This is a genomic window from Flavobacterium sp. Arc2, from assembly GCF_041431385.1.
Lineage (GTDB): Bacteria > Bacteroidota > Bacteroidia > Flavobacteriales > Flavobacteriaceae > Flavobacterium.
This window is the reverse complement of record NZ_JASMRH010000018.1, coordinates 1-57,671: the sequence shown is the minus strand read 5'-3', so window position 1 is coordinate 57,671 and position 57,671 is coordinate 1. Positions and strand designations below refer to the sequence as shown.

55 protein-coding genes and 1 pseudogene (1 of these 56 running past the window's edge) are annotated in these 57,671 nt (G+C 32.9%); 42 read left to right on the top strand and 14 right to left on the bottom strand.

Annotated features, from left to right (window positions below):
- The 6 genes from QO182_RS13315 to hemA form a co-directional block, all read right to left on the bottom strand.
- A protein-coding gene (locus tag QO182_RS13315) for an ATP-binding protein (RefSeq protein ID WP_371562122.1) crosses the window boundary here: on the bottom strand, positions 1-645 show its beginning. The gene continues 1,017 nt to the left of window position 1, outside the view; only the first 645 of its 1,662 coding nucleotides appear in the window; it begins with the start codon at positions 643-645; its stop codon lies off the left edge, out of view.
- An 82-nt stretch (positions 646-727) separates the two neighbouring features.
- Entirely contained in the window at positions 728-1,108 is a 381-nt protein-coding gene (locus QO182_RS13310; protein ID WP_371562120.1) for a hypothetical protein, read from the bottom strand.
- Positions 1,109-1,111: 3 nt separating this feature from the next.
- Positions 1,112-2,137 carry a uroporphyrinogen decarboxylase gene (hemE, locus tag QO182_RS13305; protein WP_371562118.1) on the bottom strand — a complete coding sequence of 342 codons (1,026 nt, stop codon included), beginning with the start codon at positions 2,135-2,137 and terminating at the stop codon, positions 1,112-1,114.
- Between the two features lie 3 nt (positions 2,138-2,140).
- Positions 2,141-2,845 (bottom strand): uroporphyrinogen-III synthase, encoded by a 705-nt coding sequence (locus QO182_RS13300; protein WP_371562116.1) that lies wholly within the window; start codon positions 2,843-2,845, stop codon positions 2,141-2,143.
- Positions 2,845-3,771, bottom strand: a complete 927-nt coding sequence (gene hemC / locus QO182_RS13295; protein ID WP_371538173.1) for a hydroxymethylbilane synthase — start codon at positions 3,769-3,771, stop codon at positions 2,845-2,847. Before hemC ends, QO182_RS13300 begins: the two co-directional genes overlap by 1 nt.
- Before the next feature lie 148 nt (positions 3,772-3,919).
- The gene (gene hemA, locus QO182_RS13290; RefSeq protein ID WP_371538170.1) at positions 3,920-5,176 is read right to left on the bottom strand and encodes a glutamyl-tRNA reductase; all 1,257 of its coding nucleotides are present in this window, start codon (positions 5,174-5,176) and stop codon (positions 3,920-3,922) included.
- A 228-nt stretch (positions 5,177-5,404) separates the two neighbouring features.
- Between hemA and QO182_RS13285 the strand changes: the two genes are divergently transcribed.
- From QO182_RS13285 to QO182_RS13165, 25 genes are all read left to right on the top strand, one after another.
- Positions 5,405-6,277 (top strand): AraC family transcriptional regulator, encoded by an 873-nt coding sequence (locus QO182_RS13285; protein ID WP_074720193.1) that lies wholly within the window; start codon positions 5,405-5,407, stop codon positions 6,275-6,277.
- A gap of 175 nt (positions 6,278-6,452) precedes the next feature.
- Positions 6,453-7,484, top strand: a complete 1,032-nt coding sequence (gene hemH / locus QO182_RS13280; RefSeq protein ID WP_371562114.1) for a ferrochelatase — start codon at positions 6,453-6,455, stop codon at positions 7,482-7,484.
- Positions 7,485-8,840 carry an MATE family efflux transporter gene (locus QO182_RS13275; protein ID WP_371538165.1) on the top strand — a complete coding sequence of 452 codons (1,356 nt, stop codon included), beginning with the start codon at positions 7,485-7,487 and terminating at the stop codon, positions 8,838-8,840.
- Positions 8,827-9,384 carry a CopD family protein gene (locus QO182_RS13270; RefSeq protein WP_371562112.1) on the top strand — a complete coding sequence of 186 codons (558 nt, stop codon included), beginning with the start codon at positions 8,827-8,829 and terminating at the stop codon, positions 9,382-9,384. The genes QO182_RS13275 and QO182_RS13270 overlap by 14 nt, the downstream gene beginning before the upstream one ends.
- Positions 9,385-9,509: 125 nt before the next feature.
- Entirely contained in the window at positions 9,510-10,925 is a 1,416-nt protein-coding gene (locus QO182_RS13265; RefSeq protein WP_371562157.1) for a PAS domain-containing sensor histidine kinase, read from the top strand.
- A 9-nt stretch (positions 10,926-10,934) separates the two neighbouring features.
- Entirely contained in the window at positions 10,935-11,717 is a 783-nt protein-coding gene (locus QO182_RS13260) for an enoyl-CoA hydratase/isomerase family protein (RefSeq protein WP_371538160.1), read from the top strand.
- A 214-nt stretch (positions 11,718-11,931) separates the two neighbouring features.
- Entirely contained in the window at positions 11,932-12,333 is a 402-nt protein-coding gene (locus tag QO182_RS13255) for a hypothetical protein (RefSeq protein WP_371538157.1), read from the top strand.
- A 271-nt stretch (positions 12,334-12,604) separates the two neighbouring features.
- Positions 12,605-12,922 carry an Hpt domain-containing protein gene (locus QO182_RS13250; RefSeq protein WP_371562111.1) on the top strand — a complete coding sequence of 106 codons (318 nt, stop codon included), beginning with the start codon at positions 12,605-12,607 and terminating at the stop codon, positions 12,920-12,922.
- A gap of 578 nt (positions 12,923-13,500) precedes the next feature.
- Positions 13,501-14,847: a UDP-glucose/GDP-mannose dehydrogenase family protein gene (locus tag QO182_RS13245; RefSeq protein ID WP_371562109.1), complete on the top strand. Its 1,347-nt coding sequence runs from the start codon at positions 13,501-13,503 to the stop codon at positions 14,845-14,847.
- Between the two features lie 232 nt (positions 14,848-15,079).
- Positions 15,080-15,466 (top strand): PleD family two-component system response regulator, encoded by a 387-nt coding sequence (locus QO182_RS13240; protein ID WP_371538149.1) that lies wholly within the window; start codon positions 15,080-15,082, stop codon positions 15,464-15,466.
- Between the two features lie 47 nt (positions 15,467-15,513).
- Complete coding sequence (locus QO182_RS13235; RefSeq protein WP_371562107.1) at positions 15,514-16,716, top strand: sugar transferase; 1,203 nt, start codon at positions 15,514-15,516, stop codon at positions 16,714-16,716.
- A 26-nt stretch (positions 16,717-16,742) separates the two neighbouring features.
- The gene (locus tag QO182_RS13230; protein WP_371538143.1) at positions 16,743-17,471 is read left to right on the top strand and encodes a TolC family protein; all 729 of its coding nucleotides are present in this window, start codon (positions 16,743-16,745) and stop codon (positions 17,469-17,471) included.
- Positions 17,472-17,475: 4 nt separating this feature from the next.
- Positions 17,476-19,857, top strand: a complete 2,382-nt coding sequence (locus QO182_RS13225; protein WP_371562105.1) for an exopolysaccharide transport family protein — start codon at positions 17,476-17,478, stop codon at positions 19,855-19,857.
- A 14-nt stretch (positions 19,858-19,871) separates the two neighbouring features.
- Positions 19,872-21,236, top strand: a complete 1,365-nt coding sequence (locus QO182_RS13220; protein ID WP_371538137.1) for a lipopolysaccharide biosynthesis protein — start codon at positions 19,872-19,874, stop codon at positions 21,234-21,236.
- 13 nt (positions 21,237-21,249) lie between these two features.
- A complete protein-coding gene (locus QO182_RS13215; RefSeq protein ID WP_371538135.1) occupies positions 21,250-22,725 on the top strand; it encodes an O-antigen ligase family protein in 1,476 nt (491 codons plus the stop codon).
- A gap of 62 nt (positions 22,726-22,787) precedes the next feature.
- Positions 22,788-23,957 (top strand): glycosyltransferase family 4 protein, encoded by a 1,170-nt coding sequence (locus QO182_RS13210; RefSeq protein WP_371562103.1) that lies wholly within the window; start codon positions 22,788-22,790, stop codon positions 23,955-23,957.
- Between the two features lie 176 nt (positions 23,958-24,133).
- Positions 24,134-25,249: a glycosyltransferase family 4 protein gene (locus QO182_RS13205; protein ID WP_371538131.1), complete on the top strand. Its 1,116-nt coding sequence runs from the start codon at positions 24,134-24,136 to the stop codon at positions 25,247-25,249.
- Positions 25,250-25,253: 4 nt separating this feature from the next.
- Complete coding sequence (locus QO182_RS13200) at positions 25,254-26,444, top strand: glycosyltransferase (protein WP_371538128.1); 1,191 nt, start codon at positions 25,254-25,256, stop codon at positions 26,442-26,444.
- A gap of 12 nt (positions 26,445-26,456) precedes the next feature.
- Entirely contained in the window at positions 26,457-27,368 is a 912-nt protein-coding gene (locus QO182_RS13195; protein WP_371538125.1) for a glycosyltransferase family 2 protein, read from the top strand.
- On the top strand, positions 27,365-28,546 hold the full coding sequence (locus tag QO182_RS13190; protein WP_371538122.1) for a glycosyltransferase family 2 protein: 1,182 nt from the start codon (positions 27,365-27,367) through the stop codon (positions 28,544-28,546). Before QO182_RS13195 ends, QO182_RS13190 begins: the two co-directional genes overlap by 4 nt.
- A gap of 2 nt (positions 28,547-28,548) precedes the next feature.
- Positions 28,549-29,154, top strand: coding sequence for a DapH/DapD/GlmU-related protein (locus QO182_RS13185; RefSeq protein ID WP_371538120.1), 606 nt, complete (start codon positions 28,549-28,551; stop codon positions 29,152-29,154).
- A 109-nt stretch (positions 29,155-29,263) separates the two neighbouring features.
- Complete coding sequence (locus QO182_RS13180; RefSeq protein WP_371538118.1) at positions 29,264-30,247, top strand: acyltransferase family protein; 984 nt, start codon at positions 29,264-29,266, stop codon at positions 30,245-30,247.
- Between the two features lie 193 nt (positions 30,248-30,440).
- Entirely contained in the window at positions 30,441-31,631 is a 1,191-nt protein-coding gene (locus QO182_RS13175; protein WP_371538116.1) for a glycosyltransferase family 2 protein, read from the top strand.
- A gap of 90 nt (positions 31,632-31,721) precedes the next feature.
- The gene (locus QO182_RS13170) at positions 31,722-32,768 is read left to right on the top strand and encodes a beta-propeller fold lactonase family protein (protein WP_371538114.1); all 1,047 of its coding nucleotides are present in this window, start codon (positions 31,722-31,724) and stop codon (positions 32,766-32,768) included.
- Positions 32,769-32,977: 209 nt separating this feature from the next.
- Positions 32,978-34,984, top strand: coding sequence for an LruC domain-containing protein (locus QO182_RS13165; protein WP_371538112.1), 2,007 nt, complete (start codon positions 32,978-32,980; stop codon positions 34,982-34,984).
- Positions 34,985-35,147: 163 nt separating this feature from the next.
- Here QO182_RS13165 and QO182_RS13160 read toward each other — a convergent pair whose 3' ends face one another.
- From QO182_RS13160 to QO182_RS13150, 3 genes are all read right to left on the bottom strand, one after another.
- Positions 35,148-35,801, bottom strand: coding sequence for an HD domain-containing protein (locus QO182_RS13160; RefSeq protein WP_371538109.1), 654 nt, complete (start codon positions 35,799-35,801; stop codon positions 35,148-35,150).
- Positions 35,802-35,920: 119 nt separating this feature from the next.
- Entirely contained in the window at positions 35,921-36,907 is a 987-nt protein-coding gene (locus tag QO182_RS13155; RefSeq protein WP_371538106.1) for an acyl-ACP desaturase, read from the bottom strand.
- Between the two features lie 10 nt (positions 36,908-36,917).
- Positions 36,918-37,652 carry a lysophospholipid acyltransferase family protein gene (locus tag QO182_RS13150; protein ID WP_371538103.1) on the bottom strand — a complete coding sequence of 245 codons (735 nt, stop codon included), beginning with the start codon at positions 37,650-37,652 and terminating at the stop codon, positions 36,918-36,920.
- A gap of 122 nt (positions 37,653-37,774) precedes the next feature.
- On the opposite strand from QO182_RS13150, the gene QO182_RS13145 reads away from it, so the two are divergent.
- The 4 genes from QO182_RS13145 to QO182_RS13130 all read left to right on the top strand — a co-directional run bounded on the left by QO182_RS13145 (position 37,775) and on the right by QO182_RS13130 (position 41,556).
- Entirely contained in the window at positions 37,775-38,188 is a 414-nt protein-coding gene (locus QO182_RS13145) for a ribonuclease P protein component (RefSeq protein WP_371562102.1), read from the top strand.
- A 68-nt stretch (positions 38,189-38,256) separates the two neighbouring features.
- On the top strand, positions 38,257-39,111 hold the full coding sequence (locus QO182_RS13140; RefSeq protein ID WP_371562100.1) for a DUF4349 domain-containing protein: 855 nt from the start codon (positions 38,257-38,259) through the stop codon (positions 39,109-39,111).
- Position 39,112: 1 nt separating this feature from the next.
- Positions 39,113-40,750 carry a S41 family peptidase gene (locus QO182_RS13135; RefSeq protein WP_371562098.1) on the top strand — a complete coding sequence of 546 codons (1,638 nt, stop codon included), beginning with the start codon at positions 39,113-39,115 and terminating at the stop codon, positions 40,748-40,750.
- The gene (locus QO182_RS13130) at positions 40,750-41,556 is read left to right on the top strand and encodes an OmpA family protein (protein WP_371562097.1); all 807 of its coding nucleotides are present in this window, start codon (positions 40,750-40,752) and stop codon (positions 41,554-41,556) included. Before QO182_RS13135 ends, QO182_RS13130 begins: the two co-directional genes overlap by 1 nt.
- Here the strand turns inward: QO182_RS13130 and QO182_RS13125 are convergent, their stop codons facing one another.
- The 4 genes from QO182_RS13125 to pgk all read right to left on the bottom strand — a co-directional run bounded on the left by QO182_RS13125 (position 41,557) and on the right by pgk (position 46,531).
- Positions 41,557-42,003, bottom strand: coding sequence for a GNAT family N-acetyltransferase (locus QO182_RS13125; protein ID WP_371562095.1), 447 nt, complete (start codon positions 42,001-42,003; stop codon positions 41,557-41,559). It lies immediately after the preceding gene.
- A gap of 47 nt (positions 42,004-42,050) precedes the next feature.
- Positions 42,051-43,034 (bottom strand): DUF4837 family protein, encoded by a 984-nt coding sequence (locus QO182_RS13120; RefSeq protein ID WP_371562093.1) that lies wholly within the window; start codon positions 43,032-43,034, stop codon positions 42,051-42,053.
- Positions 43,035-43,210: 176 nt separating this feature from the next.
- The gene (locus QO182_RS13115) at positions 43,211-45,235 is read right to left on the bottom strand and encodes a LysM peptidoglycan-binding domain-containing protein (protein ID WP_371562091.1); all 2,025 of its coding nucleotides are present in this window, start codon (positions 45,233-45,235) and stop codon (positions 43,211-43,213) included.
- 108 nt (positions 45,236-45,343) lie between these two features.
- Entirely contained in the window at positions 45,344-46,531 is a 1,188-nt protein-coding gene (gene pgk / locus QO182_RS13110; protein ID WP_371562089.1) for a phosphoglycerate kinase, read from the bottom strand.
- 282 nt (positions 46,532-46,813) lie between these two features.
- Here pgk and QO182_RS13105 point away from each other — a divergent pair, with 282 nt between their 5' ends.
- From QO182_RS13105 to recA, 4 genes are all read left to right on the top strand, one after another.
- Complete coding sequence (locus tag QO182_RS13105) at positions 46,814-47,962, top strand: ATP-binding protein (RefSeq protein ID WP_371538076.1); 1,149 nt, start codon at positions 46,814-46,816, stop codon at positions 47,960-47,962.
- A 4-nt stretch (positions 47,963-47,966) separates the two neighbouring features.
- Entirely contained in the window at positions 47,967-48,350 is a 384-nt protein-coding gene (locus QO182_RS13100; protein ID WP_371538073.1) for a DoxX family protein, read from the top strand.
- A gap of 43 nt (positions 48,351-48,393) precedes the next feature.
- On the top strand, positions 48,394-48,903 hold the full coding sequence (locus tag QO182_RS13095; RefSeq protein ID WP_371538070.1) for an acyl-CoA thioesterase: 510 nt from the start codon (positions 48,394-48,396) through the stop codon (positions 48,901-48,903).
- A 213-nt stretch (positions 48,904-49,116) separates the two neighbouring features.
- Positions 49,117-50,124, top strand: coding sequence for a recombinase RecA (gene recA, locus QO182_RS13090; protein ID WP_371538257.1), 1,008 nt, complete (start codon positions 49,117-49,119; stop codon positions 50,122-50,124).
- 42 nt (positions 50,125-50,166) lie between these two features.
- Here recA and QO182_RS13085 read toward each other — a convergent pair whose 3' ends face one another.
- Positions 50,167-50,940 (bottom strand): lysophospholipid acyltransferase family protein, encoded by a 774-nt coding sequence (locus QO182_RS13085; protein ID WP_371538067.1) that lies wholly within the window; start codon positions 50,938-50,940, stop codon positions 50,167-50,169.
- A gap of 104 nt (positions 50,941-51,044) precedes the next feature.
- Here QO182_RS13085 and QO182_RS13080 point away from each other — a divergent pair, with 104 nt between their 5' ends.
- The 9 genes and pseudogenes from QO182_RS13080 to QO182_RS13040 all read left to right on the top strand — a co-directional run bounded on the left by QO182_RS13080 (position 51,045) and on the right by QO182_RS13040 (position 57,595).
- Complete coding sequence (locus QO182_RS13080; RefSeq protein ID WP_371562087.1) at positions 51,045-51,422, top strand: GxxExxY protein; 378 nt, start codon at positions 51,045-51,047, stop codon at positions 51,420-51,422.
- Positions 51,423-51,560: 138 nt separating this feature from the next.
- On the top strand, positions 51,561-52,538 hold the full coding sequence (gene trpS, locus QO182_RS13075; protein WP_371538064.1) for a tryptophan--tRNA ligase: 978 nt from the start codon (positions 51,561-51,563) through the stop codon (positions 52,536-52,538).
- Between the two features lie 445 nt (positions 52,539-52,983).
- On the top strand, positions 52,984-54,105 hold the full coding sequence (locus QO182_RS13070; protein ID WP_371562085.1) for a hypothetical protein: 1,122 nt from the start codon (positions 52,984-52,986) through the stop codon (positions 54,103-54,105).
- Between the two features lie 6 nt (positions 54,106-54,111).
- The gene (locus tag QO182_RS13065; protein WP_371562083.1) at positions 54,112-54,672 is read left to right on the top strand and encodes a hypothetical protein; all 561 of its coding nucleotides are present in this window, start codon (positions 54,112-54,114) and stop codon (positions 54,670-54,672) included.
- A 55-nt stretch (positions 54,673-54,727) separates the two neighbouring features.
- Positions 54,728-54,919 (top strand): annotated as a pseudogene (locus QO182_RS13060) (tryptophan--tRNA ligase); the annotation flags it as partial.
- A gap of 198 nt (positions 54,920-55,117) precedes the next feature.
- Positions 55,118-55,708 carry a hypothetical protein gene (locus QO182_RS13055; protein WP_371562081.1) on the top strand — a complete coding sequence of 197 codons (591 nt, stop codon included), beginning with the start codon at positions 55,118-55,120 and terminating at the stop codon, positions 55,706-55,708.
- A 452-nt stretch (positions 55,709-56,160) separates the two neighbouring features.
- A complete protein-coding gene (locus QO182_RS13050) occupies positions 56,161-56,586 on the top strand; it encodes a hypothetical protein (RefSeq protein WP_371562079.1) in 426 nt (141 codons plus the stop codon).
- A complete protein-coding gene (locus QO182_RS13045) occupies positions 56,586-57,002 on the top strand; it encodes a hypothetical protein (RefSeq protein ID WP_371562078.1) in 417 nt (138 codons plus the stop codon). Before QO182_RS13050 ends, QO182_RS13045 begins: the two co-directional genes overlap by 1 nt.
- Before the next feature lie 386 nt (positions 57,003-57,388).
- Positions 57,389-57,595 carry a hypothetical protein gene (locus QO182_RS13040; RefSeq protein WP_371562076.1) on the top strand — a complete coding sequence of 69 codons (207 nt, stop codon included), beginning with the start codon at positions 57,389-57,391 and terminating at the stop codon, positions 57,593-57,595.
- The last annotated feature ends 76 nt before the right edge of the window (positions 57,596-57,671 follow it).

Here is a 57,671-nt window from a genome sequence, read left to right as displayed (position 1 = left end):
CTTTCCTTTAATTGTAAGTTTCGATTTATTTAGAAAATCAACATCATTCCAATGATCAACATCGTTGAAGTATTTAGGATTCCTTTTTTTAAATTCAATACGTGCTTTTTGTAATGCCTCTTGATCTAAATCTTCAATAGTAGCGTCTTGAATAATTACTTTAGACCAATCTTCATTAACTTGAACTTGGGTCAAAATAGCATCTAACCGAGCTTTTTTCATTTCGACTAAATTATCATCTATTCGCTGCCACGTTTTTTTATGAGCATAAACAGGTAATCTAAATTGATGTTTTGGGATATGGAAAATCCAAACTGCCTTTTTAGTGTCTGAAGTAGTGAATTCCTGAACACTAAATCCTTCAATATTTAGATTGGTTATATTTCCATTAATTCTAAACCTAATATCTTCAATTGTATAACCTCCAAAATCCTGAATACCTACAATTTCATTCGTTTGATCTTGAATGCCAATAACTAAATGACCGCCTTGCATGTTTGCAATTGCAGAAACATAAGAAATAATATCGTCACCTGCTCTTCCTGAAACAGCACTTTTTAACGACTTAAATTCCTTCCACTCACACTTTTCATTTTCAAGCGGGTAGTTAGTCTTTAAATAATCTTGTAGTTCTTTTTCAGTCATGTTTACGGTAATTATTAATTACAAATATAGAAAAGTAATTTAAGTGTCTAATGTTACTTAATATTCTGACAATCAAAGTTCTTCACAAATTTGTTTTTACAGTAGCCAACTTATTAAATATATCTAATGAAAACGTCTTGCTATCTATTTGAATATGATTATAAATAGCAATTGCTTTTGCCGAAAAATCATATTGATTACTTCTAGAATACGCGATTAAAAAATCGGCGAATTTTTCTTTGTGAGTCCAATCCATTTCGTATTTATCTAACAATTGAATCAAATCTTTTTCTTCAATTTGATCTATAATTTCCGTTGTTAAATCGAAATCAGTAAGCTGATTATCAATTAAACTGGTGTCTTCAATATTCCAAAATTTGGGTACAAAAACCAAAGAAAGTAAAGTGCTTAACATAGTGTCAATCTTTACTTTCTTTTCGTCTCTTAATCCTTTATTTAGCATTTTTTATTGGTTGTATTCTTTCACTGCATCAACAAACGCCTTCGCGTGATCTACAGGAATATTTGGTAAAATTCCGTGTCCTAAATTTGCGATGTATTTGTCTTTTCCGAATTCGTCAATCATTTCATGAACCATTTTCTTGATAACAGGAATTGGAGATAATAGTCTTGACGGATCAAAATTTCCTTGTAAAGTGATGTTTCCACCTGAAAGGTATCTTGCATTTCTAGGTGAACAAGTCCAGTCAACTCCTAATGCAGAAGCTCTACTTTTCCCCATTTCGCCAAGAGCGAACCAACATCCTTTTCCGAAAACAATTACCGGAGCATCATCAGCCAAGGCTTCAATGATTTGGTTGATGTATTTCCAAGAGAATTCTTGATAATCTACTGGAGATAACATTCCGCCCCAAGAGTCAAAAATTTGAACGGCATCCACTCCTGATTTTACTTTTTCTTTCAAATATAAAATAGTGGTATCAGTGATCTTTTGTAATAAAACATGCGCTGCTTCTGGGTGTGAGAAACAAAAACCCTTGGCTTTATCAAAGCTTTTAGATCCTTGTCCTTCTACAGCGTAGCACATAATTGTCCAAGGCGAACCTGCGAAACCAATTAATGGTACCTCATCATTCAACATTTCCTTAGTCAATTTAATCGCATCAAAGACGTACCCTAAAGTTTCATGAACATCTGGAACAATTACTTTTTCGACATCTTGAATCGTACGAATAGGATTTGGTAAATATGGACCGAAATTAGGTTTCATTTCAACATCAATTCCCATTGCTTGCGGAATCACTAAGATATCCGAGAATAAAATGGCAGCATCTGGAGCAATTCTACGAATAGGCTGAACCGTGATTTCGGCAGCTAATTCTGGAGTTTGACAACGAGTAAAAAAATCATATTTATCACGCAACGCAATAAATTCAGGTAAATATCTACCCGCTTGACGCATCATCCATACTGGCGGACGCTGTACTGTTTCTCCTTTTAATGCTCTTAAAAATAAGTCGTTCTTGATCATGTTTTATATTTTATCTAATGGCTCAGTGCTTTCTTCTGTATTATAATAGGCTATAACTTCAATAATTACATCTTCGATTGTTGGTATTTCGGCAATTACAATGTTCTTAACTTTATTTAATTCTAATGATTTTGCGGTAGTATTACCTACGCAAAAACAAACTTCATTCTTGATTTTATTGTTTGTCAAATAACTTTCAACAGCAGATGGACTAAAAAATAGAATTCCGTCAAAATTTTCCTGATCTGATATTTTGAAAGGCGCTAACTTAGTTTCATAAACTTCGATTTCGTTAAAAGTTATTCCTGCGCTTTTTAATGCTTCTGGCAAAGTCTCTTTGCGCAAATTCCCGCTCAAAAAAGTATAGCTTTCTTTATTGTAAATTAACGTGATTATCTCCGCTAATTCAGATGCGTAGTCTAAATAGACATCCACAGTGAAACCATTTGCTTCTAGCAATTCTTTGGTTTTAATCCCTACACAAAAAACAGGTTTCGTCTTTAGAACTTCCCAACCGGTTTGTTCCATCAAGCTTAAAACAGCATTTTGGCTACTAAAAATCAAATTATTGTTGATTTTATTCAGTTCAAAAAGATTGTTTTTAATTTCGATAAAATCTTGTTCTAATAGATCAAAATTAGCATCAAGAAATACTTGCCTTTGTTCTTCCGACAATGTTTTGGTGGATAAAATACTTGTTTGGCTCATTATTTCTTCAAATTATTTTTAATTTCTGTCATCAATTTTGCTCCTCCATTATTCAAGACTTCTTGAGCAGCATAGAAACCTAATTTTTTCCATTCTTCGATAGGAACAATTTTTTCTACTTCAATTTTTTCTTTTCCGTCAAGCGAAAATAAAACTCCCTGAAAATGAATGGTATCTTCTTCTTCATTATAACGTGCCAAAGCCCCAATAGGTGCCGTACAACCCCCTTCTAAAGTTTTTAGAAACTGACGTTCTATATAAGTTACAATTTCAGTTTCAATATCATTTAGTTGTGACAAAGCATCAAGTGTAAACGCATCTTCTTGCATGGCAACAACAAGCATAGCACCTTGTGCAGGAGCAGGAATCATCCAATCTAAATTAATGAAATTCTCTGGTTTTAAGTTGATTCTTTCTAAACCAGCGGCAGCAAAAACAGCTCCGTTCCAGTCTCCTTCGTTGAGTTTTTTCATACGCAAATTTACATTTCCGCGAAGATCAACTACTTTATGGGTTGGATATTTATTTAACCATTGCGCTTGACGGCGCAAACTTCCTGTAGCAATAGTACCTGATTCATTAAGAAAATCAAGATTGCCTTTATGAACTAAAATATCTAAGGTATTTGCTCTTTCTAAAACTGCTGCTTGAACAATCCCTTTTGGCAAAGCCGTAGGAACGTCTTTCATAGAGTGCACCGCAATATCCACAGTACCATTTATCATAGCAACATCTAATGTTTTAGTAAAAATTCCAGTGATTCCTAATTCGTATAGTGGCTTATCAAGAATGATATCTCCGGTCGATTTAACCGATACAATTTGAGTTTTATAACCTAAATCGTTTAATTTTTTCTCTACCGTGTGTGCTTGCCAAAGTGCGAGTTCACTATCGCGTGTTCCTATTCGTATTATTTTATCTGCCATTTTTACTTTTTACAAATGATTATCAACCATTTGATTTTTTTAAACCATTAAGAAATTAAGATACATTAAGAGTAATTTAAATAACTTTTTCCCTTTGAAAGATGCTAGTTTACAAATGACTATAATTTTTCATTCAACTAGTTCTTAGCTATTTTGCTACAGCACCAATTTTAAAAACTTTCTCAATCCATTCGATGCTTTCATCTACCATGGTATCATCATCTTTCAAATGGTTCGCAAAGTGTGTTGTTATTTTTTGGATAATTCTAGCACTGATAATTTCAGCCTGTTCTAAATTAAAATCAGAAATTTTTCTACTTTGAAAATCTAATTCCGAATTTTTAATAGCATTCAGTTTATCTTTCAACGCATGAATGGTTGGAGCAAATTTTCGACCTTTGGTCCAAACATTAAACTCTTCTTTAATTTCTTCGATAATAGCCTCAGCAGCTGGAATATGATTTCTTCTGTTTTCTAAAGTCTCGTCTGTCAATTGAGATAAATAATCCATGTGAATTAAAGTAACACCATCTAATTCCTGTACATCTTCATTTACATTTTTTGGTATGGATAAATCCAAAATCAATAAAGGCTTTTTTAGATTTAAAATTGCTTTATCCACCGTAGGGTTTTGGGCGCCAGTAGCAACAACAACAACATCTGCTTTTTGCAACTCGAGGTGTAACTCTGAATAATCTTTTACAATTAAGTTCAGTTTTCCTGCTAACTTCTCTGCTTTATCTTTCGTTCTGTTGATTAGAGTAATGTGTTCGTTTTTGGTATGTTTAACCAAATTTTCACAGGTATTTCTACCAATTTTTCCAGTTCCAAACAAAAGAATATTCTTGTTTCCAATGTCTTCTACGTTCTTCATAATATATTGAACGGAAGCAAAAGAAACCGAAGTGGCTCCGGAACTTATCTCGGTGTCTGTTTTTATTTTTTTACTCGCCTGAATTACCGCATTCACTAATCTTTCCATGAAATTATTGGCAAGACCTAACGCTTTCGATTGGCTAAAACTGGTTCTTATTTGGGATATAATTTCAAAATCACCAAGAATCTGGCTGTCTAAACCTGTTCCTACGCGAAACATATGATTTATGGCTTCTTGATTTTTATATACAAAACCAACTTTTTGAAATGCTTCAACACTTCCTTGACTGTTCTCACAAATCAATTTTATTAATTGAAAAGGGTGTTCTGCAAATCCGTAAATTTCAGTACGGTTACAAGTAGAAGTCACGATTAAGCTTTCAATCCCTTCCTCCTTTGCTTGTTCCAGTAAACGTGTTTTAGCTAAAGCATCTAAGCTAAATCTTCCTCTAATCTCGGCATCTGCTTTTTTATAGCTTAATCCAACGGAGTAAAAATACTGATGCTTTGATAGGTTATTATTTTCCATATAAATACTTTTCCAAAAAGTGAGACAAAATTATCACTATAGACTTTATAAAAGTAACGCTAGAAGTTCTTTTTGTGTCGCTGAATGTTTTTTTATTTCTAATCGTCTGTTTTAATGCAAAAATAGTTAGTTTTGTACTGAAATCAAGTTATCAAGCCGTTCTTATTTAGAGTCGTTCTAAACTAAAGGAGTTTGTAATCGTCGTGTTTTAAATTAAAAAATATCGCTATGAGTTCTCAAGAAATTATAAAAATAGAAGATGATTTTACTCTAATTCGTTTTCAGAATGACAGCACAGAATCCTTTAATGCCCAACGGGAAGTCAGCAGTGGGTTGATTCAGTTTCATTTTGGATTAAAAGGAAGCGCTAAATTTATATTCAATCAAGGGAATTATGCCTTAGAATTGAAAGAAGAAAAATCACTGCTTTTATATAATCCTCAAAAAGAGTTACCGCTAAATCTAGAACTAGCACCAAATTCTTGGGTGATTTCAGTAATTATTTCGATCAAGAAATTTCACGCCTTATTTTCGACAGAAGCAGATTACATCACTTTTTTGAGCGGAGACAATAAAGATAAAAAATATTATAACGAAGGAAATATAAGTCCGTCGATGGCAATTGTATTGTCACAATTATTTCACTACAGCCTTCATCCTTCGATAAAAAATTTATACTATAAAGGAAAAGGATACGAATTATTGAGTTTGTATTTCAATCGAACGGAAGACCCTAATGCGGAACAATGTCCGTTTTTGATCGATGAAGACAATGTAATGAAAATTAGAAAAGCCAAAGAAATCATTATTGCTAATATGGCTGAACCGCCAGGATTACAAGAACTAGCAGATGAAATAGGTTTAAATTTAAAGAAACTAAAAATGGGTTTCAAACAAATTTATGGCGATACTGTTTATGGTTTTCTATTCGACTATAAAATGGATTTTGCTCGAAAGTTACTTGACAGTGGATCTTATAATGTAAATGAGGTAGGATTAAAAATAGGATACAGCACCGGAAGTCATTTCATCGCTGCCTTCAAAAAGAAATTTGCCACAACGCCAAAGAAATACTTAATGTCCATAAATCCGAATACTTAATTTATCATCGGTTTTATATATTAAACAATAAATAAAAAATAGTTAATCGTAATTTATAGAAAACCAACTTTAATTACTTTTGCCACAAGATTCCACTCCCAAAGTTTTGGGATTCGCATGCGAAGGTTTTTACCAAAAAAACTGAAGCGATGATAATAATAAAAAGATATAATTTATGAAAGGTGTATTATTAGTCAACTTAGGTTCTCCTGAAAGTCCAACTGCAAAAGATGTAAAACCTTATTTGGACGAATTTTTAATGGACAAATACGTAATTGACGTTCCGTTTTTGTTAAGAGCATTATTAGTTCGCGGAATCATTTTGCAAACACGACCTAAAAAATCAGCGGCAGCCTACGCTAAAATATGGTGGGATGAAGGTTCTCCACTTGTCGTGATCTCAAAAAGAATGCATGCTAAGGTTAAACAATTAGTGAATGTTCCCGTTTCATTAGCTATGCGTTATGGAAACCCTTCGCTTTTGTCAGGACTACAAGAACTACATGATCAAGGCGTTACTGAAGTGATGCTTTTTCCTTTGTACCCGCAACATGCAATGGCTTCTACTACTACAATATTAGAACTAGCCGAAGAACACCGTAAAAAGTATTTTCCAGAAATGAAATTTACGATAGTTCCTGCTTTTTATAACAAACCAGACTATTTACAAAACCTTGCCGATTCTATAAAAGGGCACTTGGAAGGTTATGATTATGACCACCTATTGTTTTCGTATCATGGAATTCCAGAACGACACATTCGCAAAACGGATATTACTAAATCACATTGTAAAATTGATGGCTCTTGCTGCAATACGCCCTCACCAGCACATGAATTTTGTTACCGTCACCAATGTTACGAAACAACGAAGCAGGTCGTTAAACTATTAGGTATTCCAGAAGGAAAATACAGCCAAACGTTTCAATCCCGTTTAGCAGGTGACAAATGGCTTACGCCTTACACGGATGTCGAAGTAAACAAAATGCCTGAAAAAGGAATTAAAAAATTAGCAGTGGTAACCCCTGCTTTTGTATCTGATTGTTTAGAGACATTAGAAGAAATCGCGATGGAAGCTAACCACGAATTCAAGGCACATGGTGGCGAAGAGTTCTTGGCAATTCCTTGCTTGAACGATAGCGATGCCTGGTGCAATACCGTAAGCAACTGGATTACCGAATGGGTTGCTGTTGAAAAAACGATTGCATAAATGGCAGTTTCAGCCGAGGAATTAGGAACCCAGGATATAAAAAAACTCTTGATGAAACAGGCCTTGCCTGCCTCTATTGGGATTTTGTTTATGTCCGTCAATATTCTTATTGACACAATATTTGTAGGACAGTGGATCGGTTCGCTAGCTATTGCGGCCGTAACAGTAGTCTTACCAATAACGTTCCTGATATCCTCATTAGGTATGGCTATTGGAGTGGGTGGTGGCTCTGTACTTTCGAGGGCTTTAGGCGCTAAAAAATACGAAAAAGCGAAAACCACTTTTGCCAATCAAATTATGATGACCTTTATTTTAGCATCACTTTTTGTAATAGTAGGCATCTTTTTTAGTGCTGATATGCTACTTATTTTTGGTGCAAAAGGAGCTATTATTAAACCGGCGACTGAATTTTTCTCACCTATCATTTATTCAGTACCCTTCCTTGCCCTTTGTATGATGGGAAATAATATTATAAGAGCAGAAGGCAAAGCTAAATTTGCTATGGTCGCCATGATTATTCCCGCTTTTGTTAATATTATTTTAGACATTATTTTTATAAAAGTGATGGGATTAGGAATGTTTGGAGCAGCATTAGCAACCTCCATTTCCTACTTTATGTGCTTCCTTTTCGTGCTTTGGTTTTTTGTGTACAAAAGCGAATTGAAACTAAAAGCGAGACATTTTAAATTACACTTACCCATCATTAAAGAAATTACCGAGCTAAGTTCCGTAACTTTCTCAAGACAAGGAGTAATAGGTGTTTTAGCCATTATTCTTAACCATACTTTATACTCGTATGGTGGCGAACATTCCATTGCCGTTTACGGAATAATCAGTAGAATGTTGATGTTTGCCCTATTCCCTATTCTTGGAATCACCCAAGGCTTTATCCCCATTGCAGGGTATAATTATGGAGCCCATAATTATGAAAGAGTAAAAGAAAGCATTCAAATATCAATAAAATATGCGGCTCTATTGGCTTCTTTAATTTTTGTTGTTATTCTTTACTATGCCACACCAATAGTAGCGATTTTTACTACTGATCCTACGGTTATTGCAGAAACACCTAATGCATTGCGTTGGGTATTTGCCGCTTCTCCTATTATTGCCATCCAATTAATTGGCGCAGCCTATTTTCAAGCAGCAGGAAAAGCTAAAAAAGCATTATTACTAACGCTCAGTAAACAAGGATTTTTCCTAATTCCTTTAGTTCTCATACTACCGAATTTTTTCGGTATTTTTGGGGTGTGGGTCTCCTTCCCTATTGCTGATGTATTGTCAACGATGCTAACAGGTTATTTTCTAAAAAAAGAAATGAATACAAAATTGACTAAAACTATCGATGGAATATTATAACTACCTCAAATCCCTACACCTCATCTTCGTAATCACCTGGTTTGCAGGATTATTTTATATCGTTCGTTTATTTGTTTACCAAATAGAAGCGGCAGACAAACCGTCACCTGAAAAAGAAATTTTACAAAAGCAATATAAAATAATGACGTATCGTTTGTGGTATATTATCACTTGGCCTTCGGCGATTCTAGCGAGTATTTTTGCTTTTTGGATGCTATTTTTTACTGATTTAGGAAAGTCTTGGTTGCAAATGCCTTGGATGCATGTAAAACTTGGCTTCGTATTTGTGTTGTATTTGTACCATGGTAAGTGCCATCAAATATTTAAGCAATTACAAAACGACCAAGTTAAATACACAACTAATTTTATGCGCTTATGGAATGAAGGCGCTACCATTATTCTTTTTGCAGTCGTTTTTTTAGTCGTCTTAAAAAATGCCGTCAATTGGATTTACGGAGTTGCTGGAATTTTCCTGTTTTCAATTACTATAATGTTAGGTTTTAAGTTTTATAAAAAAATACGCGAGAAGAACAGCGATCAGTGATCAGTCTTTTAGTGTTCAGTTTGTCTGAATGTTAACAAATTAAAAGACCGAATACTAAAAACAGAACAATGCTAAAAGATTTCAAATTATCGATGTTATCGCTACGAATTCGGATTTTTCTTTCGATGATCGTACTGATAATTGTAGCCTCTGTTTTATTAGCTTCCATCTCGATTATCCAATTTAAAAACGAAGCCAAAGAATACCATCAGGAGCGATTAGAAAGGAAAGAAAACGCAGTAAGAGAACATATTAATTACGTTCTTTCGACAACAACCTACCCTTTAACTACTGAAAATCTGGATTTAATTTTCAAGGATAAAATTCATGAACTAGCCCACATTCACAATATTGAAATAAATATTTACAGCCTGGAAGGGAAGCTGTTAAAATCCTCCAAAGAATCTTTTTCCGTTGATAAAGTTTCGCCTCCCATTCCAAAATACATATTAAAACTGGTTCGTTCTTCTATCGAAAAACGATATGTTGACATTAAAACCATAAACGGCGTAAAAAACAGATCTTCTTTTACCCAAATAAAAGATGACAAATTCAAACCATTGGGTGTTTTAAACTTACCTTATCTCGAGGATGACGGTTTTTATGAAAAGGAACTACACAGTTTTTTAATCCGTTTAGGACAGGTCTATACTTTCATGTTAATTGTGGCCTTTGGACTGGCTTATGTTCTTTCAACTTACATCACAAAGTCACTGAAAACAATTTCAGACCGAATAAATGAAACTAGCTTAAGCCAAAAAAATAAAAAAATAGTATTAGAAGCGAGCAGTAAAGAAATAAACTTACTGATTAAATCTTATAATCGAATGGTGGAAGAACTCGAGATAAGTGCGGTAAAATTAGCGCAAAGTGAAAGAGAAGAAGCTTGGCGCGAAATGGCAAAACAGGTAGCACATGAGATTAAAAATCCATTGACTCCAATGCGTTTGACGGTACAAAGCTTGGAAAGAAAATTCAATCCCGAAGATCCTGACATCATACAAAAAATGAAAGATTACTCGGAAACGCTGATTCAGCAAATCGACACGATGAATGCCGTTGCATCTGCTTTTTCTAATTTTGCTTCTATGCCCGCGCAGCAAAATGAAACGCTGAATGTAGTGGAAGTCGTTGAGTTGTCATTAGATATCTTCAATGACGAACACATTGTCTTTGAAAGTGAATCTCCTGAAATTATTTCAAAAATAGACCGCACACAATTGATTCGAATCATTACCAATTTGGTTAAAAACGCCATTCAATCAATACCCGAACATCAGGAAAACAAAACCGTTTTTGTCGCCGTAAAAAAAGACCTCAACAACGTGTTAATAATCGTAGAAGACAATGGAATCGGAATCAAGCCTGAAGATATTAGTCGTATTTTCGAACCCAAATTCACCACTAAAAACAGCGGAATGGGATTAGGCTTGGGTATTATCAAAAACATAATTGAAAATTACAAGGGAACAATTACCTTTGATACAGAATATGGAAAAGGAACTCGTTTTACGGTGTCTCTTCCTATAATTAACTCTTAAATTACTAAAATGAGCTACACTAACATTCTAGTTGCAAAAGAAAACAGTATTGCAACAATAACTATAAACCGCCCTACAAAACTAAATGCCCTAAATACAGTCACGATTCAAGAACTGCACCAGGCATTTCAGGAGTTGGAAAAAAATTACGAAACCCGAGTGGTAATTTTAACCGGAAGCGGTGAAAAAGCATTCGTGGCGGGAGCTGACATTGCTGAATTTGCTGATTTTTCAGTTGAAGAAGGCGTTCAATTAGCTGCCCAAGGACAAGACATTTTATTTAATTTTGTCGAAAACCTGAAAATCCCAGTTATTGCTGCCGTTAACGGATTTGCACTTGGAGGAGGATTAGAATTAGCCATGGCCTGTCACTTTAGAATCGCTTCAGATAATGCTAAAATGGGCTTGCCAGAAGTATCTTTAGGAGTTATTCCTGGATATGGTGGAACACAACGCTTACCACAGTTAATAGGTAAGGGTCGTGCCATGGAAATGATTATGACTGCTGGTATGATAACTGCTGACGAAGCCTACAGAAATGGGTTAGTAAACCATGTGGTGCCACAAGCAGAGCTTTTAGAATTCTGTAATGGAGTAGCACAAAAAATCATGAGAAACTCTCCATTGGCAATCAGCAAAGCTATAAAAGCAATAAATGCTAATTACAAAGACGGTGAAAATGGTTTTGAAACGGAAATAAAATCTTTCGGGAAATGTTTTGGTACCGAAGATTTTAAAGAAGGAACAACCGCTTTCTTAGAAAAAAGAAAAGCCGTATTTACAGGAGAATAACTAAACATTCCTTTACATCAAAATAACTTTTAACAGCAGATTCACTAGTCACAAGATTAGTGAATCTGCTGTTTTACTTCATTTAGTATTTAAATGTTAGATGATATTATACACAGAAAACAAACTTTTCTAATATTAGACCGCTATTTAGACATACAAATCTTAATTTTGCAAACTCAATCTGAGAATCATTCAACAGTTAAAAAATAATTTTATGTCATTCCAACCCGTATTCGTTCAATTTTGGGAAAAAGTTAAAGAAAGTATTCAAAACGGAACTTATGCCAAATTAACTTTGGCGAAGACCATAGGTGATACAGAACTGAAAAACATTTATGTTCGTCCTGTGTTATTGGAAGATGACGTTTTTAGTCTTTCACTTAGCGCAAAGTACAAAACAGAGGAAATAGAAAGTTTTCATACCATTGACGAAGCCTTTATCGTACTAGCACCTTATATGAACAATCCGTTTTTGACAGCCCTTTTATTCACTACAGAAAACGACATTACTTTTAAGCTGAACAAAAAAAGAGTAGGAAGCATTATAGAACAGCCACCTACGTTTAAAAATGCTTCAGATGTAATTATCGAAATGAAAGAAAAAGGAATAATATAAAAAAAACTGTTTTATCACCTTAGATCCTATTTTTCAGAGAGATCTGTTTTAAAGCAAAAAAATAAAGGAAAAAATAATATTAATAGAAAATAGATTACATCATTAAACAGTATGTTCTGCAAATTTTTTTAAAGGCTTAAAGGCCTATTTCTTGATTTGCTTTTAGCCGTTTTATAGTTATAAAAAACATCTAATTCTATAGAGTTAAGATTTGGCTATAATTGCAAGTCTAGATTAGAATACTGTTTTATTTAATCAGCAACAAATAATTATGGAAGAACCAAATTTCTCTTATTTAAACAGCTTTACAGGAGGAGATAAAGCTTTTGAAGAAAAAATACTTACCGTTTTAAAAAAGGAATTCCCTGAAGAAAGAGATGTCTATTTAATAAATATCCAAGCGAAAAAATTCGATTTAGCTGCAAACAATGTACATAAAATTAAACATAAAATTAGTCTCTTAGGGCTTGAAGTTAGTTATGTACTAGCGAATCAGCATGAATTAAACTTAAATGAGGATAACAATAATCTTCACGAAAAGTTTACTGAGATCTTAGACACCATGACTCGTTTTTTAAATGAGCTCTAGAAATTATTTATCTTAATAAAATTTTATCGCATTGCAGCTTCTTCAAAATTAAGCAACTTTAAAATAAAATACATTGGATCACAAAAAACCCAATTATGTGCTAATAAATACAATAGTTCTATTTTTAAATGCAGTTTAGGTTATCCTACGTCTAAAAATATTTCTAAAATCACTTTGTTTTCTTCTTAAACTTAATTTGTTGATCTGCTTTCAGATTATGATAGTTTTTAAAAACTTCACTTTCAGTTGTAACTAATTAAAAAATTATTCGAATAGCAGATTACCGACGTTACAATATCAAATAATTCCCAAAAACTATTTCAAGTTTATGTACGCTTTTATTGTAATTTCAACTCAATATCACTAAAAATTTGGTAAACGCAAACAACGTATTACATTTAATCGATGTTTTTTGCGCTTAATCGATGTTCGTGTTGTTTTTGTATTATATTTGAATAATAAATCCATGCTATTATTGTAATAACGCTGTGATTATAAACCAAGTATTTAATTTTTAGATTTTAGTTCCAATTTTAAAAGTTAAATATTGCTTGACAACCTATAAAAACCTAAATAGTATGAAAATTGTAATTGTTGGAAGTGGATACGTGGGACTAGTGACTGGTGCGTGTTTTTCCGAAGTTGGTATTGATGTTACGTGTGTAGATATAGACCGCACTAAAATAGACAACTTAAATAAAGGTATTATCCCTATTTATGAGCCGGGCTTAGAAGAAATGATCACCCGAAACATGAAAAAAGGGCGCTTAAGTTTCACTACTGATATTGCAGCGGCTTTAGTAGATTCTGAAGTTCTATTTATTTCTGTAGGAACCCCACCAGATGAAGACGGTAGTGCAGACTTAAAGTACGTCTTATCTGTCGCGAGAGATTGCGGGAAACACATCAACGATTATATGTTAGTGGTTACAAAAAGTACAGTTCCAGTAGGTACTTCTCAAAAAGTAAAAAAAGCATTACAAGAAGAATTAGATAAACGAAATGTACAAATAGAATTTGACGTAGCCTCAAATCCTGAGTTCTTAAAAGAAGGAGCGGCTATTGATGACTTCCTAAAACCAGATAGAATTGTAGTGGGTCTAGAAAGTGCAAGAGCGGAAGACTTAATGAAAAGCCTTTACAAACCTTTCACCCTTAATGGTCATCCTGTGATATTTATGGATATCATTTCAGCCGAAATGACTAAATATGCCGCAAATGCCATGCTAGCTGCGAAAATCAGTTTTATAAATGACATTGCAAACCTTTGCGAGATTGTTGGCGCAGACATAAATAAAGTACGAAAAGGTATTGGTTCAGATTCTCGTATTGGACACAAATTTATATATCCAGGTATTGGTTATGGTGGTTCTTGCTTTCCAAAAGATGTTCAAGCTTTAATTAGAACAGCCAGCGAACATAATTATGAATTACGAGTACTTAAGGCAGTCGAAGCCGTAAATAATGATCAAAAACTAGTGCTTTTCACTAAAATCATGAAGTATTTTAAAGGAGATGTTAAAGGCAAAACGATTGCACTATGGGGCCTTTCCTTTAAACCGCAAACTGATGATATGCGAGAAGCTCCTTCATTGTATATTATTAAATATTTATTAGAAGCTGGCGCCATAGTTAAAGCATATGATCCAATTGCAATTGAAGAAGCTAAACATCATTTTGGCGATACCATCTCGTACTGTGAAGATCAATATGAGACACTGATTGATGCTGATTGTCTAGCCATACTTACAGAATGGCCAGAATTCAAATTTCCAAATCTAAAAATTGTTCAAAAATTACTTAGTACACCCGCCATTTTTGATGGTCGTAATATTTACGATAGAGAAGAAATGAAAGAAAGTGGCTTTGATTACTTTTGTATAGGTATAGATACGACAAAAGATAGTTTGGAATTAAAATCTTAAACGATGTCTAGAAAACTCAGTGGCTCTAAATCAAAAATAGTCTATCAAACTTTACCCGCCCGCTAAACAATGCAGCGGTAACTCGATATTTCATTAGCTAAAAAAAGAACTAGAATGGTCACCTAAGATAGACCTTGAAGAAGGCTTACTAAAAACTATAGCCTTCTTTAAATCTATCATCTAAATAGAAGATAAAGCTTAAAATGGTTTTTAAAACTTAAAAGAAGAAATTATGAAGAAAAAAATATTAGTTTTAGATGATGAAATGAGCATTTGTCTTCTATTAGAAAATTTCCTTTCAAAAAATTACGAGGTTGTATCAATGAATAATGGACTTGATGCTTTACTATGGCTAGACGACAATATCCCTGACTTAATTATTAGTGATATTCAAATGGAAAAAATGGATGGTTATGAATTTTTAACAGAACTGCGTCAACGTGGTTTTACAAAGCATACACCATGCATCATGCTATCGGGAAAATCAGAAAGTAAGGAACGCATAAAATGTTATAAACTAGGCGCGCAAGATTATCTTACAAAACCTTTTAATCCTGAAGAACTGGATGAACTGGTAAAGAAAAACTTGTATCCCATTCACTATGCGATAGAGTGGTAAAAAAACTACCAACTAGAATTACAACCGAATTTAAAGACCTTATTAACATGGATCCAATTCTTACTATTTTATACATCGGAAATAACCCATCCTATTTTGATGTTTCGCAGCAGCACAATAAATGGAATATAATCACCTTAGAAAATAGTGTTAAGGTCACTAATTATCTTGAAAATAATAAGCAACCAGATGCCATTATTTGTGATTATAATCTTCCCGGAAACAACGGTATATTCCTTTTTGATTGGATGAGAGAAAACAGCTCATTTAATACAATTCCGTTTATATTATTATCTAAAGAATTCAACGTTGATCTCTACAAATTAGCCTTCAAAAAACAAATTGATGACTTTTATGTAACATCAGTATCAGAACCTCTTGCTATTTTAAATAGAACGGCATTTCTTTGCGCTAACAAAAAACATACTACTTTAAAAGTAAAGCAAAAGCCAATTGAAGAAGCGTATAAAATGCCGCTATCTAAACGTATTTTCGATATTTTTGTTGCTTCTTCTGTCCTTTTAGTCGCTTCACCATTCTTGTTATTGGTCATGCTAGCTATCCGTTTAGAATCAAAAGGTAAAATGTATTACATATCAAAAAGAGTTGGACGTAAAACTTTTGATTTTTATAAATTAAGATCAATGCGCACTGGTTCTGACGAATTGTTGAAAAAATTAGCATTAGAAAAAAATCAGTACAAAAAAGAAGAAACAGTTTCTACTACTAATCCACTTGAAGAGCCATGCCCTAGGTGCAGTACCCTAGCACCAAGCGAATCTTGCTCTCCTTTGATGTATATCGACACTCACGTAATTTGTGATTACTGGTACAACATTCAAAAACAAGAAGCTGCAAAAAACAATTCAACATTTGTAAAAATTGTCGATGACCCTCGTGTAACGAAAGTTGGTAAATTTATTAGAAACACCAGTATAGATGAATTGCCACAATTAATAAATGTTTTAAAAGGCGATATGTCAATTGTGGGCAACAGACCATTACCAGTCTATGAAGCAGAATTGATTACTGGGGATGAAATCTCAAAAAGATTTTTAGCACCTCCCGGAATAACAGGATTATGGCAGGTGGAATTAAGAGGAAAAGGCGGAAAAATGTCTGAAGAAGAGAGAATGCGTCTTGACAATGAATATGCAGACCAATTCAAGGGTGATAATTATTCATTTTGGTATGACATCAAGCTCATTTTAAGAACCATTCCTGCATTGCTTCAAAAAGGTTCCGTTTAAAAAATAGGATTTAGGCATAAAACAACATGAAAAATACATTAAAGATAATATTGATTTTAGCTATTACGGTGTTCTCGATTAACATTGTAAAATCACAATCGACTGATATTGAAAATAGGGATAATATTACGCTACCGCCTATTAAGATTGTTATCGATTCAGTTTTAAAACGCAACGCGATGATCAAATTTAGAAATCAAGAAATCGGGGTGAAAGAGTCAACTTTAGCAACAGAACGTATTTATTGGACAAAAAACATGGGGGTTCAAACAGATATGGGATATGGAAATCTCAATAATTTTTCAACGAATGCGAATGCGACAGGAAGTACTTCTGCTTTAACCACCACAACACAATTTAATTATAGCGTAGGGGTTTATCTTAAGATTCCAGTTTTTGATTTCATCAATCGAAAGAATCAAGTAGGCCTAGCTAGATTAGAGGTTGATGCGGCGAAGAGTATGGCGCAGTTTCAAGAGGATGAAGTTAGACAAACTGTCATTAAAATGTACCAAGACTTAGTTTTAAAACAAAAAATACTTAAAATAAAATCCAAGTCTTTAGGAGATAATAAAGTAAATATGGAAATGGTCGAAAAGGAATTTCGCAATGGTATAGTCCCGGTTGCAGAATTTGTAAGAATCACAAGTATAGCCTCAAATGTGGAGGCTGATTATGAATCTGCCGTGTCTGAATTTATTATAGCAAAAAAACTATTAGAAGATATGGCCGGTTTTGTATTTAATTCAAATTAAAGAGATGACAGTAATTGATTTTGTAAGATTAATATTAAAGCATTTGATTCTATTAATAGTGGTTCCATTGCTCCTTGCTACTATGGTTATATTGCTTACCATGAACCCTTCTTTTGAGTACTCGTCACAAACCATTCTATATACTGGTCTTGCATCGGGCTCATCAATAGAAATGGATAAGACGTTTAATTATCAAGCTACGAATACCGCTTTTGATAATTTAATAAATATTATCGAATCAAGAGAAACTCAAGAAGAAGTTGCAATCCGTTTATTAGCGCTACACTTAATGTTGCCCGAAGCAAACCCGAAGTACATATCTAAAACATTTTACGATGAATTAAAAAATAAAATTCCAGCAAATTTGTACAATTATGTTGAGAAAGGTAAGAATGTAGATTCTAATTCTAAAATATTATCTGAACACGAAAACTCACTATTTCCTCCAGAAATTAATCGAAATAATTATGAAAAAACAGTTCGAAATTTAACTCTATTGATGAAAAGCAGTAGTCACAATTTCGTGTATGAATTACTTAATTATGATAATGATAAACATTATTCTCTAAAAGCTATTTCAAAAATTGAAGCCTTTAGAATATCAAATAGTGATTTAATCAATTTATCTTATACAGCTAACGACCCCGGTATTTGCCAACAAACCCTTGCGATCTATAGCCAAGTTTGCATAAAAAATTACAAATACATCAAAGAAAATAGGTCCGACGATGTAGTTAAGTATTTTGAAGGAGAACTAGAAACTGCCAGACAAAAATTGAAAGAAGGGGAAGATAAACTTCTTGAATTTAACAAAGGTGCAAATATTATTAACTATTATGAGCAGAGTAAAGCGGTAGCGGTTGTTAAGGAAGATATGGAAGTAGACTTCAAAAAGAAAACAGCAGAATTAGCAGGGGTTCAAGCCGGAACAAAAAGATTAGAAGAAAAGTTAAAAATACAAGATGTTATACAAGAAAAGAGTGATAATGTTCTTGAAAAAAAGAAGCAATTAGGCGATCTTAATTTTAAAGTAGCTGTAACTCAATCTGAAATAGGATCAAAAAATAATAAAGAAGTTGTTATCAAATTGGCTGAGCTAAAAAAACAAACTGAGAACTTAACTAATGATATTAGAAGAAGTGTTGATGAATTGTATTCCTATCAAAACACACTAGATGGTTTACCAGTCTCTAAAGTACTTCCAGACTGGATGAATAACGTAGTAGAAGCTGAAAACCTAAAAGCAACTATTAAAACAATGAGCGGTCAGTATGATGACTTTCAAGAAAAATATGCAAAATATGCCCCAGCTGGAGCTACTATAAAAAGAATCGAACGTGAGATTTCAGTATCAGAACAAGGCTACTTAGAAATTCTTCATGGACTTAATTTAGCCAAACTTAAATTGCAGGACAATGAAATGTCTTCAAATATAAAAACAATTGACCTACCGTATTATCCTTTATCACCTAATCCGACAAAGCGCACTATACTAATTATTGCTGCAGCAATTTTAGGTGGTATTTTAATTTTGGCAATAATATTTATAATGGAATATTTTGATGACACACTGAAAAATGCAACCATAGCTAGTAAAATAATAGGATTACCAGCATTAGGCATGATGCCAAAAATGATTTTAAATCCACGAAGTATTGATTTACCGTTTATTCAACAAAGGTTAATTGAGATAATTACTCAAAACATATTACGATATACAGGATCAAATTTATCTGGAAACCCGGTAAAAACCATAGTGGTATTTAGTACCCAAAAAATGGAAGGAAAAACTGTTTTAGCTGGAAACATAGCCAAAACACTAAAACAAGAAGGTAAAAAAGTACTGATGCTAAATTATGATAATAAGCAAAAACCTATTGTGCAGCAAAGGAAATTTCCCATTATTAATAAACTTCTTGGTTACCCAGACCCTAGAATCGACCTAAACAATCCTTTTCTAGATGAGGTTGCTACTTATTTAGACAGTACAGAGTACTACTCCTATAAAATAGATCCTCTATATTATGAAGCAACAAGCTATGTCGACATACTTAAACAAAATAATATTTCTCTCAATTACAATCCTGATTTTGTAATTATCGAATTACCTGCCCTGATATATAATAATTATCCCGCAGATTTAATGACCCACGCAGATTTAGGAATTCTTGTGTGCCGTTCTAATAGAGTCTGGTCTGAAGCGGACGTATCTGCCACAAGAAATGTATTAGATATGTCAGATTCTAAAATAAGAATTATTGTTAATGGAGTAAACTTAAATGAGATAGAATCAGTATTAGGAGACCTACCAAAAAAGCGCACCGACTTTAGAAAAAAAATGAAAGCCATGTTTAATTTTCAATTTTTTTCTAAAAATCAAATCTAAATTAACTAATGAGAATGTTAAAAAAAATAATACAAGAAGATAATTTTCTGTCATTAACAGGAAATGTTGTTATTGCTATTTTAGGCATTGCTGGCTTTGCCTTTTTGGCAAGAAGTTTATCTTTAGATGTATTTGGTGAATGGGTATTATTTATAACTGGAGGCTCTTTTGTAGAAATGTTTCGATTTGGTATTACCAATACAGGCTTAATTAGGTTTTTATCCGGCGCAAATGATTCTTCCAGGGTTAAACTAATAGGATCTAATGCTTTAATTGGTCTAGGAGCGACTATTTTGATAGCCATTATATTAATGTTTTGTAATACTTTTTTTAATTCTACAATTAGTAATTCTGGTTATCATTTGTTCTTTAAGTGGTATCCTTTATTAGCATTTTTAAATCTACCATGGAATAATGCACTTGTCGTGTTACAGGCTGATAGAAAATACGGACAAATTTTAATAGTAAAAGCAATTAACAGTGGGTTATTTTTTCTTGTGATTTTGTTTAATTACTTTTTTGCAGAAATGACTTTAAATAATTTAGTTATTGCTTTGATTATTATTAATGGTTTCACCTCTTTAATCACAATAATTCTAGGATGGGATGGCACAAAATACATTTCAAAGGCAACTTCAGCAACCAACAGAACATTATTGGATTTTGGAAAGTATACCACTTTTACATTAATAGGAACTAACTTATTACGAAGCGCTGATACTTTAATTATTAGTTTGAGTCCAATGGGAAATGCTGCCGTTGCACTTTATAGTATCCCTTTAAAACTGACAGAGTTACAACAAATTCCTTTACGAAGTTTTGTTGCTACGGCTTTCCCTAAGATGTCTAAAGCTAGTTTACATCATCAAATTGATGAAGTAAAAAGCTTGTTTTATACCTATTCAGGAGCTTTAACCTATCTTTTTGTGGGTATAAGTTTGATCACATTTGTATTTGCTGAATTCTTTGTTATTGTCATAAGTGGGCATCAGTATTTAAAAACGGATCCCATAACCGGATTTAATGTCGTAGATATTGTTAGAGTATTTTCCATTTATGGATTATTACTACCTATTGATAGAATGACAGGCGTCGGTTTAGACAGTATTAATAAACCTAAAATTAATGCCATCAAAGTATTTATCATGTTGCTAGCAAATGTAATTGGAGATTTTATTGCCATTTTTATTTTTAAATCTTTAATTATTGTAGCAGTAGCATCAATAATATTCACTTTGATTGGTATTTGGATGGGAATGTACTTTTTAAATAAAGAATTGTCTTTGACGTATAGAGAAATATTCTCGAGCGGAATAACTTTCTATAAAAAAATTATTAATAAAGCAACTAACAATCGCTTTAGTCCTTTTTTAAAATAAATAAGAAATTAAATTGAACACAAGTAATAATTTAAACCCTTTTGATGGAATGTCAGGTTCTGCTAGCCTAGCTAAACCTAAGGCTATGCTATTACTATTATTTGTATTATTGACGATATCACTAATACTTGCAAAATTAGAGATTGTAGGAGTGGCCCTATCGCTGGCTCTCATGGTTGCACCTATTTATCTTTATATATTATTCAAAAATCCAATTATTGGGTTTTATACGGCCATTGGACTTAATTTTCTTCTACTTGGCGCAACACGTTACATAAAAACAAGTTTTCCCCTTGGTTTTACTATGGATGGGATTATGCTTTTAACCTTTTTAGCTCTTATTTTTTCACGATTTAGAGAAAGAGTTGACTGGTCTCCAGCTAACAAGGATGTTACAGTCCTAGCGATTATATGGCTGGGATACTGCATTCTACAACTTGTAAATCCGGAGGCTCGAAGTGTAGAAGCATGGATTGCTGGCAGAAGCATTGGATTTTATTTCCTGTTCTTTGTTATTATTACGTTCATGTTTATCAATACTAATAAAAAATTAGATCGTTTTCTATACGTATGGGGTGTGTTTTCAATACTTGCATCACTAAAAGGAATGGGACAGATGATTTTTGGAGTTGATGCTGCAGAGCAAGCTTGGCTGGATGAAGGCGCTGCTCAAACCCATGTTTTATTTGGTAAATTGAGGATTTTTTCATTTTTAAGTGACGCAGGTAATTTTGGCGCAAATCAAGGTTATTCAGCTGTAGTCGCTATAATATATTCTATGACTAAAAAGGGGCTTCCTAGATTATTTTTTATTACTGTCGGAATTCTTGGTTTATATGGAATGATGATATCAGGAACAAGAGGTGCTATAAGTGTACCATTCGCAGGTTTTATGACCTATTTTATCTTAAGAAAAAACATTAAAGTGCTTGGCGCAGGTATAATATTCATTGTACTGATTTTTGCATTTTTTAAATTTACAATGATTGCCAATGGAAATGCCGAAATAAGAAGAATGAGGACTGCGTTTGACCCGAATGATGCCTCATTACAAGTGAGACTCAAAAATCAAGAAAAACTAAAAGTTTACCTTGCCTCGAGGCCATTTGGAGGTGGTATTGGACATGCTGGTGATAAGGCTCAGCGATTTTTACCAAACGCATTCCTTTCTAATGTTGCTACTGATAGCTGGTACGTTATGATTTGGGCAGAGATGGGTATTATTGGATTAACATTACATCTAATTATTTTATTTTATGTTATAGGGATGGCGTCTTTTAAGGTTATGTTCAGAATTCGGGATCCAATAACAAAGTTAAAAATGAGTGCGTTAATTTCAGGAATGGCCGGAATCATGGTCGCATCATACGGTAATGAAGTGTTAGGTCAAATGCCGACCTCTTTATTGATTTATGCTTCTATGGCAATAATGACAAACCCGCAAATTTTCGAAAGAGATCCAAAAGAGTATTTGTCAAAAATACTTTAAAAATAAAAAATTTAAAATCATTCACTTTTTTTAATTTTAATTAAGCAACTCTTAAATATATTATGAAAATAGGAATAGAAGGTCAGCGCATTTTTCGTAAAAAAAAACATGGCATGGACATGGTTGCTTTGGAGCTTATTAAAAATCTTCAAATCATAGATCAAAAAAATGAATACTTCATCTTTGTAAAACCAGATGAGGGTAATTCAGTAATTAAAGAAACATCAAATTTTAAAATCATAGAGTTAGATGGAGGCCCCTACCCTACTTGGGAACAAATTGCATTACCTAAAGCCGCAAAAAAATACGGTTGCGACCTATTACATTGTACTAGTAATACAGCACCCTTTTTTACTGACATTCCTTTAATTACTATTCTCCATGACATCATTTATATGGAAAGTAGTTATTTTACGATACTGAATAGTAGCGCAAGCACTTATCAAAAATTTGGAAATATATACCGAAAATTAATAGTGCCTCACGTAGTTAAGAAAAGTAAAAAAGTAATTACAGTTTCTAATTTTGAGAAAAATAGAATCAGTGAGTTCTTCGGACTCAAACATGATCATAAGCTCGGTGCTATTTATAATGGGGTAAGCGAACATTTTAAACCTGTTTCCAATACAGAAGAAATTAAACGGGTAAAAGAAAAATACAACTTACCAGAAAAATATTTCTTTTTCTTGGGAAATACAGATCCTAAAAAGAACACGAAAGGAGTACTAAAGGCCTTTTCAGATTACTTAAAACAAACAGATTCTAATCACAAGCTAGTTATGCTAGATTATGATACAATAGAACTTAATAAACTTCTAATTGAAATAAATGACCCTAAACTTATAGACCAGATTATTTTAACAGGGTATGTTGTAAACACTGATTTACCGGCGATATATTCGCAGTGTGACGTCTTTTTATATCCATCGCTTAGGGAAAGTTTTGGTATTCCAATGCTAGAAGCAATGTCTTGTAATGTACCTGTTATTACATCAAATACATCATCTATGCCAGAAGTTTCTGGTGGAGCAGCACACATAGTCAACCCATTCAATCCAGAAGAAATCACTCAAGGGCTTATAGAAATAATGAATAACGAAGCATATAGAAAATCTCTTTCCCACAAGGGTTTAGAGCGGAGTAAACAATTCTCTTGGCTCAATATGGCAAAAGACTATCTAAAACTTTACGAACTGATTCATTCAGAACAATCCAAAAAAAACAACTTATAATAAAGTAAAGACATCATACTAGTTAATATTTATCCAAGCGAAGTATATTGAAACAGATACTAACAGTAAAATTAAAGATTTACAATTTCATGAAATTCCCCTGAGTCATTTGTAAATCTGCAAATGTTAAAATCTGTTTTAAGAAATCAACGAGATAAAGAGACTGAAAAAAAACAATGATAAAAAAAATTAAAATACTAGAAACCATTCGTCAGGGAAAAATTGGAGGAGGAGAAACGCATGTTCTAGATTTAATAACCAATATTGATAAATCAAAATTTGAGCCAATTGTGTTATCTTTTACAGAAGGTCCGATGGTTGAAAGAGTAAAATATCTTGGTATTGATGCTCACGTAATTTACACAGAAATACCCTATGATGTAAGAGTTTGGGGTAAAGTGAAGCAATTTATGATTGACCATGAAATTGATATTGTTCATGCACATGGTACACGAGCAAATTCTAATGTTTTTTGGGCCGCAAAAAAATTAGGGTTACCAATAATCTATACAGTTCATGGATGGTCTTTTCATCAAAATCAAAATCCATGGATTAAAATGTTGAAAATTAAAAGTGAAAGTTTCTTAACAAAAAAAGCAGATGTTACTATTACTGTTTCACGTAGTAATCAAAAAGATGGAATTAATCTATTTGGAATGAGTAACTCCCAGGTCGTTTATAATGGCGTTGATACTGAAAAATTTAATCCTTCAAAAAAATTACTAAATCTACAGAAAGAACTCGGTTTACCAGAAAATAAAACTATTGTAGGTTTTTTAGTTAGAATGACCGTCCAAAAAGATCCTTTAACTTTAATTAGAGCCATTAGAAAAGTAAAAGATAAAACAAACGATATCGTATTCCTTTTAATGGGAAATGGAGATTTATTGGCAGATGTGAAAGCCTTAGTTAAAGAGTTAGATATTGAAGACATGATTGTATGGTCGGACTTTAGACAAGACATGCCTAATGTGTTAAGCACTATCGATATTTATACTTTACCCTCATTATGGGAAGGTTTACCACTTGGTTTATTAGAAGCTATGACAATGGAGAAGCCTATTGTGTCAACAGGAGTTGATGGTTCTAAGGAAGTAATTGAAGATGGTGAAAACGGTATTTTAATTGCTTGTGGGGATTATGAAAGTTTAGCTAATGCATTTATTGATTTACACCAAGACAAAGCTAAGATGGCTCAATTTGGAAAAAAATCTAGAGAGATTATTTTACAAACTTATACTATTGACAGGATGTGTAAGGAAATAGAAAATATTTATTTACAACAACTCTAAAATTATGATTAAAAGAAAAAACATAGTCATTGTAGGAATGCAATCATGGGATGTATCCATAGGAAGTAATTGTAAAAACATTGCAACAGAATTAGCAAAAAACAACAAGGTAATCTATGTTAACGTCCCGTTAGATAGAAAAAAATTTTTAAAATGGACTTTTACAGATCCAAATGATTTAACAAGGCTATCTGTCTTAAAAGGTCAAAGTTCCGGTTTAATTAAGTTGGGTGACGCCTTTTGGTCTTTTTACCCTAAAATAGTTTTTGAGTCCGTTAATTGGTTAAAAAATAAAAAAATATTTGATTTTTTTAATAAACTAAACACAAAAAGATTAGCCTCTGAAATACAAAGAATTACTGAACAATTAGGGTTTGAAGAGTACATATTATTTAATGATAGTTCTATGTTTAGAGGTGTCTATCTGAAAGAGTTACTCAGTCCTGAACTATACATTTATTATATTAGAGACAACTTAATCACGCAAGATTATTTTAAAAAGCACGGTACAAGATTAGAAAAGGAAACCATAAAATCTGCCGATTTAGTAGTTTCAAACTCACCTTATTTAAGAGATTATGCTAAGCCATTTAATTCAAACTCTTACTATGTTGGACAAGGTTGTGATTTAGAACTTTTTAAACCAAATGAAGTTGCGGAACCTACAGATCTAGCAAAAATTAAAGGCGTTAAAATTGGTTATATCGGCTTCTTAACTGAAATGCGATTAAATATTAATTTGCTAGTTGAAATAGCAAAAACCAAAACCGATTGGCAAATCATTTTAGTTGGACCAGAGGACGATGCATTTAAAAATAGTGAATTACACCAGATAAGCAATGTTCATTTTTTAGGAAGTAAAAGTGGAGATGAACTTCCAGCATATATTAAATATTTTGATGTCTGCATGAATCCACAAGTAGTTAATGATTTAACTATAGGGAATTACCCTAGGAAAATTGATGAGTATTTAGCAATGGGAAAACCTACAGTAGCTACTCAAACACCAACAATGGAAATCTTTAAAGATTACGTCTATTTAGGACAAACGGCATTAGATTATATTAATTTGATAGAGAAAGCCTTAAAAGAAAACAGTCCAGAGAAACAGCAACAGCGAATTAATTTTGCCAAAGGTCATACTTGGGAAAATAATGTTCAAGAAATCTATAAGGCAATTCAGCAATTAAACTAAAAACCAAAATTTATGAAAAATAAATATCAACAACCCTTGGTGTCGATAGTAAGTGTAAATTACGATCAGCCCACAGTTACTTGCGAAATGTTAGCCTCTTTACGAAAAGTTACTTATCCTAATTTTGAAACATTAATTGTAGATAACGCCTCTCCTACAACCTCTCCATCTATTATTAAAGAAATGTATCCAGAAGTTCAATTAATAATAAGTGAGAAAAATTTAGGTTTTGCGGGGGGAAATAATATCGCTTTAAAACAAGCAAAAGGAGATTATATCTTGCTGTTAAACAATGATACTGAAGTTAAACCAGACTTCCTAGATAGCTTAGTGGAGTTAATGGAATCTGATAAAAAAATAGCAATAGCAAGCTCAAAAATTCTTTATTTTTATGAAGATAATATTATCCAATATGCAGGAACATCTGCTTTAAACCCTATTACGTCAAGGGCTGGAAGTGACGGCGATAAAGAAAAGGACAGTGGTCAATACAATGAAGTTAAAGAAACCTTTTATCCTCACGGCGCTTGTATGATGATACGAAAAAGTGTTTTAGAAGAATTAGGGTTGTTATATGAAGGTTATTTTTTGTATTATGAAGAATATGATTTTGCAGAAAGAGTTAGGAAAGCAGGATATACAATTTATTATCAACCGAACTCGGCAATCTTGCATAAAGAATCTATTTCTACAGGAAAAAATAGTCCTTTAAAAACCTACTACCTTAACAGAAATAGGGTGTTATTTTTGCGAAGAAATAGTTATGGAATCACTTTTTTACTTGCAATGATTTATTTTTTTATGATTTCGCTTCCAAAAAATACCATCAAATATTTATTTAATAAAGAGCATTTATCCGCTTTATATAGAGGAGTGGCCTGGAATTTTACCAATTTTAATGTTAACAAAAATCAACAGTTATGATAGCACTTGAAATATTACACTACCTTCTATTGGTTTATCTAGGAGCATCCGTCATGTTTTTAATAACTTATGCCATACTTGGAAAGTTACCTCGCAAGGTTAAAAAACCAATAATAAACAAACAGAATAGATTTGTATTATTCATACCTGCTTATAAAGAAGATGCTGTTATTTATAATGTTGCTAAGGAAGCTTTAAACCAAGACTATCCAGCAGAGCTATTTGATGTAATTGTTATTGCTGATTCATTTCAACAAAAAACATTAGATGCTTTAAATTTATTACCAATAAAGGTAAAAGAAGTTTCTTTTGAGAAGAGCACCAAAGCAAAAGCATTAAATGAAACAATGGCAGAAATCCCTGAAAACAAATATGATGTGGCGTTAATCTTAGATGCCGATAACGTTTTGGCGCATGATTTTACTACGAAAATAAACGATTCCATCAATGCAGGTTATCATGTGGTACAAGGACATAGAGCCGCTAAAAACACCAAAGATTTTGCTATGTTGGATGCTATAAGCGAAGAGATTAATAACAATATCTATAGCAAAGGTCATCGTGCTATTGGTTTGTCCTCTAGATTGGCGGGGTCGGGCATGGCCTTTTCTTATCAATTATATAAGAATACTATGAGCAAAATTGATTCTGTTGCAGAGGATAAAGAGCTAGAATTAAATTTATTAAAAAGAGGGTATAAGTTTGAATATAGGGACGATGCAATTTGTTACGATGAAAAAGTAAGCCAAGCTAAAGCATTTAACAATCAAAGAAGTAGATGGATAGCAGCTCAGTATCATTATTTTAAGACCGACTTTTTAAAAGCTTTTTGGTATCTAATTACTAAAGGAAATGTAGATTATTTTGATAAAGCATTTCAAATGATGTTACCACCAAGATTAATTTTACCAGGCTTTTTATTTATTGCAGCTGTCGTTGCTTTTTTCGTTAGTCCTGATTTCTATTTTTATGTGTGGTCAGCACTCTTTGTGGCTAACATATTATCTTTTGCAATTTCAATTCCAAGCAAGTTTTATACCGTACAATTATTCTACGCATTTATGCAGTTACCCAAAGCTTTCTTTGGAATATTTATTGCTTTATTTAAAATGAGAGGGGCAACTAAAACCTTTATTCATACACCACACACTAACGATGATATAGAAAATACAATTTAATTATGGGGGTCTTTAGCAAATTAAAAAATGAATACATCACACTGAAAGAGGCCAATCCTTTAAGAAACCCTAACATGTTAATCATTAAAAGGATTTGGGGAATATTTTGGCGAGTAGTTTTAGGTAAATGGTTTTTAAGAAACTGTAAAACCGGTCGCTTATGTACCGTTAGAGGAATTCCAAAAATAGAGGCAGATGGTGAAATAATTTTAGGTGACAGAGTAAAAATTTGGTCGCATATTCATAAAACACAACTTCATGCTGGAGGTAAAGGAAAGCTTATTATTGGTGATAATACATTCATTAATGTAGGAACTATTATATCAGCTTGTTTTCAAGTGAAAATTGGGAAAAATGTGCAAATTGCTCCAGGTGTAATTATTATGGATAGTGATTTTCATGGAGTTGAAGACAGAGATGTTGAAGTAGTGCAAACTCCCATTACTATTGGTGATAATGTTTGGTTAGCAACTAGAGTTGTTATATTGAAGGGTGTTACAATAGGAGAAGGCTCGACAATTGCTACTGGAGCTATTGTAACAAAAGATATTCCTCCTTTTTCACTCGCAGCAGGAATTCCTGCAAAGGTTATAAAAAGTTTGAATTAACAACTAGACCTTTATGAATAGATTTAGAGATTAAAAAGTAAACAATTTATGCTATCATAAAGGCCTACAATTTAAAATTACTTTGTACATACGATAAAAATAAAAGAATATGAGTAGAAAAAACGGAATCGATTTATTCAGACTAATTGCAGCATTTTTTATAATGTGCATCCACACTAATTATGGAAGTTTAAATCCAGAATATGTTGATACCTTAAGGTTGCTTTCGCGTTGGGCTGTTCCTTTCTATTTTTTAGCAACAGGTTTTTTTCTTGGTGATAAAATAGTTAATAATAATCTTGATTTTAACCGAATTCAAAAGAACGTGAGTATGTTAATTTCAATTTTAATTGTAGCAAGTATAATATATCTGCCAATAGATTTTATACATGGAAATAACATAAATAGTATTGCTACTATTTTGACAGGCAGTTATTTTCATCTTTGGTTTATAGGAGGATTATTAATAGGTTATATTTTTATTTGGTATTTATTTTATATTCAAAAAATTAAGGTTCTTCCCTATATATCCATTTTTATATTGCTATCCGCACTACTAACAGATTCTTATGATCAATTATTTAATCAAAATATTGATTTTAGTTTATTTTCATTGTTACTATCTATTCCATTTATGCACATTGGGATTATTATATCGAAAAAAGACACTAATTTGATTAGCAATAAATTATTAATAGCTTTAGTGTTAATCGGTTTTTCAATTCAGTTTATTGAGGCAGAACTATTTTTAAAACTATTTGATTATAAGAAATATACACATCAATTTTTATTAGGGACAATAATTACTGCGATCCCATTATTTATTTTAAGTTCTAAAATAAATTTAAAAAAGAATAGGTTTTCAAAGTGGGGCAAAAAATATTCACTTCTTCTTTTCTTATATCATCCTTTAGTATACGAGATTATAAGGGTCGTTCTAACTAAAGTTGTTCCTAATTATTATGATACTATAAGTATATTTTATCCGTTTATTGGTTTCGCTTTAACACTTACTTTCGCTATAATGTTGAATAGATTATTTCCTAAAATATATAACATTTTAAACGGAAATTTTAATGAGAAAATAAGTTGAAATCTATTAAAAAATTATAAGAAAGAGTATTAATCTCAATGGCTATATGTTGCTAGAAATTATTAATGGTTTCGAAGTTTTGCGCTTCTAAATCGTTCCCATTTCATCAATGTAACAATGTTTTTAAACTTAAAACAGTAGGTCATAAATAATCTCAGGTGACCAATACTTGGGAAAAATAAATTAAAATTACATGGAATTTTTAAAGATAATATCATTTGTTCTGTTATTCATAATCATTTACACTTATCTGGGTTATGGTGTTTTATTGTACGTCATCATAAAAATCAGGAGGTTTTTTAAAATAGGTAAAAAACAAGTTGTTGATCCTTCATACGAACCAGAGGTTACTTTGTTTATAACTGCCTATAATGAAAAGGATTATGTAGCCGCAAAAATGAAAAACTCCCTCGAACTTGAATATCCTATAGAAAAATTAAATATCATTTGGGTTACAGATGGTTCTGATGATGGAACACCAGATCTACTAAAAGATTATCCTAATACAACGGTACACCATTTAGCGGAAAGAAATGGAAAAATTGGCGCTATGAATCGAGGTATGGATTTCGTTAAAACACCAATTGTAATTTTTAGTGATGCCAATACAAACCTTGGAAAAAATTCGATAAGACGTATTGTTAATCTATTTAGTATTGATAAAGTTGGATGTGTTTCTGGAGAAAAACGAATTATTGATAAAGAACGTGATGTGGCAGCTGGAGCTGGCGAAGGAATCTATTGGAAATATGAATCGGCCCTAAAAAAATGGGATGCTGAACTATATTCGGTTGTTGGGGCTGCTGGAGAACTTTTTGCCATTAGAACAGTATTATACCGTCATGTTGAAAAAGACACTTTACTTGACGACTTTATTATATCGTTACGAGTCGCTCAAGAAGGCTATACTATTCAATATGATCCTGAAGCCTATGCTATTGAAACAGCCTCTGCTAATGTAAAAGAAGAGTTTAAACGAAAAATTAGAATCTCTGCGGGGGGCATTCAATCTATCGTAAGATTGAGTTCATTATTAAATTTTTTTAAATATGGAACGCTTTCATTTCAGTATATTTCTCATCGCGTTTTACGCTGGAGTTTAACACCATTGTGTCTCATACTCTTAATACCCGTTTTAACAATTTTAGCAGCTAATGAAGGATTTTTATCTTTAGGTTTTTTTTCAGTACTGTTTTGGTTACAACTTACATTTTATGCTGCAGCATTATTAGGTTGGTTTTTAGAAAACAGACAGACTAGTGTAAAAATTCTGTTTATACCATATTACTTTTTTATAATGAATTTATCTGTGGTACTAGGGTTTTTTAGATACATAAAAAAATCACAATCGGTTAATTGGGAACGCGCTGAGAGAGCAAGTTAAATTATTTGTTTTTTTGTATACTTCCACTCCCGTAAAGAGAAGCTTACCTATAACTTAATTATTAACATCATCCGTCTACGTGAATTATTCATGAAAAAAACAAAATTATTATTGTATGGTTTTTTAATGCTATTTCTGCTAATTGCAGCAACAAGATATCTTGTTAGAATACCTTCTTATACTATTAAAACTAATGGTAAGTTATACATCGTTAGTAAAATCAGTAGAAATATTAAGGTCTTTGATTTACTCACTGGTAAAGAAGTAGCTGAAATTCCTATTGACTTAGAATCTCATGAGGCAGTTGCATTATCTGGGCAAAATAAAATCGTTGTTACAAATTATGGGACTGTTGATCGCGATGGAAATCGCATCAAAGTTATCAATACACAAACTAATAAGGTTGAGAAAACGATAGACTTAAAAGGAAGTATTAAGTCAAACGGTATCGTTGCTCTTCCTGAATCTAATAAAGTGGCTGTTATTGACTACGTTACTAATAATTTATTAATACTAAATATTAAAACTGCTACTATTGAGAAGCAAATACAAACTCAACAACAAGAAAGTCTTCTGTTAGTAGTCCATCCCAATAAAGCAATCGCTTATGTAACTAATGTAAAATCGAATTCAGTCAGTGTGATAGACCTTAATAAAAATGAAGTCATTAAAATTATTCCTTGTGGATTGGGAACTGAAAGTATTGCTATTACGCCTGATGGTTCAGAAATTTGGATTACAAATATAAAGGCAAATTCAATTACTATTATAAATACTACAACTTATGCAGTTATAGCTACTTTACGCACAGGAGAAGAACCTTTAAAGCTAAAGTTTTCTGTTGATGGAAAATACTGTTTAGTCGCTAATGCTGGTGATGGAACTATTTCTGTTTATAATCAAAATTCTAAAAATAAAATCAAAACTATTCATATTCACGGTAAAGCAACAATGCTAGAGAGAATACTTTACCATACTCCTGTCCCCGTAAATATTTTAATGCATCCCAATGGATTGTATGCTTTTATTGCTAATTCTAACGCTAATAAAGTTGAAGTAATTGATATGAAAAATTTTACGATTGTAAGCACTATAGGGACTGGGAAGATTCCTGACGCCATGGTTTTTGTTCAATAAAACTAGATAATACATCAAGTGCTTACCTAGAAAATAGTGATGCGCTCAAAAACTAAATTACTAAAGCAGCATATAAAAAACATACAACTACAGTAAACAACTATTTACCGATAGTAAAATAACACTCGTCTAATTTATCCCCCATTTACAACGTAAACAATTAAATTTAATCATTATTTAAAAAATAGAAACCCCCAAAAACTACATATATGAAATCACTTTTATTTAAATTTATTAAAATTTTCTCTTTCGCACTGCTACTAAATGCATGTAGTACTATGGACAAACCTACCGTAGTCGATGAAGACGATTCTTTGTTAACAATTACTAATAAAACATTTGACTTTAGCACCTACCGCCAAGTTAAAATAATTATTAATGATGTCGAAAAATATACTAAATATGACGTGTACGCTTATACCGACGAACCGTACTTTGCCGGAAATCAAACCTTTTTAAATCAATCTGATGAAATTGTTACGGAGCCAGTTTACAAAAATGACATCTTAAATAAATTAATATTTACCGGTGTTCCTGTTAACGGTGTTTTGACTCAAACGATAAATGTGCCTAAATACTGCACGAAATTATATATAAGAAGAAATAACAATCTCAATTTTTCATCTTCCGTTATTTCTATAAATAATGGAGAAGCCGCTTATACCCATACTAAAACCGTTACTAATAAATCTCGTTCAACTAATAAATCTTCTGCTACTACTTTAATAAATGACTATTTATTTTGTGTAAACAGTTCAGCAGAACTTTTTCAAGTAAACCCATTAAATGGCGAACTAACCTTCTTGTCAGATATGCCGATGGGAAGTGTTACCTGTGCAGTTGATCAAGCCGATAAATGTGTATATTCAATAGGGAATCAAAGTCCATACCCACTAATGAAATATTCTATTGCTACTAATTCATGGAAAACTATTAAAAATCTAGGAACAAGTGGTCCAAGACTTGATTTCAATACTACAGACGGATTATTGTATTATTCTAATCAAGATAAAATATATACGATTAATCCCTCTACTGGAGCTCTAAGTGCAGCCATAACGATTAAAGGACTCCATAACACGAACGGTGGAGATTTAGCTTTTGCAAAAGATGGGACTTTATTTTTATGTACCTTTTCTGGATTATACAGATTAGAATTAGATAACAAAAATGTATATCAAAGCACTAGAATAAGTGCCGACAACTTGCCTTTTCAACCAACATCCATGACATTTGATTCTAAGGAGGAACTTTGGCTAGCAAACAATGCTTCTAGTTCTGATTTAATAATAATGGATACACAGACTGGTGGCTGGAAATACGTTTACGGAACAAGCGCTAAGAACAATACAGATTATAAACGCACTATTAATGATTTAGCTACTTTTAGGGTGTACACTACTGTAGACACTGCTATAGATTCTGATGGGGATGGTGTTCAAGATCAAGATGATGCGTCACCACTAGATGCTAATATAGCCTTTGAATTATATACGCCTAGTAAATATGGCAAGGGAACAATTGCCTTTGAGGACTTGTGGCCTTCTTATGGTGATTATGATTTTAATGATGTAGCCTTAAACTATCAAGTGATTTTGAAATTAAATGCTCAAAATTTAGCTGTACAAATGGACATTATCTGTCACGTTAAGGCAAATGGAGCAGGATTTACAAACGGAATTGGTATCGAACTGGCCAATATATCCCCTTCACAAATTAAAAGTGTCGGTGGAACCATTTTGACTGAGAATTATATCACCTTAAATACTAACGGAACAGAAGCCAATCAACAACATGCTGTTATCATTCTAACTGATGCCGCACGGAACTTACTTACTGAACGAACAATTTCAATTAAGTTTACAGAGCCTACAAGTACTTCAGACCTTGGTATAGCACCTTTCAATCCATTTATAATAGCTAATAAAATACGAGAAAAAGAAATTCATTTACCTTACACAAAACCTACCTCTTTAGGAAAACCGTTTGTGGAAATAGCTGGTGCAAATCGTGATATAAACGGTAATTATGTTTCAGACAATGGAATGCCATGGGCTATTAGTTTTATACATGATTTTAAAGTTCCTAAAGAAAAAGTGAATATTGCAGATGCGTATAACTATTTTGTGCAGTGGGCAAATTCAGGTGGAACTGTAAATATTGACTGGTATAAAGACAATCCGGGAAATCGAAATGATGACCAGATTCAAAACTAATACTGGTCTCAAAAAAAGAGACCACACAATAAACTAACTATTGTGTAAATTAAAAAGACCTAATTTTATTCGCAAAGCGTAATGCATTTACAAATAAAATTAGGTCTTATGCTTTTATTGAAATTAAGAGCTACTCTCTAGTACCGTAATTTAAAAATAAGCCTTATTTCTCCCCATCCCATTCCGCATAAAATTGCGCAATAAAGGTTTCCATGAAACGATGTCTCTCTAATGCAATTTGTTTTCCGGTTGACGTATTCATTTTATCTTTTAAAAGGAACAGCTTTTCATAAAAATGATTTAGCGTTGGCGCCTCACTATTTTTGTATTCCTCTTTTGTCATTTTTAAATTCGGAGCAATTTTAGGGTCGTACATCGCTCTATTTTTGAATCCGCCATAATTGAATGTCCGTGCTATTCCAATCGCTCCAAGAGCATCTAAACGGTCTGCATCTTGAACAATATCTAATTCGACAGAAGTAAAATCTTTTTTAAAATTACCGCCTTTATAGGAAATGTTCTCAATTATTTTAATCACATGGCTTATAATTTCTTCTTCAACATCTTCTGACTCTAAAAAAACTCTTGCAGTTTCTGGCCCGATAGATTCATCTCCATTATTGAATTTACTGTCCGCTATATCATGAAGCAACGCCGCCAACTTTACAATTGTTTCATTACAAACCTCATCCTTTGCAATCGATAATGCATTTTTATAAACTCTTTCGATATGAAACCAATCGTGACCGCCTTCGGCATTTTCCAATTTTTCTTTTACAAAAGTGATTGTCTTACTTATGATATCTGTGTTGTTCATGTTTTATATTTTATAAAAAAATGCTGATTTCTAAAGTTGTTACACTCCAAAAATCAACATCTGTATTCTATTTTAAGGTTGATTTTAAAATCAACATTCGTTGCTCTTTCACTAAAAGCTTACAATCTTGCAGGCTCTACCCATTTGAAAATATGGGATTCTTGAGGAATAACCATTCTTTCTGAAATTCTAGCCATTCTAGCAGGTAATTTCATTAGATAATCACGTGCTTTTTCAGCTTCATCTGTTAAACCAGTAATTTTATCAATTTCCCATTTAACCATTAATTTTTGCATGATATCAATATAATCCGCCGCAGTATAAACTCCGATACGCTGCGCTGAATCAGAAAATTGTTCGAATGCAGTACTTATTTTCTCTCCTGATTCTCTCAAGAAATGCGCTGGCATTACAATTTTTTGTTTCATCATATATTGAAAAGCAATCATCATCTCACTAGGATCTATCTTGAAAATAGCACTTACAAACTCAGAATAAGCATGATGATGACGCATCTCGTCACCAGCAATCATCTTACACATTTTAGACAACTTATTGTCTCCATATTTCTTAGCCATTTGTGCTACTCTATTGTGAGAAACATAAGTAGCAAGCTCTTGAAAACTCGTATATACAAAGTTTTTATACGGATCTCTTCCAGTTCCAATATCGAAACCATCATTGATAAGGTGTTGGGTTGTCATCTCAATCTCACGCATATTTACACGCCCAGATAAGTATAGGTATTTGTTTAATAAATCACCATGACGATTTTCTTCTCCAGTCCATTGTCTGATCCATTTAGACCAACCGTTTCTTTCTACGTTATCAATTCCTTCTACATCCATCAACCAAGATTCATAGGTAGGAAGGGCTTCTTCCGTAATGGTGTCCCCAACTAAGGTAACCCAAAAGTCATACGGTAAATCCTTTGCTATTTCACGCAACTCTTTAACCTCTTCAAAAAAGGTATCACTTTCTGAGTTTGGTAAAAAATCGCTTGGTTGCCATATTTTTTCAACAGGTATTAAATATTGATCAACATAGCTATCAACGTTTTTTTCCAAAAACTGCATAACTTCTAATCGAATGTTTTTTATTGACATCTTATATAAATTAAAATTTTATTCCTTTTACTACTTCGCTTTCTGCCTTTTCCATTAACTCAGCAAAGTCATATTCACTTACCGCTAATGGCTTATGTAATACAAAGGTAAGGCGATTTCCCAAACCTAACGGAAAAAATCCGTATTTAACCATTTTCCAAGAATTGTTGATACTTACTGGAACGACATAAGCCGATGGTGAATTCTTACATAATATTTTTAAACCTGTTTGCGCAAACTCTTTCGGCTTACCTGTCTTGCTTCGCGTTCCTTCGGGAAAAATAACTGCTGAACGGTTATTTGCTCCTATATAATCAGCCAATCCTTTAATTGCAGGAATTGCTTGCTTAGGGTCTTTTCGATCAATTAATACAGAACCTCCGTGACGTAAATTAAAGGAAACACTTGGAATCCCTTTCCCTAATTCCTTCTTACTAACAAATTTACAATGAAATCTTCGTAAATACCAAATCATTGCAATGATATCGTACATACTTTGATGATTAGAAACAAATATGATTGGTGCATTTTTAGGCACACCTTCTATATTTTCAAATTTATAGGTTGTTCCCAGAATATTTGTGCATTTCAACAAAATAAAATTCATATAATCCACACTCTTTTTATGAGCTTGGTATCCAAAAACATTAAAACAAACCCACTGAATAGGGTGAAAAATGACCAAAGTAAGACCAAATAATAAATAATAAATTACAGAAATGGGATACGATATTATTTTTTCCATGCTTAAAATGTTAGCCACAAAAGTAGGAAATATATTTTTACCGCTATTTAATTCCTAAACAATAATAGGTTTGGCGTTTAATTGTACCTTTGTTCGCTATAATCCCTTGTCTTTAAACAAAAATGAATTTCACTTATCCAAAAAAAGAAAAACTAAAAAGTAAAATCACAATTGGACTATTATTTTCTGAAGGGAAATCTGTATCTAAATATCCTTTACGACTCGTATATCATTCCGGACCATCAATTGACGGTCAGGAAATAAAAATGGGCGTTTCTGTTTCTAAGAGGAATTTCAAAAGAGCAGTGGACAGGAATTATTTTAAACGTGTCCTTCGCGAAACTTATCGTTTGAACAAACATATTCTTATTGACAATCTGGACAAGCCATTTTCTTTCATGTTTTTTTATCAAACCAAAGACCGTATGTCTTATGAAGAAATCAATACCAAAACCATCCAATTGTTTGAAAAGTTTATAGCGCAAAACGGTAAAAAAGAGCAAGCAGAAATAAATAACGATATTGTAGAAGAGTAGTTTTCGTTAAATAATTAAATTATAGTTTCCCAAAAAAAATTGTAGTTTTAGCTCTAAATAAAATTAATATGAAATCTATTATTCTGTTTTTATTGGTGCTGATTTCTTTTTCGAGCTGTAAAAAATCCGAGAGTGAATTAGATAGCGAAGTATTAGCTATTGCAATGCCAGCAAAAAAAGGAAATGTAGATCAAGTACAGTTTGTTAAACCTGTAATTGCAAACGCTGAAGAAGTTACCGAAGAGCCTCCAATTAATTCCTCTCAGAAAGAACAAAAAATCATTAAAGAAGCCAACCTTCGTTTTGAAACCACTGATTTAAATTCTACTTATAATCAGATACTAAAAAACACAACCGAAAGTGGTGCTTCAATCCAAAATGACACTGAAGGCAAAGATTACGGCTCTATCTTTAGACGATTAATCATTAGAGTTCCTAGTCACAATTTTGATGTCTTTTTAAAAAACATATCAAAAGGTATTTCCTATTTTGACAATAAAGAAATTTCTGCGCAAGATGTAACAACTGAATATATTGATATTGATGCACGATTAAAAACTAAAAAAGTACTTGAGAATCGCTATATCGAATTACTAAAAAAAGCAACTAAAGTATCGGAAATGTTAGAAGTTGAAGCACAACTATCAGCCATTCGTGAAGAAATAGAAGCTAAGCAAGGACAATTAAATTACCTACAAGACAGAGTGTCTTTAAGTACCGTTACAATAGAATTTTATAAACCAGTTGCCCCAGATAGTGGTATAACCGTTTCTTATGGAATGAAAACCTGGAATGCAGTCGAATCTGGATTTAACAGCTTCTCAAGCTTTTTCATAAGTTTAATTAGCGTTTGGCCTTTCCTTCTGATTCTAGGAGCATTATTTTATTTTGTAAAAAAAAGATTTAAGAAAAAAACCGTTTAAGATGACAAGCTTTTTAAAAAAAAGATACATAGTTCCAGTAGTTGCCTCGGCACTACTATTTTTAGGTGCCAGTTTCAAAAATGATTTTTTTGAAATTGCTAAGCAAATAGAAATATTCACTACCCTTTTTAAGGAACTAAATACTAATTATGTCGATGAGACAAATCCTGGGGATTTAATGGATAACGCTATCAAAGGAATGTTAGCTGGCCTAGATCCCTATACTGTTTACTTCAATGAACAAGACGTGGTAAAATTCAAAATAAACAATACCGGGGAGTATACAGGAATTGGCGCACTTATAACCAGAAAAGAAGATAAAATAATCATTCGAGAGGTCTATAAAGATTTCCCTGCTGACAAAGCAGGTTTTAAGCCCGGAGACGAAATAATTCAAATTGGCGATGTGCTTTTATCAGAGTTTAAAGACGATGCCTCTCAATTGATGAAAGGCGCAAAAAACACTAAAATCGATGTAAAATACATTCGTCAAGGAAAAACAAATACGACACAAATTATCCTGGATGAAGTCGCAATAAAATCAGTGGTGTTTTTCTCAAAAATAGATGATAAAACAGGGTATATCGTTTTAGCTCACTTTAATCAAAAAGCTTCTCTTGAAACCAAACAGGCATTAGAAGCACTTAAGAGACAAGGTGCTGAAAGGATAATCTTAGATCTAAGAGGAAATCCTGGAGGATTGCTGAATGAAGCAATAAATATATGCAATCTTTTTGTACCGAAAAACGAAATTATCGTAACCACAAAATCGAAAAACGAAAAACATAACAACACCTATAAAACAGCTATGGAACCAGTAGACACGGCAATTCCATTGGTTATAATTATAAATGACAGAAGTGCGTCAGCATCAGAGATTGTTGCAGGAGCATTACAAGATTTAGACCGTGCCGTAGTAGTAGGAAGCCGAAGTTTTGGAAAAGGTTTAGTACAAAAACCAATCGACCTAACATACAATACCCAGTTAAAAGTGACGATTTCGAGATATTACACTCCCTCCGGCCGATGCATTCAAGCTTTAGACTACGCACATAAAGACAAAAACGGAGCAGCTATTAGAACGGAAGAAAAAAATTACAACAGTTTTAAAACCAGAAAAGGAAGAAACGTTTATGATGGTGGCGGCGTTTTACCGGACATCCAACTTGAAGAAACAAAAACAAGTCCTATTGCCAATGCATTGTTGAAAAATGACGGGATTTTCAATTATGCTACTGCCTATTACTATAAAAATCCGAATTTTGGAGCACAAATACCCTCTTTTTCAAATACCGACTTTTTAGATTTTAAACAGTTTTTAAAAGCTCAAAAAATCTCTTTCGACACAGAAACAGAACAGGCGTTAAAAAACACTTTGGCTATAGCCCAAAAAGAAAAAATAGACGTCGCCATTACTACAGAATACCAGCAACTACTTGCAGCAATTCAAAAAAGTGAAGAAACACTATTGGATAAAAACCAAGAAGAAATTAAAGGCTTGATCGTTGATGAAATTATCAAACGCTACCAATACCAAGAGGGTTTCTACCAATATTATGTAAAAACGAATTCTGAAATAAAAAAATCAGTTAGCATTTTAAACAATAGTGCTCAATATAACAACATCTTGAAAATTTAATGCTGAAATACTTTCAAATACTAACCTTTATATCCTTTAGCTTACTTACTGCTCAAGCAGAAAAAGTAGAGACCGTTTATTTTGAATTTGACAAATACAACCTCTATTCACAGCAGGAGCAAACAATCTTAGATTTTATTATAAAGACAGATACTTCTACAGTAGAATCTATTCAAATCTACGGCTACTGCGACGATCGGGGAAATGCTGATTATAATTATAAATTATCAGAACAAAGAGTGAATACTGTTCGTAATTTACTTGTTTCCTATGGCTTCAATAAAAACAAAATTATAATAATTGAAGGAAAAGGACGTGTACTACTAACTGAAAACATTTTAGAAAATTTGGGTGAAATACGATCTAAAAACAGACGCGTAGATTTACTAATAGTCAAAAAAAATAGTTTTGGAAAAGGAATTTATAACTCTTTTCAAGATAAGCACGTAGTAGGAGATCGAATCTATTTAGAAAAAATATATTTTGCTTTAGGAAGCAGTAAGCTCAACAATCAATCCAAACACGAATTAGACAAAATTGCAAAAATACTGAACTTAAATAGAGAAATTGAGTTTAAAATCATAGGCCATGTCTGTTGTACCCCAAACTATTACAATGATGCTATTGATCGCGCAACTAGTAAAAGAAAACTGTCAGTAAATCGAGCTAAATCTGTTTTCCACTATCTAATAAATAAGAATGTCAATAGCTTAAGAATGTCCTACAAGGGTGTTGGAAATAAATCCCCTTTAGGAAAAGGGGCAGAATTCGACAGAAGAGTTGAATTTCTTATTACTAAAATGTAATTACTCTTTTTTCATCTCGATATGAGGAATATCATCTTCTAAATACATTTCACTACTTTGTACAAATCCGTGGCTTTCATAGAATTTCTTTAGGTATAATTGAGCACCAATGGTGATTTTACTTTCCCCATAATGCTGCGCTATTCCCGCTACGGCTTCCCGCATCAAATCATGCCCCCATTTCCTGTCACGGTAATTAGCGTCGACCACTACCCTACCAATAGAAGCATTATCAAAACTGATTCCGGGTTTAAAAAGACGGGCATGAGCCACCACTTTTCCTTCAAACTCTGCAAAAAGATGCAACGCCACCTTATCCTTGCCATCAAGATCAAGATAGACGCAGTTTTGCTCCACTACAAAGATTTCACTTCTTAACTTAAGTAAATCATACAGTTCATTCACTGAAAGCGCCTCAAAAGGCTTTATTTTCCATTCTATTGCCATGGATTATTTTTTTTTAAAAATTTGGTTACGGAGATTGTTTCGCTACTTTACAATTCCTTTTTAAGCACACTAACTGATTTTATAATGGATTCTAGTTGATGCATTGAATCACGTTTCTCTTTTGATGGGGAATAACAGAATCCTTCTAGAAACAATACTCTATTGTTTTCAGGATCAAAAATTGCATAATTAATAAAAGGCCCCGACATGAAATCATTTCTTAATTCCCAGGTTCCTTTCGTTTCATATGTTAATTTACCGTCGAGTTTAATCTTAAAAAAGTAAGGAGCATAGGCCTCTTCGGTAATCATATCTGTATTAGGCTCTTTTCCGTGAATGTATAACGCACCTATAGAATCCCTGGTTTTAATGATATTTGAAACCAAATTATTGCTATTCTTTATAGCATTAATAGGTACTTGATAAATTAATAAACTAGTATTTCCGCTTACTAATTCTTTCTTTAGCCAGATAAAGTTAGAATCCTGCACCATATATTCATAATCTGATGGGACGTCTAACGTGATATTAAATTTTTTAGTAAAAATTCTTTCTTCAAGAAGTGCCTTTTTATTAATTCTTTGGCATTCTTCAATTTCTGTCTGACGAATGATTTGAATTATTTGAGGGGTGTTTTTTTCAAAAATAGCTAAGATATCTTCTCCCGTTTTTCCTGAAATATGAAAAACATTCTGAGGTTCGGCATATTGATCTTTCTTTATGGCAAAAAGATTTTTATCTCCTTTTTTAACTATAATGATATTTCGGCTATCCGTCATAAACCCTTCCATAAGTTTAATAGGGTATTGATTTATGGTAAAAAGAGGCTCTTCTTGTGGTAATCCGATTACGGGGGACGCAAACTTATTTCTTATACTATCCCCTATCTCGCCATTCCATAACTGATCATCAATAATAACAGAGATATTATTGACTTTTCCTGTCGTTTTGCGAATAGTGCTACTATTTTCCTTTTTGCAGGAAAAAAACAGAACAGAAATAAGAAGTATTAAAAAATGGGATTTATTCATTCTAACAATATTATGGAATAAAACCCAAATTTATAGAAGTTATACCACTTTTAGCTATTAATTAATCTGAAAATTAATGGCATAATACTGATAACTTGTGCCAGTTTGTCGATATGCCGTAAGAAGGGTTCGATTTTTATCGGACTCTTTTATATACACAATCGGTATTAAGCGCACTATCCGCTAATTTTCAACTTCATTCCAGGTTTAATCTTTCCATCGCGAATATCGTTCCACTTTTTAATATCTGAAATCGTTATCCCCGGATATTTTTTAGCTATGCTGTATAAAGAATCGCCTTTTTGGACATAATAATCGATTCCCATTTTTGTAGAGGCAATAGTATTGTCTTTCTTTTTAAATGAATCTACTGAGGCTTGGAGTGTATTGATAGCCTTTTCATTTTTAGCAACAATCAAGACTTTTCCTAAAACAATGTTATAGTCAGATAACTGATTCCATTCTTTTAAATCAGCTAAAGAAGTACCAAATTTCTTCGCTATGTTTCCGAGGTTATCTCCCTTTTGAACTGTATATTCAATATCCTTCAATTCTGCTTCTGCAACAAGCTCCGTTTTAGGGTCGGTATTTGTTTCAGCAACTTTTAAAGAAGTACCTAATTGAACGGTCGTACTCGAAAGATGGTTCCATTCCTTAATTTCAGCTACTGTAACATTGTTTTTTTGAGCAATGCTGTTTAAATTATCTCCTTTTTGTACAATATACGCAGTGGCAGAATTTGCAGGAACGGTATCCCTCTTAACCTCTTTTAAAACTTTAACTTCCTTCACGACTTTTACATCTGCCGAAGCAATTTCCATTTTAGGTTCTTTCTTAACGATTTGCACGACACTTTCAGTAGTAATTATTTTTAAACTTTTACCGTAGGCGATAGTATTACTTCTCAGTCCGTTCCATTTTTTAATTTCGGAAACAGCAACGTCGTATTTGTTTGCAATTGAACCCAAGTTATCACCACGTCTTACTTTGTAATATTTGGTTTTAGTTCGACTAATTGTTTTAGTTTCAGAAGTACTTTCATCATTTTTAGCCACAGCTTTTGAATTTCTGAAAGGGTTTTCCTTAACATCTATTTCATGTTGTATATAAGCATACATCTTGTCTTCATTTGAAACAAATGCAGCAATTTTTTCTGTGGGTAATCTCAAATAATGATGTTCATCGTTATAAAAAGGAATGATGTTCAATTTATATGATGGGTTCAATAATTGCAATTGCGACACGGGAACATCTAATAAATCAGCCACCTGCTTGAATGACATTTCTTTTTTGATCATTATAGTATCAGTGGCAAAGTGTTGCACTACTGCTCTATCTGCTTTTATTCCGTGCTCATTGTGGTATTCATATAAATACATGGTTGCTAAAAAAGCAGGAACATATCCTTGGGTTTCTTTAGGTAGATGTTTTCTTATGTCCCAATAGCTTTGTTTTCCTCCAGATCGTCTAATTGCTTTAGAAACATTTCCAGGTCCTGAATTATAAGATGCTAATACCAATTCCCAATCTCCGAAAATAGAATACATATTAGACATGTATTTTGCGGCAGCGGCTGTCGATTTCAAAGGATCACTTCGTTCATCTACATAAGAATCAATCTTTAAATTGTATTGTTTTCCGGTTTGATACATAAACTGCCAAAGTCCGGTGGCACCCATTCTAGAAACTGCTTTTGGATTTAATGCTGATTCGACAATAGACAGATACTTTATCTCCAAAGGCACATTTTGTTTGGCGAAAGCCTCTTCAAACATTGGGAAATAATACTCCGAGATTGCCATTAATCGCTCAAAGGAATGTTTTCTATACTTCAGGAACGATTTAATTACATTTTCCAGACTCTGATTGTATTCAATCTTAAAAGGCGATTTTGCGTTCATGGCCTCTAATCTTGATTTCAACAATTCCGTAGGCAATTCATAATCTACCTTCGCGTCCATATTGATGTTTTCAATATCAGAAGTAATGTCATTGTACAACTCAAGATTTGTCAATTCCTTCATCCATAAACTGTCTACGCAAGCAGCCATTTCATCTTTTACGAAGGTCTTTTTAATTGAATCTAGGTACGATAGATTTGTTTCTATACTAACAATTCCTTTGTTTTCGGCAAATTGTTGCGAAAACGAAGGAATTGATGTTAATAAAATGAATGATAGTGATATATTTTTTATTGTCATATTTATTTTGTCAACATCCTTAATTCTAAACGATTAAGGAACTGTTATTTTTACAAACTTAATATGTTATAACTACAAACTTCTATAAATATTGTTAAAACTGATAATCTAGTCTAAAATTGCTGCGATTCCTGGCAATACTTTACCCTCAAGCATTTCAAGCATTGCTCCTCCACCTGTAGAAACGTAGCTCATTTTGTCCTCAAGACCAAATTGTTTTACTGCTGCTACAGAGTCACCACCACCCACAAGAGAGAAGGCTCCTTTTGCAGTTGCAGCTGCAATATATTTTCCAAGTTCAATTGTACCGTTAGCAAAATTTTCCATTTCGAAAACTCCTAATGGACCATTCCAAAGTATAGTTTTAGATTCCATAATTACTTTTTCAAATATGGCTAATGATTTTGGTCCTGCGTCCAAACCTTGCCATCCATCAGGAATTTCTTTTACGTCAACAATTTTAGTTTCGGCATCATTAGAAAATGCATTAGCAGCAACCACATCTACTGGGATGTGAATTTGCACTCCTTTTTCTTTTGCCAATCTTAGAATTTCAAGTGCTAACTCTTGTTTATCATCTTCACAAATAGAATCACCAATTTTTCCTCCTAATGCTTTTACAAAAGTAAATGTCATTCCACCACCAATAATCATGTGGTCTACTTTATCTAAGATATTTTCAATAACAGTGATTTTAGAAGATACTTTCGATCCACCAAGAACTGCTGTTACAGGCTTCTCACTATTTTTTAATACTTTGTTTAAACTCTCTATTTCTTTAGCTAATAATAATCCGAAACATTTTTTGTTTTCAAAAAACTGGGCAATGATAGTAGTTGAAGCATGTGCTCTGTGCGCCGTTCCAAAAGCATCATTCACATAAATATCTCCAAGTGAAGCCAATTCTTTTGCAAAAGCAACGTCTCCCGCTTCTTCTTCACTATGAAAACGAAGGTTTTCTAACAATAAAACTTCTCCTGCTTTTAAGTTGGCTGCAGCATTTTTAGCTTCTTCACCAACACAGTCAGAAACAAACTGAACTGGGACACCAAGAACTTCTGATGTTGTTTTCAAAATATGTTTCAAAGAGTATTTTTCTTCAACTCCTTTTGGTCTCCCTAAGTGAGACATCAAGATTACACTTCCACCTTGCGCTAAGATAGCGTCGATTGTAGGTTTTGCTGCTTCAATTCGAGTAGCATCCGTCACATTAAAATTTTCGTCTAAAGGCACATTAAAGTCAACACGTATTATTGCTTTTTTATTTTTGAAATCAAAATCGTTTAAAGTCTTCATCAGGTCTGTTTTTAGTTTGTTTATTTGAAAGAACACCAAATATAGAACTTTTAGATTATTAATAAATTTGAAAAAATCAAAAAAACCCTAGCATAAACAACGAAATCGATGTAAATCCATAAATAATTTATTTTTATGCCAAATAAAAAATGATATATTCACAAAAAGAGAGAATCACACTTTCTAAAACGTTTCCATATCCCATGTCATTTTGCTATTACATTTTAGTAAACTTTGCTATCTAATATTTTAGACTAACCCATTTTCTTATATCTTTGCTTCATGCAATTTTCTGAAATTTTAGGACAAGAACACATTAAAAATCATCTGACACGAAGTGCTGATTTGGGTAGAATCCCGCACGCACAATTGTTTGTTGGTCCTGAGGGAAGCGGTACCTTACCTATGGCGATCGCCTACGCACAATACATTTTATGCGGCAATCAAGATGGAGAAAACAATGGCGCCAACCAAGCGTGCAATATGAAGTTCCAAAAAATATCGCATCCTGATTTGCACTTTGCTTACCCTACCGTAACGACCGAAGAAGTAAAGAAAAGCCCAAAAAGTATTGATTTCATTACTGATTGGAGAAAATTTATAACTACAAATCCTTACGGCGGTTTATTTGATTGGTATGCTATATTAGGTGTTCAGAACAAGCAAGGCGAAATAAGAGTAGATGATGCCCAGGAAATTCTTAAAGCATTGTCGTTAAAGTCATATGAAGGCGGTTATAAAATTATGCTAATCTGGATGGCAGATAAACTTAATATTTCTGCTTCTAATAAATTATTAAAGCTGCTGGAAGAACCACCAGAAAAGACAGTTTTTATTTTGATTACTGAAAACGAGGAAGATTTAATTCAAACGATACGTTCCCGTTGCCAGATTTTACATTTTAATGGTTTGAGCGAGCCTATCATTGCAGAAGCTTTGGTAGCAAGAGAACAAACGGATCCCAAACTGGCGGCAAAAATCGCACATCAGGCACAGGGAAATTACAATATTGCGTTGCATTTATTAAATACTAATGATGAAGAGCATCCCTTTGAGCAGTGGTTCGTTACCTGGGTTCGGGCGGCATTTAAAGCAAAAGGAAATGCTGCCGCAATTCAAGATTTGATTCTTTGGAGTGAAAAAATTGCAGGATTAGGAAGAGAGACACAAAAGAAATTTCTTGAATTTTGTATCGAAATGTTCCGTCAAGCGTTAATGATGAATTACGAGACCAAATCATTAGTTTATTTTGAACCTAAAGTCGATAAATTTAAACTTGAAAATTTTGCTCCATTTGTAAACGGCAATAACATTCATGATATTTTCAAAGAACTATCTGATGCCATGTATCATGTGGAACGCAATGGAAATGCAAAAATTATTTTAACTGATTTATCAATAAAACTCACACGTCTAATCCACAAAAAATAAACTTATGAATAACGTTGCCTCCATTTTAATATTAGTTTTTTTAGCGATTTCTTTTCTACAGTCTGGTTACGACAAACTGTTTTACTGGAAAGACAATATCGACTGGTTAAAAGGTCATTTTGCTAAAACACCTTTACGCAATCAAGTCCCGTTAGCTTTAGCAAATGTACTTGTGTTAGAGTTGATATCTGGTATTTTGTGTATTGTGGGTTGTATCGAATTATTGGTAAACAACGGAAGAGAATTTGGTTTTTATGGCGCGGTCTTTTCTTGCATAACCTTACTTATGTTGCTTTTTGGTCAACGATTAGCAAAAGATTACGATGGAGCAAGAACCATTGTTATTTATTTTATACCGGCAGTAATGGCCGTGTACTGGTTAAATTAGAATACAGAAACGAACGAAAACAGTAATTACATTGACAAATAAAATGACACCAAAACATCCTTCCGAATCCTTGACAACATTAACCGATTTAGTGTTGCCTAGCGAAACAAATCCTTTGAATAATCTTTTTGGCGGTGAGTTACTAGCGCGTATGGATCGTGCTGCAAGTATTGCTGCGCGAAGACACTCGAGAAGAATCGTGGTTACAGCATCAGTTAATAGCGTGGCTTTCAACAGAGCCATTCCGTTAGGAAGTGTGGTTACTGTTGAGGCTAAAGTTTCCAGAGCTTTCAAAAGTTCGATGGAGATTTTTATCGATATTTGGGTCGAAGACAGAGAATCCGGTAACAAAACGAAAGCCAATGAGGCCATTTATACTTTTGTTGCAGTAGACGATACGGGAAGACCGGTTGAAGTTCCTCAAATAATCCCAGAAACGGAGCTGGAAAAAGAACGTTTTGATGCCGCGCTCAGACGAAAACAACTTAGTTTAGTTTTGGCCGGAAAAATGAAACCGGATGAAGCTACAGAGTTGAAGGCTTTATTCATGTAAAAAAAGAGAATTTGAAACTGTCTTTTTTCTAGAAAATTAAGGTTTTAAAAAAAATCTTGAAAGAGAAAATTCACATCATAAAAAGAAGTATTTTTACAAAACATACAATTACTTTTAAACGAAATTATTAGCATACTAATCCATGCCGTTAGTTTGTTACAGATAGAAAAATAATACAAATAGATGAAAGAAAAGGTAAAAGAGAAAGAGAAGATGAGTACAGAGAAAGAAGCTAAATTAAAAGCGCTACAGCTTACGCTAGATAAACTAGATAAAACCTACGGTAAAGGAACTGTAATGAAAATGGGCGATAAAGCCATTGTAGAAGTAGAAACTATTTCTTCAGGGTCTTTAGGAATCGATTTAGCGTTAGGAGTAAACGGTTACCCAAGAGGTCGAATAATCGAAATATACGGTCCAGAATCATCTGGAAAGACAACATTGACACTTCATGCTATTGCAGAAGCTCAAAAAGCGGGTGGAATTGCTGCGTTTATTGATGCAGAGCATGCATTCGATAGAAATTATGCTGAAAAATTAGGGGTAGATATTGAAAACCTAATTATTTCTCAACCCGATAATGGAGAGCAGGCATTAGAAATTGCTGAAAACTTGATTCGTTCAGGAGCAATTGATATTGTTGTTATTGACTCTGTTGCTGCTTTGACTCCAAAAAGTGAGATTGAAGGTGAAATGGGAGATTCTAAAATGGGACTTCATGCCCGTTTAATGTCTCAAGCATTAAGAAAATTAACTGGAACGATCAGCAAAACAAATTGTACTGTTTTCTTTATCAATCAATTGAGAGAGAAAATTGGAGTAATGTTTGGAAATCCTGAGACTACAACTGGTGGAAATGCATTGAAGTTTTATGCTTCAGTACGTTTAGATATCCGTCGTTCTACACAAATTAAAGACGGAGACAGCGTTCTGGGTAACAGAACAAAAGTGAAAGTGGTAAAAAACAAAGTAGCACCGCCTTTTAAAATTGCTGAATTTGATATCATGTATGGTGAAGGAATTTCAAAAACAGGAGAGATTTTAGATCTTGCCGTAGAGTTTGAAATCATTAAAAAAGCAGGTTCTTGGTTCAGTTATGGTGAAACCAAATTAGGACAAGGACGTGATGCAGTAAAATCGTTAATCAAAGACAATCCGGAATTAGCGGACGAACTTGAATTAAAGATTAAAGCTAGAATAAAAGAATTAGCAGACGCATAAAACTAAAAAAGAGTTGGCCATGGCCAACTCTTTTTTTATATCCTATTTAGAAAATATCCATTTCTTCTCGTTTGATTCATTCTCAAATTCCAGTAACTGTGTGTAGATAACGTCACGAACTTCTTCTCTTATATGTCTTCTGTCTACTCCTGTTTTTCCAGAAGTCTCAATTTTTTCGTGTATTTTAACCCGCATTAACCCAGGACTACCACTAAAAAAAGTGTAAGACAACCTCTTTTTGTTATCTGCAAAACTAATAGGAACTATCGGAATCTGATGTTCAATTGCCAGTCGGAATGCACCGTCTTTAAACGTGTCCAAAAGTATAGATTCATCATCTGGAACACCTCCTTCAGGAAAAATACAAACACTTAAACCACGGTCAAATCTTTTCTGCGCCTCATTAAAAACCGTTAAGCGACTTTTAGAACAGCCTCTGTCGACTAAAATACAAGTTCGTTTATAGAAAAATCCAAACAACGGAATTTTACCCAATTCCTTTTTACCTACAAAAACGAAAGGATTTTTCACCGTGGCAAGCATCAGCATAATATCAGTCATAGAAGTATGATTGGCCACAATCATATAGCTTTTATCTGGTTCCAAGGTTTGGTTTCTTTCAATTCTATAGTAAAACCCCATTCCGAAAAGAATGAATTTTGCCCAAATACGCGCCATTTTAAAGTAATACGGGTATCCTTTTTCAGAAACGATAGACGCTACTAAAAACGGTAGCATAATCACTATGGGGATAGTAAATAAAACATAAAACCACATCCGCCATAAAGTCCAGAGAATTATTTTTATTCCTTTCATGAGTTCAAAAATAGGGATTCCTATGATACTATTTTTAAAAAGAATTAAAATTGGGAAATATAACCGCAAAGAACGCAAAGTTTTACGCAAAGTAAAAAACAAGAATGACTGAAAATGAGATTTCTAACATTGTCATTGGTTTAGCAATTGAAGTACACAGAGGACTTGGTCTTGGTTTATTAGAAAACGCTTATAAAGAGTGCTTGTATTTTAAAATTAATCAAGCTGGCTTATTTGTTGAAAAAGAAAAAGCCATGCCTTTAATATTCGAAGATGTTTATTTGGATTGTGGTTACCGAGTGGACTTATTAGTTGAAAAGAAGTTGATAATCGAACTTAAAAGTGTAGATTCTTTAACCGATATTCATCTAGCTCAGACCTTAACTTATTTAAAACTGGGAAAATACAAACTAGGACTTCTTATCAACTTTAATGAAATTCTATTAAAAAGTGGAATCAGAAGGGTCGTTAATAACCTATAATTAATAAGTTATTCATCATTTTAATACCTTAGGGCTTGAAAAAAATATTCTTTACAAACTTTGCGAAAAAACTTTCCGAACTTTGCGGTAAATAACTAAATAAACTACACGAACTTTGCAATTCAGAAAAAAATCATAATGGCAAAAATACTTACCGGTGTCCAAAGTACAGGAACACCACATCTAGGAAACCTACTTGGGGCAATCATACCCGCGATTCAATTATCGAATGATCCAAAAAACGAATCTTTTCTTTTCATTGCCGACTTGCATTCGATCACCCAGATAAAAGACGGAAATACATTAAGAACAAACACCTATAGTACTGCTGCAGCGTGGCTGGCTTGTGGACTAGATGTTAACAAAGTGGTTTTTTACAGACAATCAGATGTGCCACAAACAGCAGAATTATCATGGTATTTGAGTTGCTTTTTTCCGTTTCAACGTTTGACATTAGCGCATTCGTTTAAAGACAAAGCAGACAGACTAGATGATGTAAATGCCGGCTTGTTCTCCTACCCGATGTTGATGGCTGCTGATATTTTATTATACGATGCAGAGTTAGTTCCAGTAGGGAAAGACCAATTACAACATGTGGAGATCACCCGTGATGTAGCTTCTCGTTTCAATCACCAAATGGGAGAAACATTTGTAATTCCTGAAGCTAAAATTCAAGAAGACAGCATGTTGATTCCGGGAACTAATGGCGGAAAAATGAGTAAATCAGCTAATAATTTAATTAATATATTTCTGGAAGACAAAGCGCTGCGCAAGCAAGTGATGTCTATAGAAACGGACAGCACACCACTAGAAGAACCTAAGAATCCAGATACTTGTAATGCTTTTGCTATCTATTCCTTGTTAGCCAATGCCGAGCAACTTGCAGCAATGCGTGCTAATTACGAAGGAGGAAACTATGGTTACGGTCACGCCAAACAAGCTTTGTTTGAACTGATATGCGAAACTTTCAAAACCGAAAGAGAAAAATACAATTACTACATAAACAACCTTCCTGAAGTAGATGCATTGCTTAAAATAGGCGCTAATAAAGCTTCGACTGTTGCAAATGGTGTATTGTCTAGAGTACGAGAAAAATTAGGCTTTGAAGCGCTTTAAAACCTTCTAGAACAAAACACAAAAAAGCCCTTTCTAAATCAAACTAGAAAGGGCTTTTGGTTTTAAAATAAAAAAACCTAAATCTCACTAAATGTGGGTATTGTGATTCTACATTAAAACACTTTACTTTGTTAGCACTATTATTAATGAATTATTATACCTTTAAAGACTAATCATGAACCAAAGCCAAGCTAGTCAAGGCTAAGCAATTTGGCAAATTCTTAATAGCATTCCTCCTGTCACTCACATTCACTAACTGCCAAGTAGAGGAAGAATCTCTTAAAAAAAAAGTAATATTGAAACAGTAAGCGCAAGAGAAGCTATTTCATTTCTACAAGAAAACAACGCAATTACTTCGTCGCAAACAGGAAAAAAAGTAACACTACAGCCTAGTTTCGATCAAATTTCACAAGAAAAAATTACAAATAGTGATCAATTACTAACTGTGATTCCGATTTTAAATAAGCAGGAAAAAGGGAAAAGTAGAATTCTATTATTAAAAATAGAAAGAGAACTAAAAACAGTAGTTTTTACTATGTATCCCGATAAAAACATAGCTACTTCCTCATTCACCGGAAAAATAATAATGCAAAACTTAAACGGTGAGTTCATTAACGGATACCAAGTGAAAGATGGCTTTATCATTACACAATTTGTCAAGAAAAGTCAAAGTAATGGGATTACAAAAAAAGATATAATTATTGATGGTGTTAGTTTTACTAATTATGACGTTGTAATTGTCGACAATAATTATCACAATCCTCGCACTTCCATAAACTACTTGTCCCTATTTGGTGGCTTAGCTGGCATTGGATCAAGTAGTATTGATTACGGGATGGGGTGGGACTATGGAGATGGGGGAGGTGGTGGAAGTACTGGCGGAAGTACAACAACAATAGATGACAAAATAGACTCTAAAGATTTAGATCCCTGCTCCAAGGAAATTTTGGAACAAATAATAAGTGGTAATTCAATTGAAAGCATTATCAATCAATTTGCAGGAAACGATGCTCAATTTACGTGGACATTGGTAACAAACGATGGAAGCACTTTTAAAAATTCTGGCAATATTGCAGAAACTAATTGGAATAATGCTACTGCGAATAGTTACTTAACCGAGATTGATAGATCTTACACTAATACCGCTACTCGCCTTTCAATTGCTAGAACCATTGTTCACGAAGCTATTCATTCTTATATATTGAGTTACATAGATATTGCTACGCAGGGAGGTGCTTCAGCGTCACACAAAAAATTTCCTGAGCTTTGGAATGAATTGGTTGCCAAGAAATATGGAGACCCGAATACAACATTTGGCTGGAATAAATATCATCACGAAGAAATGTCTAGAAATTACGTCACTACAATTGCAAATGCATTAGCAATATGGGATAACAATCAAAATAATAGCCAATATTATACTGATTTAGCTTGGGGCGGTCTTATTGAAACGGATATTTTTAATCAAACAACCGCTTTAACAGCTGAAGATAGAGTTAGAATTGCTGAATCCAACAAGTCAGAAGATTTAAACAATGCCTACGCATTAAGTAATCCATGTAATTAAATAATTATGAAAGGAAAAACGACAATAACAATTATATGCTTTATACTGTTACTTTTTTTTCAGTCTTGTAAATCACAAAACACTGATTTTGAATGCAATACCGTCGAAATTATAAATCTATTGCTCCCAAAAAATGATTCAATCTGTTTATTTAAAGAAAGTTATAATATAGGAGAAAGAAAAAAACCACAAAGTTTAATTGATCACTATTTTAGAGTATACAGTTATGATATAATGGAAGAAAATGATTCGATTAAAAATGATAATATAGCCTATAAAGTTTTTTATAAAGATATTGACGGCGTAATTTCTTTTAAAGAACTAAATGAAATGAAAACCAGATATACTTCTTGGTCTAAAAGTGAATGGAGACAATCAAATATTAAAAATAAAAATGTCCGTTTAATTTCCATAACAGATAAAAAATTTGATTGTAATACAGTTTACAGAATTTCAGAACCTTTATATGCAAAAGATGAAATGAAAGCGATTATTAAGGTCCATTCTTCTGTAAATAAAACAGGCGGAACGATTTTGACTATCCTAAAAAAAGAAAATGGAAAATAAAAGGAAGCATCCCTATTGGTACTTCGGGGTAAATAAAATTTATACCAGCTGTTAAGGTAACGCCACGCAAGCTTTGCCCGCATTGATAACTGAAACCTTTAAAACTGAAAGAGAAAAATACAATTATTACATGAACAACCTTTCTGAAGTAGACGCTTTACTTAAAATAGGCGCTACTAAAGCTTCAACTGTTGCAAATGGTGTATTGTCTAGAGTACGAGAGAAATTAGGCTCTCAAGTGCTATAAAAACTACATAATCTTAATATACACCCCCCTTTCTAATTTAAATTAGAAAGGGGGGTGCTTTTTAAATTGCAATATCACTAAAACTGGGTATATTTATTAGCGTAACTATTTCCTAAGATTGAAAAATGATCTTTTAGATAGTTAGAGAAAAAAAGATCCTTCTAATTGTAGAAAAATAGTAAATAACAAACTTATAAAATGAAATATTATATATACTGCATCTTGTGTTTAATGCTTTTTTCTTGTGCTTCCAGAAATTATGAAAAGCGGATAATACCCGACTTTATAAAAGAAGAAACTGCTGGGAAATATCATTATAGCTTACTAGTGGAAGAAGCGTTTCCAAGAATGCTAACTCTAGAAGATTACGAAAAAGCATACCTAGATAGAAACATTCCTTTAGAAACACACAAAGTCAGAATGGTTCCTTTCAATAATAAGCGCACACCACAATGGCCTATAGATTCCTTAGAAATATCGTATTTAAAAGAAAAATACGCTAAGGATACGATTACATATCACTGGAAAAAAAAGGATTTTATTCGACCTAAGTTTAAAATATTTAAGAAAAAAGAAATTCTATTCACCGACAGTTCCATACGCCAAAAACATAACTTAAAAAATGCTTTATTAATTTCAAAACCAATAATAAGTTCGGACAAAAAATTCGCTTTGTTTTTTAAAAGCTCTTACATAGTTAGTTTTATGTACGGAGGAGACTCCAAAACAATATTAATGGAAAACGTAAATGGTACTTGGAAAACAATCACTACGTATGTCCTTCCATAAATAGAATCAAGTAAAAACCAGCTAAAAACATAAAATATATCAGTAGAAACTCGTTTATCTTCTCGTTCTGGCGCTTGCCTACGGCTAGTACCTATCTAAATTGAAAAAAAAAACTTAGCGTTTGCAACGCGAATCATCAATACAAAGTAACTTGTAAAAGTGTTGTTTATTCAAACCTAGAATGTAAGTAATAATCAATAGTTAGATACAATGAGTCACGTTATAAACGCTATATTTAGTACTAAAAACTAAGTAGGTACTCGTTCCAAACGAGCACCAGAGGGTATATCTCCTTGCGAAAAAGACTAATTATCGTAAATTAATCCGATTATGAAAAAACATATTTCACTTCTTTTCCTAACTTTTTTTTCTATTGCTGTCCTAAAGGCACAAGAGACAAAAAAAGACACCTATGAAGTAACACCAGATTGCAACCTATAATTAAAAAAAACATGAAAACAAGTCTAAAAATATTTTCAGCTCTATTATTCTTTTTCTCGGTACAGACCAAGGCACAAACCGTTAGTGTTACCTTACAGTATTTAAAAAACAATTTCGAATTAAAAAAAGGCGACTATATAGGTAAACCTTTCTCGGTGTTATTGAAGGATTTAAATGTGAAACCAACAGAAACATTTCATGTTACGCCATTCAGAAAAAAAAATTCTGTAATTGGTACTTATTTATATTATTTTAAAAAAGTGTATAATGCTACTTCTTCAAGAATAAATTTATACCTTACTTGGCAGGAACAGATACCAAAGGAGACAGTAAGGTTTTATGAAAAGAAAAATAATTATTTATTTACAAATGAGATGGAAACTTTTTACGCAAATAAAATAATAAAGAATATAGAAGTATATGGTGGATTAAAATAATGAAAACAAGCATAAAATTATTCGCATTACTACTTTTCTTTTTCACGGTACGGACCAAGGCACAAACCGTTAGTGATACTTTGCAGTATTTAAAAACTAATTTTGAATTAAAAAAAGCGAACTATATAGGAAAACCTTTTTCTAGATTGTTAACGGATTTAAAAATACAACCAACGCAATCATGGCATATTACTCCTTTTAGAAAAAAATATTCAGTAATTAGTACAGATTTCTATTTTCTAAAAAAGGGAGCCACTTATACTAATAGAACAATTGTTTTATCGATCTATTGGCAGGAAGAAATTCCTAAATCTACAGTAGAGATATATGAAAATAAAAATGGTTATCTATTTACTAGTGATGAGCGGACTTTTTACGGAAATAAAATAGTCAAGGATATAAAAGTCTATCGCTAATTTTGTGATATTTTAACCAACGAAAGCCCATATTGATGAGCTTTCATTGGTTGGCTTTAATTATAAAATAACATAAAAATAAATATAAAAATATTTGCATTAGTACTATTCTTTTACTCTCGCTGGAACTCGTTTGTTTTCTCGTTCTGGTGCTTGCCTACGGCGAGTACCTATCTAAATTGATACTACAAAACCTAGCATTTGCAACGCGGATCATTAAAAAATAGAAACGCGTAAAAATGTTGTTTGTTCAAACCTAGAATGAAAGTAATAATAAGTAGTTGTATAAAAGAGTCCCGTTATAAACGCTATATTTATTACTGAAAATTAATTGAGGTATTAATCAGAGATGATTTTTATAACGGCCCCTCAAATTGTAATTAATTATGAAAACAATTATCTACACACTATTATTATTAAACGTAAGTTTTATATATTCACAAAATTTAAAAAGCTTAGAAAAAGATTTTAATGCTTTTTACGTAGGCAACGAAATCGCAAAACCAATAAAATATATATTATTTGACGGAAAAGAATGCGCTCATACAAAGGGTGAAAATATATCATATAAATGGCGACAGCTTTTTATATAGCTGGATTCAAGTTACTAATGCAACTTTTTGGTTAAACATATAATTTGGTGTTTCAAAATTAAATCTTTTTCTCGGA

Bases quoted from the DNA above. Each gene is read 5' to 3' on its own strand.
- QO182_RS13080 (WP_371562087.1), top strand. From the start codon at position 51,045: ATGACTGAAAATGAGATTTCTAACATTGTCATTGGTTTAGCAATTGAA.
- QO182_RS13055 (WP_371562081.1), top strand. From the start codon at position 55,118: ATGAAATATTATATATACTGCATCTTGTGTTTAATGCTTTTTTCTTGT.
- trpS (WP_371538064.1), top strand. From the start codon at position 51,561: ATGGCAAAAATACTTACCGGTGTCCAAAGTACAGGAACACCACATCTA.
- QO182_RS13120 (WP_371562093.1), bottom strand. From the start codon at position 43,034: ATGAATAAATCCCATTTTTTAATACTTCTTATTTCTGTTCTGTTTTTT.
- QO182_RS13260 (WP_371538160.1), top strand. From the start codon at position 10,935: ATGAGCTACACTAACATTCTAGTTGCAAAAGAAAACAGTATTGCAACA.
- hemH (WP_371562114.1), top strand. From the start codon at position 6,453: ATGAAAGGTGTATTATTAGTCAACTTAGGTTCTCCTGAAAGTCCAACT.
- QO182_RS13240 (WP_371538149.1), top strand. From the start codon at position 15,080: ATGAAGAAAAAAATATTAGTTTTAGATGATGAAATGAGCATTTGTCTT.
- QO182_RS13255 (WP_371538157.1), top strand. From the start codon at position 11,932: ATGTCATTCCAACCCGTATTCGTTCAATTTTGGGAAAAAGTTAAAGAA.
- QO182_RS13065 (WP_371562083.1), top strand. From the start codon at position 54,112: ATGAAAGGAAAAACGACAATAACAATTATATGCTTTATACTGTTACTT.
- QO182_RS13135 (WP_371562098.1), top strand. From the start codon at position 39,113: ATGACAAGCTTTTTAAAAAAAAGATACATAGTTCCAGTAGTTGCCTCG.
- QO182_RS13170 (WP_371538114.1), top strand. From the start codon at position 31,722: ATGAAAAAAACAAAATTATTATTGTATGGTTTTTTAATGCTATTTCTG.
- QO182_RS13125 (WP_371562095.1), bottom strand. From the start codon at position 42,003: ATGGCAATAGAATGGAAAATAAAGCCTTTTGAGGCGCTTTCAGTGAAT.
- hemC (WP_371538173.1), bottom strand. From the start codon at position 3,771: ATGGCAGATAAAATAATACGAATAGGAACACGCGATAGTGAACTCGCA.
- QO182_RS13225 (WP_371562105.1), top strand. From the start codon at position 17,476: ATGACAGTAATTGATTTTGTAAGATTAATATTAAAGCATTTGATTCTA.
- hemA (WP_371538170.1), bottom strand. From the start codon at position 5,176: ATGGAAAATAATAACCTATCAAAGCATCAGTATTTTTACTCCGTTGGA.
- QO182_RS13275 (WP_371538165.1), top strand. From the start codon at position 7,485: ATGGCAGTTTCAGCCGAGGAATTAGGAACCCAGGATATAAAAAAACTC.
- QO182_RS13045 (WP_371562078.1), top strand. From the start codon at position 56,586: ATGAAAACAAGCATAAAATTATTCGCATTACTACTTTTCTTTTTCACG.
- QO182_RS13160 (WP_371538109.1), bottom strand. From the start codon at position 35,801: ATGAACAACACAGATATCATAAGTAAGACAATCACTTTTGTAAAAGAA.
- pgk (WP_371562089.1), bottom strand. From the start codon at position 46,531: ATGAAGACTTTAAACGATTTTGATTTCAAAAATAAAAAAGCAATAATA.
- QO182_RS13115 (WP_371562091.1), bottom strand. From the start codon at position 45,235: ATGACAATAAAAAATATATCACTATCATTCATTTTATTAACATCAATT.
- QO182_RS13145 (WP_371562102.1), top strand. From the start codon at position 37,775: ATGAATTTCACTTATCCAAAAAAAGAAAAACTAAAAAGTAAAATCACA.
- QO182_RS13130 (WP_371562097.1), top strand. From the start codon at position 40,750: ATGCTGAAATACTTTCAAATACTAACCTTTATATCCTTTAGCTTACTT.
- QO182_RS13300 (WP_371562116.1), bottom strand. From the start codon at position 2,845: ATGAGCCAAACAAGTATTTTATCCACCAAAACATTGTCGGAAGAACAA.
- QO182_RS13175 (WP_371538116.1), top strand. From the start codon at position 30,441: ATGGAATTTTTAAAGATAATATCATTTGTTCTGTTATTCATAATCATT.
- QO182_RS13205 (WP_371538131.1), top strand. From the start codon at position 24,134: ATGATAAAAAAAATTAAAATACTAGAAACCATTCGTCAGGGAAAAATT.
- QO182_RS13250 (WP_371562111.1), top strand. From the start codon at position 12,605: ATGGAAGAACCAAATTTCTCTTATTTAAACAGCTTTACAGGAGGAGAT.
- QO182_RS13095 (WP_371538070.1), top strand. From the start codon at position 48,394: ATGACACCAAAACATCCTTCCGAATCCTTGACAACATTAACCGATTTA.
- QO182_RS13245 (WP_371562109.1), top strand. From the start codon at position 13,501: ATGAAAATTGTAATTGTTGGAAGTGGATACGTGGGACTAGTGACTGGT.
- QO182_RS13100 (WP_371538073.1), top strand. From the start codon at position 47,967: ATGAATAACGTTGCCTCCATTTTAATATTAGTTTTTTTAGCGATTTCT.
- QO182_RS13085 (WP_371538067.1), bottom strand. From the start codon at position 50,940: ATGAAAGGAATAAAAATAATTCTCTGGACTTTATGGCGGATGTGGTTT.
- QO182_RS13050 (WP_371562079.1), top strand. From the start codon at position 56,161: ATGAAAACAAGTCTAAAAATATTTTCAGCTCTATTATTCTTTTTCTCG.
- recA (WP_371538257.1), top strand. From the start codon at position 49,117: ATGAGTACAGAGAAAGAAGCTAAATTAAAAGCGCTACAGCTTACGCTA.
- QO182_RS13105 (WP_371538076.1), top strand. From the start codon at position 46,814: ATGCAATTTTCTGAAATTTTAGGACAAGAACACATTAAAAATCATCTG.
- QO182_RS13195 (WP_371538125.1), top strand. From the start codon at position 26,457: ATGAAAAATAAATATCAACAACCCTTGGTGTCGATAGTAAGTGTAAAT.
- QO182_RS13185 (WP_371538120.1), top strand. From the start codon at position 28,549: ATGGGGGTCTTTAGCAAATTAAAAAATGAATACATCACACTGAAAGAG.
- QO182_RS13310 (WP_371562120.1), bottom strand. From the start codon at position 1,108: ATGCTAAATAAAGGATTAAGAGACGAAAAGAAAGTAAAGATTGACACT.
- QO182_RS13220 (WP_371538137.1), top strand. From the start codon at position 19,872: ATGTTAAAAAAAATAATACAAGAAGATAATTTTCTGTCATTAACAGGA.
- QO182_RS13165 (WP_371538112.1), top strand. From the start codon at position 32,978: ATGAAATCACTTTTATTTAAATTTATTAAAATTTTCTCTTTCGCACTG.
- QO182_RS13210 (WP_371562103.1), top strand. From the start codon at position 22,788: ATGAAAATAGGAATAGAAGGTCAGCGCATTTTTCGTAAAAAAAAACAT.
- QO182_RS13040 (WP_371562076.1), top strand. From the start codon at position 57,389: ATGAAAACAATTATCTACACACTATTATTATTAAACGTAAGTTTTATA.
- QO182_RS13150 (WP_371538103.1), bottom strand. From the start codon at position 37,652: ATGGAAAAAATAATATCGTATCCCATTTCTGTAATTTATTATTTATTA.
- QO182_RS13265 (WP_371562157.1), top strand. From the start codon at position 9,510: ATGATCGTACTGATAATTGTAGCCTCTGTTTTATTAGCTTCCATCTCG.
- QO182_RS13270 (WP_371562112.1), top strand. From the start codon at position 8,827: ATGGAATATTATAACTACCTCAAATCCCTACACCTCATCTTCGTAATC.
- hemE (WP_371562118.1), bottom strand. From the start codon at position 2,137: ATGATCAAGAACGACTTATTTTTAAGAGCATTAAAAGGAGAAACAGTA.
- QO182_RS13235 (WP_371562107.1), top strand. From the start codon at position 15,514: ATGGATCCAATTCTTACTATTTTATACATCGGAAATAACCCATCCTAT.
- QO182_RS13180 (WP_371538118.1), top strand. From the start codon at position 29,264: ATGAGTAGAAAAAACGGAATCGATTTATTCAGACTAATTGCAGCATTT.
- QO182_RS13200 (WP_371538128.1), top strand. From the start codon at position 25,254: ATGATTAAAAGAAAAAACATAGTCATTGTAGGAATGCAATCATGGGAT.
- QO182_RS13190 (WP_371538122.1), top strand. From the start codon at position 27,365: ATGATAGCACTTGAAATATTACACTACCTTCTATTGGTTTATCTAGGA.
- QO182_RS13285 (WP_074720193.1), top strand. From the start codon at position 5,405: ATGAGTTCTCAAGAAATTATAAAAATAGAAGATGATTTTACTCTAATT.
- QO182_RS13230 (WP_371538143.1), top strand. From the start codon at position 16,743: ATGAAAAATACATTAAAGATAATATTGATTTTAGCTATTACGGTGTTC.
- QO182_RS13155 (WP_371538106.1), bottom strand. From the start codon at position 36,907: ATGTCAATAAAAAACATTCGATTAGAAGTTATGCAGTTTTTGGAAAAA.
- QO182_RS13140 (WP_371562100.1), top strand. From the start codon at position 38,257: ATGAAATCTATTATTCTGTTTTTATTGGTGCTGATTTCTTTTTCGAGC.